Here is a 42,613-nt window from a genome sequence, read left to right on the forward strand (position 1 = left end):
CCTCCGGCACCACGACGCCCGAGGCGCTCGCCGCCGCCGTCACCGCCGCCGGTTACACGGCGAAGCCGGCCCTCAAAGCAGCACCTTCGGGCGACCGTCAGGCCGACGAGGCCGCAAAACTCCGCCGCGCCGTCGCGATCTCGGCCGTGCTCGCGGTCCCGGTCGTCGTGCTCGCGATGGGCACCCACATGGTGCCCGCCTTTCACCACTGGATCATGGGAACGCTCGGCGAAGCCAATTCCTGGCGCATCCAGTTCGTTCTGACCGCGGCGATCCTCCTCGGCCCCGGCTTCCTCTTCTTCCGCCACGGCATTCCCGCGCTCCTGCGCGGCGCGCCCGAGATGAACTCGCTCGTGGCGCTCGGCAGCCTCGCCGCCTTCGCCTATTCCGCGGTCGCGACCTTCGCCCCCAGCCTTCTCCCCGAGGCCGCGCGCGGCGTCTATTACGAGGCCGCCGCCACCATCGTCACGCTGATCCTGCTCGGCCGGCTCCTCGAGGCCCGCGCCAAGGGCCAGGCCGGCGAGGCGATCCGGCGGCTTATCGGTCTGCGTCCCGAAACAGCGCGGATCGAGCGCGACGGCGGCGTCGAGGACGTGCCGGTCGAGGATCTCGCCCCCGGCGACATCATCCGCCTCGCACCCGGCGAACGCGTCGCGGTCGACGGCATCGTGACCGCGGGGCATGGCTGGATCGACGAATCCATGCTCACCGGCGAACCCGCCCCGGTCGAAAAGGCCGCGGGCGCCCCGGTCACCGGCGGCACCGTGAACGGCGCCTCCGCCCTCAGCTTCCGCGTCACCGCCACCGGCGCCGATACCGTCCTCGCCCGGATCATCGCCATGGTCGCCGACGCGCAGGGCGCGAAACTCCCGGTCCAGGCGCTCGTCGACCGGATCACGCTCTGGTTCGTCCCCGCGGTGATGGCGCTCGCCGCGCTGTCCTTTCTCACCTGGCTCCTCGTCGGCCCCGCCCCCGCGCTAACCCATGCGCTGGTCGCCGGGATCTCGGTCCTGATCATCGCCTGTCCTTGCGCGATGGGGCTCGCCACCCCGGTCTCTATCCTCGTCGGTACCGGCCGCGGCGCCGAGCTCGGCCTCCTCTTCCGCCGCGGCGACGCGCTGCAGCGGCTCTCCGAGGCGCGCATCGTCGCCTTCGACAAGACCGGCACCCTGACCGAGGGCACGCCGCGCCTCACCGACCTGATCCCGGCGAACGGCTTTGACGCCGACACCGTCCTCGCCCTCGCCGCCGGCGCTGAGGCGCGCTCCGAACACCCGCTCGCCCGCGCGATCCTTGCCGAGGCGGAGGCGCGCGGCCTCACCCCGCCCGAGGCGGAGACCGCCACGGCCCTGCCCGGCCGAGGCCTCGCCGCACGCGTGGGCGGCCACGACCTCCTCATCGGCAATTCCCGCGCGCTCGTCGAGGCCGGGGTCGACGCGGCCCCGCTCGTCCCCGAGACCGCGCGCCTCGCCGCCGAGGCCAAGACCCCGATCCTGATCGTCGTCGACGGAAGGCCGGCCGCGCTCCTCGCGGTCGCGGACCCGGTCAAACCGGGTGCCAGGGCGGCGATCGCCGCGCTCCACGAGATGGGCGTGAAGACGGCGATGATCTCCGGCGACGCCAAGGCCACGGCAGAGGCCATCGCCGCCGACCTCGGCATCGACCATGTCGAGGCCGAGGTCCTGCCCGAAGGCAAGGTCGCAGCCCTCGAATCCCTCAAGTCGCAAGGTACGACCGCCTTCACCGGTGACGGCATCAACGACGCCCCCGCCCTCGCCGCCGCCGATATCGGCATCGCCATGGGCACCGGCACCGATGTCGCGATCGAGGCCGCCGAGGTCGTGCTGATGACCGGCGACCCCGGCGCGGTCGCGGACGCGGTCCGGCTCTCGCGCACGACGATGCGCAACATCCGCCAAAACCTCTTCTGGGCCTTCGGCTACAACGTGCTGCTGATCCCGGTCGCCGCCGGCCTCCTCTACCCGGTGAACGGCATGCTGCTCTCGCCGATGCTCGCCGCCGCCGCGATGGCCCTCTCCTCGGTCTTCGTGGTGACGAACGCGCTCCGGCTCCGCCGCGCCGGCCCCTGGCGGCAAAGACAGGCCTGATCCTTCTTCATTGCCGAAATACCCCGGGGGGTCCCGGGGGCGGCGCCCCCCCGGCCTCGCCGTCAGTCCCGCGCCCGCAGGACCTGCGCCGGCCGCGCCGCCAGCGGCCGGAGCGCGAAGAGAAGCCCCGCGACCAGCGTCGCCAGCGCCCCGCCGACAACGATGGACAGGGCCGAGACCGGCTCGAAGCGGAACGCCCCCTCCATCACGAAGACCATCACCGCCCAGCCCGCACCGGCGCCGAACCCGACGGCCACCAGCCCCGCCGCCGCCCCCATCAGCGCCGAACGGAGCGCGAAGCTCCTCAGCACCAGCCCGCGCGTCGCCCCGAGCGTCTTTAGCACCGCGGCCTCGAAGACCCGCGCCCGCTCGCCCGCCGCCGCCGCACCGACGAGCACCACGACCCCGGTCAGAAGCGTCACCCCGGCGGCGATCGCGGTGGCCCGGGCGATCGCCGCCAGCGCCTCGGAGACCCGGTCGACCACGTCGCGGACCCGGATCGCGGTGATGTTGGGATAGACCGAGGCGAGATCGCGCAGGATCGCCGCCTCGGCGGACGGATCGGCATGGACGGTGGCGATCCAGCTGTGCGGCGCGCCGGCGAGCGCCGCGGGGTTCATCGACATCACGAAGCCGATGCCGCCGGTGCCGAAATCCACCTCGCGGAACGAGGTGATCCCGGCCTCGATGTCGCGGCCAAGGACGTTCACCGTCACCCGGTCGCCGAGCCTCAGGCCGATCTCCTCGGCCTCCTCGCGCGCGAAGCTCATCTGCGGCGGCCCGGCGTAATCCTCCGGCCACCACGCCCCCGCCACGATCCTCGTGCCCTCCGGAGGTACCGCCGCATAGGTCAGACCGCGATCGCCCCGCACCACCCAGTGATCGCCCGCCACCTCGCGCGCGTCACGGCCATTGATCTCCGTCACCACGCCCCTCAGCATCGGCGCGGCCTCGACCTTCGTCACCGCCCGGTCATCGGCGAGCCGGGCGCGGAAGCCCTCGATCTGGTCGGGCTGGATGTCGACGAAGAAATAGGACGGCGCCACCTCCGGCAGGTCCTCGGCGATGGCGCCCCTGAGATTGGCGTCGATCTGGCCGACGGCGGCGAGGACCGAGAGCCCGAGCCCAAGCGACAGCACCACCGCCCGCGCCTCCTCGCGCGGTCCGCCGATGGCCGAGAGCGCGAGCCTGAGCGCCGGGCGCCCGCGCGCGCGCTTGCCCATCCGCCGGGCGATCCGGCTGAGCGCGAAGGCCGCCAGGGCGAGCACGACAAGCGCCGCCGCGACGCCGCCGAGCGTCCAGAGCGCGAGGGTCGGCACGCCGGACAGCGACGTGGCCACGACGACCAGAAGACCGGCGATGGATGCCAGCACGAGCCCCAGCCGCCAGCCCGGCCATTGCCGCCGCCCTGGCCCGAGATCGCGGAAAAGCGCCGCCGCCTTCACCTCGCGCGTCCGTGCCAGTGGCCAGAGCGCGAAAAGCGCGGCGGCAAGGGCACCATAAAGCCCGGCCTCGGCCAGCGGCCGGCCGGTCACGACCATCTCGACCGGGATCGGCAGCCGCGCGGCGATGAGCGGGCCGGCCAGAACCGGCAACGCCGCGCCAAGCACCAGCCCCAGGGCGATGCCGATCCCCGCCAGCACGCCGATCTGGACGAGATAGACCGCGAAGATCATTCGGCTTTCCGCCCCGAGCGCCTTCAGCGCCGCCATCGTCTCGACCCGGCCCTCCAGGTAGGAGGTCACCGCCGCGCCGATGCCGACACCGCCGACGGCGAGCCCGGCGAGCCCGACCAGCACCAGGAACGAGCCCATCCGCTCCACGAATCTCTGCATCCCCGGCGCGCCGCGCCGCGCGTCGCGCCACCGGAGCCCGGTGTCGCGGAACGCCGCCTCGGCCTCGCGCTTGAGTGCGTCGAGGTCGCTCCCCGCCGGCAGCAGGAGCCGGTAATGGGTGTCGAAGAGACTGCCGGGCTCCAGAAGCCCCGAGCCCGCGAGCGCGTCGCTCCGCACGATGCTGCGCGGCCCGAAGGTGAAGCCCGACGTGGCGCCGTCCGGCTCGCGCAGGAGCCGCGCAGCGACACGAAACTCCTTCAGCCCGAGCCGGAAGCGGTCGCCGACCGCGAGCCCGAGCCGGTCGGCCAGCACCGGGTCGAGCACCGCGCCCGGCACCCCGTCCACATCCGCCAGCGCCTCGGCCAGCGGCATGTCGGGATCGAGCACCAGCCGCCCGGTCAGCGGATAGGCCGCATCCACGCCCTTGACCTGGGTCAGCGCCCGTTCGGCCGTCTCGCCCGCGCCCGCGACCGCCATGGAGCGGAAATCGACGACCTCGGCCACCCGCTCGGCCCGGCGCTCCATGAAGCCGCGCTCGGCCTCGCTCGCGTAGCGATAGGTAAAGGACATCTCGGCATCGCCGCCCAGAAGCACCGCGCCCTGGTCGCGGATCGCCACCTCGATCGCCGACCGGACAGTGCCCACCGCGGCGATCGCCGCGACCCCGAGCATCAGACAGAGGAGGAAGACGGTAAAGCCGCCGAGCCCGCCGCGCATCTCGCGCCGGGCGATCCGGGCGGCGGGCGCGAGCGTCATTCGGCCACCTTGCGGGCCAGTTCCTCACCGGCGATCCGCCCGTCGAGAAGCCGCACCACGCGGTCGCAGCGCGCCGCAAGCTCGGGCGCATGGGTGACGAGGATGAGCGTCGCGCCATGCCGGTCGCGCAGGCCGAAGAGAAGCTCCATGATCGCCTCGCCGGTCGCCCCGTCGAGATTGCCGGTGGGTTCGTCCGCGAGGAAGATCGCCGGACGCGGCGCGGCGGCGCGGGCCAGCGCCACGCGCTGCTGCTCGCCGCCCGAGAGCTGCGCCGGATAATGGTCCATCCGCGCGCCGAGACCCATTGCCTCCAGCTCCGCCGCCGCGCGGCCGAAGGCGTCGCGCTTGCCCGCCAGTTCCAGCGGGATCGCGACATTCTCCAGCGCGGTCATCGTCGGAATAAGGTGGAAGGACTGGAACACGATCCCCATATTGCCCCGGCGGAACCGGGCAAGCTGGTCCTCGTCCATCGCCGTCAGGTCCTGGCCCAGAGCCTCGACCCGGCCCGATGTGGCGCGTTCGAGCCCGCCCATCAGCATGAGGAGCGAGGACTTGCCCGACCCGGACGGACCGACCAGACCGAGGCTTTCGCCGCGCGCGACCGACAGCGTGACGCCGCGCAGGATCTCCAGCGGACCGGCATTGCCCTCCAGCACCAGCCGGGCCGCTTCCATCTTCAGGATCGTCTCGCTCATCCGGTCTATCCGCCCGTTCCACCTTCCGAATCCATATGGGGTCCGGGGGCGCGCTGGCAACCTCGCCCGCGCCACAGCCCTGCTCGCGGCGCTCGTTCCGGCGGGGGCGGCGGCCGAGCCGCTGACCCTGCTCGCCTTCGGTGACAGCCTCACCGCGGGCTACGGCCTGCCGCCCGAAGAGGGGTTCGTGCAGCAGCTGCAAGGCTGGCTCGCCGAGCATGGCGCCGAGGTCACGGTCCTGAACGGCGGCGTTTCGGGCGACACGACGGCCGGCGGGCTGGCGCGGATCGACTGGGCGCTGACGCCCGAGGTCGATGCGATGATCGTGACGCTCGGCGGCAACGACCTCCTGCGTGGCCTGCCGCCGGAGGAGGCGCGAGCCAATCTCGACGCGATCCTCGACCGGGCCGACGAACGCCAGCTTCCGGTCCTCCTCGTACCGATGACGGCACCGGGCAACTACGGGCCCGACTACAAGGACGCCTTTGACGCAATCTACCCCGAGCTTGCCAAGGAGCATGGCGCCCGCCTCGCCCCGCCCTTCCTCTCTCCGATCCTCGCGCAGGAGGATCGCGCCGCCGCGATCGCCGCCTACATCCAGCCCGACGGGCTGCACCCGAACGCCGAGGGCGTGGCGCTCGTGGTCGAGGGGCTCGGGCCGGAGGTGCTGGACATGCTCGACAGCGCGGAGTGAGGCGCCCGGCGCGCGTCACGGGCCAAGCTGCGGCCCCGGCGCATCGGGATTGATGAACTCCGCCTCGATCCGGATCGCGACCTCGTCGCCCACGCCGAGCGTGGTGCCGGGCGCGGGAAGGCCGAAGGTGATCCCGAAATCCGACCGGAAGATCGTGCCGCGCGCCGAGAACCCGACCCGCGCCCCACCGGGATCCTGCGGATGTCCGGCATAACCGCCGTTGAAGGTCACGCTGAGCGTGATCCGGCGGGTGACGCCGTGGAGCGTCAGGTCCCCCGTCACCGCCGCCCGCTCCGGCGCGACGAGCCGCACCGCGCGGCTCTCGAAGGTGATCTCGGGGTAACGCGCGGCGTCGAGGAAGTCCGGCCCCTCCAAAATGGCGTCGAAATCGACCTCGGGATCGGGGTGGAGGGTCCGCACCGACCCCGGTTCGACGCGCGCCTTCAGTTCCATCGCCTCGGGATCGGTGGGGTCGAAGGCCAGCGTGGCCTCGAGCCCGGTCAGGTAGAGGGTGTAGTTCGAGAAGCCGAGATGGCTGACCGCGACGCTGAGACGCGCATGGGCCGGATCGAGGCGGTATTCCCCCGCGGGCGCGAGCGTGGCGACCGGCACGATACCCGGACGCTCCTCGGCGCCGGCACCCGCACCGGCAAGGAGGATGGCGATCAGGAAGGCGCGGGAACGCGCGAACGGCGGCAATGTGGTTTCCCTCGTCATGGGCTCTGGCGGCCAAGCTCCACCGGCGCCGGGCGGCTGTCAACGCGCGAGTCCGGGCCGCGCTCCGGATCGGCGCCGCGCCGCGCGGCGCGAGTTAGTTTCTGCTGGCCAATGCCGCGCATAGACAGGAAAGTGGCGCCAGACTCCGGAGGCTCCCCGCATGACCCTCATCGAGCGGCTCGCCGAAATCGTCGGCCCCGCAAACGTCCTGACCGGCGCCGACACGGCCCCTTACCGCGACGACTGGACCGGCAGGTACTGGTCCGAACCGCGCGCGGTCCTGCGCCCGGCCACGACCGCGGAGGTCGCCGCGATCCTGCGCCTCGCTAGCGTCGAGGCGCTTCCCGTCGTCCCCGCCGGCGGGCGCACCGGCCTCACCGGCGGCACCGAGGCCGAAGGCGCGCTCATGCTGTCGCTCGAACGGATGAACCGGATCCGCGCGATCCGCCCCGAGGCGCGAACCGCCGTCGTCGAGGCCGGTGTCATCCTGTCGACCCTCCACGACGCGACCGCGGCGCTGGACCTCTACTTTCCGCTCTGGTTCGGTGCACGCGGGTCGGCGACGATCGGCGGGGCGCTCTCGACCAATGCCGGCGGGTCCAACGTGCTGCGCTACGGCTCCACCCGCGCGCTCTGCCTCGGGCTCGAGGTGGTTCTGGCCGACGGGCGGGTGATGGATCTCATGTCCGAGTTGCACAAGGACAACTCCGGCTACGACCTGAAGGACCTCTTCATCGGCGCCGAAGGCACGCTCGGCGTCATCACCGCGGCGGTGATGAAGCTCGTTCCCGCCCCGCGCGCCCATGCGACCGCGATGCTCGCCGCGCCCTCGCTGACCGCGGCGCTGGCGCTGCTCAACCGGCTGCAACACGCGACCGGCGGCCTCGTCGAGGCTTTCGAGTTCATGCCGCGCGACTACATGGAACAGCTCCGCGACCGGCGCCCCGATCTCGGCCAGCCGTTCGCGGAGATCCACGACGTGACGATCCTCGTCGAGCTCGGCGCGACCGCACCCCGCGACACCGACCCCGGCCCTGACGGCAGCGTCCCCCTGACCGGGCTTCTCGAGGAGACGCTCGGCGCCATGCTGGAAGAGGGGCTGGTTCTCGACGCCGTCATCGCCACGTCCGAGGCCCAGCGCGCGGCGATCTGGGCCCGGCGCGAGGCGGCGGCGGAGATCGCGACCGGGGTCGGCCATGCCGTCGATCTCGACGTGGCGCTGCCGCTCGACCGGGTCGAGACCTTCCTCGCGCGGCTGCAGGACGGGCTTCATGCCCTCGCCCCCTGCGCCGTGACCAACACGGTCGGCCACCTCGGCGACGGCAACATCCACCTCGCAATCTTTCCAGGCCGAGAGGATGCCGCGCTAGACGACCGGATCACCGAGGCGGTGGAGGATATCGTCGCCGATCTCGGCGGATCGTTCTCGGCCGAGCACGGGATCGGCCGGTCGAAGCTCGGCTCGATGCGGCGGCGCAAGGATCCCGTGGCGCTCGACATGATGCGGGCGGTGAAGGCGGCCTTCGATCCGAAAGGGATCCTCAATCCCGGAAAGACCGTGCCCGAAAGCCGGGCCTGACCGTCGGCCGAAACGGTTCGGCCCCGTCAAGTCCGGCGGAACGGCATCGGCGTCGTCGCGCCCCTCAGCGCCAGTCGAAGAACCCTTTGGGCGCCTGCCCGAGCAGATCGCGCGCGAGGTCCGCCCCTGCCTCGGCCGCGTCCCTGACCCCGCAGCGGCGCTCGCCGCGGATCACCTCGGAGCCGTCCGGCCTCAGGATCTCGCCCCTGAGCCAGAGTCCGTCGTCGTCATGGACCGCGAGCCCGGCGATCGGCGTCTCGCAGGAGCCGTCGAGCGTGGCGAGATAAGCGCGTTCGGCGGCGAGCCGCTCGCCGGTCGTCCGGTCATGGATCGCCGCGAGCAGCTCCGCAGCGCGGCTGTCGGCCAGCCGCCGCTCGATGCCGATGGCGCCCTGGGCAACGGCCGGCAGCATCTCCTCGACCGAGATAGGCCCCCGCGCAACCCCGGTCATGCCGAGCCGGTTCAGCCCCGCCATCGCGAGGAAGGTCGCCGAAGCCACCCCGTCCTCGAGCTTCTTGAGCCGTGTCTGAACATTGCCGCGGAACTCGACGATCCTCAGATCCGGCCGCCGGTTGGCGAGCTGGGCGCGCCGACGCAGCGAGGAGGAACCGACGACCGCACCCTCGGGCAGATCCGCGAGGCTCCCGGCCGACGGCGACACGAAGGCGTCGCGCACGTCCTCGCGCGGCAGGTAGCAGTCGAGCGTCAGCCCGTCGGGCTGGGCGACCGGCATGTCCTTCATCGAATGGACCGCGATGTCGATGTCGCCCGCGAGAAGCGCCTCCTCGATCTCCTTGGTGAAGAGGCCCTTGCCGCCGATCTCCTTCAGGGGCCGATCGAGCACCCGGTCGCCGGTCGTCTTGATGATCACGATCTCGCAGGCGTCCTCGGGCAGCCCGTGCGCGGCCATGAGGCGCGTTCGGGTCTCGAAAGCCTGCGCCAGCGCCAGCGGCGAGCCGCGGGTGCCGATCTTCAGCGGTCTGGTTACGTCGGGCATCTGCATGAGCCCGGCATAACCGCGACAGAATGCCCTTGCAATGGGCCGCGCTGGCGCATCCGCTTGACATCCCGTCGCAGGGCGGGGTGAAAGGGGCCGAGAGGTGAGAGATGACCAAGACGATCCTGCGCGCCCTAGCCGGCGAAACCCTGCCCGTGCCGCCGGTCTGGATGATGCGCCAGGCGGGCCGCTACCTACCGGAATACCGCGAAACCCGCGCGAAGGCGGGCGATTTCCTGTCGCTCTGCTATAACCCCGACCTCGCCGCCGAGGTCACGCTGCAGCCGCTTCGCCGCTACGGCTTCGACGCCGCGATCCTCTTCGCCGACATTCTGCTTCTGCCGCAGGCGCTCGGTTCCGATCTCTGGTTCGAAACCGGCGAGGGGCCGCGATTGTCCACGATCACGGGACCTGCGGACCTCGCCCGGCTGAAGGACCGCGACGCGATTCACGAGACGCTCGCGCCGGTCTATGAGACGGTGCGGATCCTCTCCCGCGAACTCCCGAAGGAGGTCACGCTGATCGGCTTCGCCGGCGCGCCCTGGACCGTGGCAACCTACATGATCGCCGGGCGCGGCACGCCCGACCAGGGTCCGGCCCACGCGCTGAAGGCCGCCGACCGCGCGACCTTCGCCGCGCTCATCGACCTTCTGACCGAGGCGACGATCGACTACCTCTCGGCCCAGGTGGAGGCCGGCGCCGAGGTGGTGAAGCTTTTCGACAGCTGGGCCGGCTCGCTCAAGGGCCAGGACTTCGACGATTTCGCCGTCGCGCCCGCCAAGCGGATCATCGCCGCGCTCAAGGCGCGCCATCCCGGCTTGCCGGTCATCGCCTTCCCGCGCGAGGCACGCGAGCGCTATGTCGGCTTCGCCAAGGCGACCGGGGCCGATTGCGTCGCGCTCGACAATTCGGTCGCGGCCGACTGGGCGGCCGAGAACGTGCAGACGGACGGCTGCGTCCAGGGCAATCTCGATCCCTCGCTCCTCGTCACCGGCGGCGAGGCGCTGGTGACGGAGACGCGGCGCATTGTGAAGGCCTTCTCGAACGGCCCCCATATCTTCAACCTCGGCCACGGCATCACGCCGGACGCCGATCCCGAGAATGTCCACCGGATGCTCGCGGCGATCCGCGGCTGAGGATCAGCTTTCGATCCGGGCGCGGTGCCGGGCGTTGAACGTCTCCAGCTCCGCCGCCGATCCGGGACGCCCGGTGAAGGTCAGAAGGTAGGTCGGGATGCGCTGAAGCCGCGTCTCCAGCGTCTCGGCGGTGCCGAGCGCGAGGTAGCCCACCTGCGTCAGGTAGACGGTGTTGGCGCGGATGTCGGCCTCCTCGGCGCCGTAGCCGTGGCGCTGGAACATCGCCCGGATCGCGGCGAGGCGCGTGTTGTCCGCCGCCTCGAAGGCCCGCCCGAGGTCGGAATCGGTGCGCGCCCAGTTCCGCATCGCGACATCGAGCGCGGCATCGAACAACTCCGGCGTCACCCAGCAGTCGAAGAGGTTCAGCACCGCCTCGTTGATCGTCGCCGCCGCGATCTCGGTCTGGAGCACGAGGTTGCCGGTGTTCTTCTCCTGCCACCGCTTCACCAGTGCCGCCAGCAGCGACTCGCGGTCGGTGAAATGCCAGTAGAAGCTCGTCCGCGACAGCCTGAGCCGCCGGGCGAGCGGCAGGATCTTCACCGCCTCCACCCCGCCTTCGATCAGCAGCTGATAGGCGGCCTCGATCCAGCCCGCCTCGGTTCCGCGCCAGCCGCGCCCAAGCGATTCCATGTCTTCCATGCCGCTTCATAACCAGATCGCGGCGAACCGGGGTCGAAAAAAATCGACACATGTGTCGGTTTTTACCCTCCATCGCCTGCAAATCCGGCGTAAAACCGATTCCGTAATCGCCCGGACACGACCCGGGCGCCTTCGGACAGGAACCGCCATGGCTTCGAAAGACCCCCTCCTCCAGCCCTATCAACTCAAGCACCTGACGCTGAAGAACCGGATCATGACGACGAGCCACGAGCCCGCCTATCCGGAAAACGGCATGCCCAAGGACCGCTACCGTGCCTATCACGTCGAGCGCGCCAAGGCCGGCGTCGCGATGACCATGACCGCGGGCTCTGCCGCGGTGTCGAAGGACAGCCCGCCGGTCTTCAACAACATCCTCGCCTACAAGGACGAGGTCGTGGGCTGGATGAAGAAGCTCACAGACGAGTGCCACGACCACGGCTGTGCGGTGATGATCCAGCTCACCCATCTCGGCCGTCGCACGCATTGGAACAAGGGCGACTGGCTGCCGGCGCTGACCTCCTCGCATCAGCGCGAACCGGCCCACCGCGCCTTCCCGAAGAAGATGGAAGACTGGGACATCGCCCGCATCATCCGTGACTACGCCGATGCGGCCGAGCGGATGGCCGAGGCCGGGCTCGATGGCATCGAGCTGCAGTGCTACGGCCACCTGATGGACCAGCTCATGTCGCCCCTGACGAACGAGCTCGACGCCCCCTATGGCGGCACCCTCGAGAACCGGGCCCGCTTCACGATGGACGTGCTCGCCGCGATCAAGGAGCGCGTGGGCGACAGGCTCCTCATCGGCATGCGCTACACCGCCGACGAGACTGCGCCGGGCGGCCTCAGCGAGGAGGAAGGCATCGCCGTAGGCAAGATGTTCAAGGCGTCGGGCCATGTCGATTTCCTCAACGTCATCCGCGGCCAGATCCACACCGACCCGGCGATGACCGACGTGATCCCGGTGCAGGGGATGGCCTCCGCCCCGCATCTCGACTTCGCCGGCCGGATCAAGGCCGAGGTCGGCCTGCCGACCTTCCATGCCGCCCGCATCCCCGATGTCGCGACCGCGCGCCATGCCATCGCCGCGGGCAAGCTCGACATGATCGGGATGACGCGGGCGCACATGGCCGACCCGCATGTCGTGCGCAAGATCATCGAGAAGCGCGAGGACGACATCCGGCCCTGCGTCGGCGCGACCTACTGCCTCGACCGAATCTACCAGGCGGGCGACGCGCTCTGCATGCACAACGCCGCGACGGGCCGCGAGCTGACCATGCCGCATGACATCGCACCGGCGGCCGAGAAGAAGAAGGTGGTGGTCGTCGGCGCCGGTCCCGCGGGTCTCGAAGCCGCCCGCGTCGCGGCCGAGCGCGGCCATTCGGTCACCGTGTTCGAGGCCGCCTCGAAACCCGGCGGGCAGGTTCGGCTCACCGCCCAGAACCCGCGCCGCAAGGAGATGATCGGCATCATCGACTGGCGCATGGCGCAATGCGCGGCCCGCGACGTCGAGTTCCGCTTCGACACCTGGGCCGATGCCGCTGACGTCATCGCGCTTAATCCCGATGTCGTGGTGATCGCCACCGGCGGCCTGCCGCAATCAGAGGTGCTGGAGGCCGGCAACGAGCTCGTGGTCTCCTCCTGGGACATGATCTCGGGTGATGTGAAGCCGGGCTCGAACGTCCTCGTCTACGACGATGCGGGCGACCATGCCGGGCTGCAGGCCGCCGAGGTCGCGGCGAAGGCCGGCGCCAAGGTCGAGATCATGACGCCGGACCGCAGCTTCGCGCCGGACGTGATGGCGATGAACCTCGTCCCCTACATGCGGTCGTTGCAGGACAAGGACGTGACCTTCACCGTCACCTTCCGCCTGACCTCGGTCGCGAGGGACGGCAACCGCCTCAAGGCGGTGATCGGCTCGGACTACATGCCGCTCGCCAAGGAACGGCACTACGACCAGGTCGTGGTGAACCACGGTACGCTGCCGATGGACGAGCTCTACTTCGAGCTGAAGCCGATGTCGGTGAACCTCGGCGAGGTCGACTACGACGCGCTCATCGCCGGGCGTCCGCAGACCGTGAACGGCGGCCCGAAGGACGGGTTCCGGCTCTTCCGCATCGGCGACGCGGTCGCGGCCCGCAACACCCATGCGGCGATCTACGATGGCCTGCGGTTCCTGAAGGACGTCTGATCACGCCCTTCCCCTTTTCGCCCCGTCCGGTATTGTGACGTCTCGGGACCGGTCCGCACTTTCGGGTGACGGGCTGGCCCGCGCGCCGCAACGACGGTCGGGAGGAAAGGGAATATGCGATATCTGGCTGCGACAACCGCCGCCGAGGCCGCTGCCGCGCTGGCGGCGGAAACCGGTCTCACGCGGGTCCTGGCGGGCGGGACGGACGTGCTCGTCCAGCTCCGCTCGGGGCTCGTCGAACCCGACCTCGTCGTCGACATCAAGAAGATCCCCGGGATCCGCGAGATCACGGCGGAGGCCGGCGGTTTCCGCATCGGCGCCGCGGTCTCGGGCGCCGAGATCGGCGAGCATGCGGCGCTCTGCGCCCTCTGGCCCGGCGTGACGGAGGGCGTTCAGCTCATCGGCTCGACCCAGGTGCAGGGGCGCTGCACCATGACCGGCAACCTCTGCAACGCGTCGCCCGCGGGTGACGCGGTGCCCTCGCTGGTGGCGGCGAACGCCGTCGCGCGGATCGCCGGGCCTCAGGGCGAGCGCGACTGCCCGATCGACGAGATCCCCGCCGGCCCCGGCAAGACCACACTGAAGAGGGGCGAGATCATCACCTCGATCTTCCTGCCCGCCCGGCCCGACCGCGCCTCCGACGCCTACCTGCGCTTCATCCCGCGCACCGAGATGGATATCGCGGTTGCCTCCGCCGCAGTGTCGCTGGAACTCGACTCGGGCGGCACCGTGAAGACCGCGCGCATCGCGCTTGGCGCGGTGGCGCCGACCGTGATCGCGGTCGACGCGGCGGCCGCACTCCTCGTCGGCACCAGGCTCGATGACGGAATCCTCGCCAAGATGGCGCAGGCCTGCGAGGCAGTCTGCAAGCCGATCGACGACAAGCGCGGCACCGTCGCCTTCCGCACGAAGACCGCCGGCACGCTCGCCAGGCGCGCCGCGCTCATCGCTTACGCCCGCGCCGGAGGTTCCAGATGACCAAGATCCATGTCTCCACCACGATCAACGGCGACGCCCACGAGTTCCTCTGCGCGCCGGACGAGACGCTCCTCGACGTGCTGAGGAACCGGCTCGGCCTCACCGGCGCCAAGGAAGGTTGCGGCACCGGCGATTGCGGCGCCTGTTCGGTGACCGTCAACGGACGGCTCGTCTGCTCCTGCCTCGTCCTCGGCGCCGAGGCCGAGGGGGCCGAGATCGCGACCATCGAGGGCATGGCCGACGGCGACGACCTGCATCCCCTGCAGCGCCATTTCATCGACGGCGCGGCGCTGCAATGCGGGGTCTGCACGCCCGGCATCCTCGTCGCCGCCAAGGCGCTCCTCGAGAAGAACCCGGACCCGACGGACGAGGAACTGCGCTACTGGCTCGCCGGCAACCTCTGCCGCTGCACCGGCTACGACAAGATCATCCGCGCCGTGCAGGCGGCCGCGGCCGAGATGAGGGGGGCCTAAGATGTCCTTGGACGAATACCGCAAGCGCGAGTTCAAGCAGGTCGGAACGCGGGTCCGCCGCCCCGACGGGGTCGACAAGGTCACCGGCCGGGCGATGTACGGGGCCGACGCCACCGCGCCCGGCATGCTCTGGGGCCGCATCCTGCGCTCGCCCCATGCCCATGCCCGGATCCGCTCGATCGACGTCTCCGCCGCGCTGGCGCTGAAGGGCGTTAAAGCCGTGGTCACGGCCGAGGATTTCGGCGTGCCGGAGGACGATTTCACCCGCGACGTGCAGGACAACTGCATGGCGCGCGGCCGCGCGCTCTATGACGGCCACGCCGTCGCCGCAGTCGCCGCCGTGGACCAGGCGACCGCGCGGGCGGCGCTGAAGCTCATCAAGGTCGATTACGAAATCCTGCCGCATGTCACCGACGTCGACGCGGCGATGCAACCCGGCGCGCCCGTGGTGCAGGAAGGCCGGGTGCAGGAGAACGTGCCCAAGGGCTTCTCCGACAACGTCACCGCACATTTCGAGTTCGGCCACGGCGACCTCGACGCGGGCTTCGCCAAGGCCGACAGGATCGTCGAGCGGTCATTCAAGACCGCCGCTACCCATCAGGGCTACATCGAGCCCCATGCCTGCCTCGCCTCGGTCACCTCGGACGGCAAGGCCGACCTCTGGTGCTGCACGCAGGGCCATTTCTACGTCCGTACGCTCTGCGCCGGGATCCTCGGCATGGAGGCGAGCCAGCTCCGTGTCACCGCTTCCGAGATCGGCGGCGGCTTCGGCGGAAAGACCACGGTCTTCATCGAGCCTGTCGCGCTGATGCTTTCGAAGAAGGCCGGGCGGCCGGTCAAGCTCGTGATGAGCCGCGACGAGGTCTTCCGGGCTACCGGGCCGACGGTTTCGTCGTCCTCCGACATCAAGATCGGCATGACGAAGGACGGCCGCATCACGGCGGCCGAGGCGACCCTGCGCTATCAGGGAGGCGCCTTCCCCTGCGGCACGACCGAGTTCGGCACCCAGGCGGCCTTCGCGGCCTATGACCTCGACGCCGTGCGCACCTACGGCTGGTCGGTGATGACCAACCGCCCGAAAGAGGCCGCCTACCGCGCGCCGGGCGCGCCGGTCGCGATCTACGCGGTCGAAAGCGTCGTCGACGAGCTCTGCCAGCATTTCGGCCTCGATCCGCTCGATGTGCGCCTCAAGAACGCCGCGCGGAAGGGCACGAAATCCTCCTACGGGCCGACCTTCCCCGATATCGGGCTCGTCGCGACGCTGGAGGCCGCCAAGGCGCACCCGCACTACAAGGCGCCGCTCGGCCCGAACCAGGGCCGCGGCCTCTCCTGCGGCTTCTGGTTCAACTTCGGCGGCAATACCTGCGTGAGCCTCAACGTGAACACCGACGGTACCGTCGGCATCACCGAAGGCAACCCCGACATCGGCGGATCACGCGCCTCGATCAGCCTGATGGCGGCCGAGGAACTGGGCATTCCCTATGACAACATCCGCACGATCGTCGCCGACACGTCGTCCTTGGGCTACAACGACGTGACCGACGGCAGCCGCGTGACCTTCGCGGTGGGGCTGGCAACGATCAAGGCCGCGCGCGACGCGGTCCGGAAGATGTGCGCCCGCGCGGCGAAGATCTGGGGGATCGACGAGGAAGCCGTCCAGTGGAAGGACGGCGCGGCGGTGCCCGCCGGCCCCAATGCCGGGAAGTTCCCGCCGATGACGCTGGCCGAGATCGCCGCCGTCTCCGCCGAGACCGGCGGCCCGATCGCCGGCCATTACGAGGTCAACGCCGACGGCGCCGGGGTGTCGTTCGGCGTCCATCTCTGCGATGTCGAAGTCGACCGCGAGACCGGCGCGACCAAGGTCCTGCGCTACACGGTCTTTCAGGATGCCGGCAAGGCGGTGCATCCCGACTATGTCGAGGGCCAGATGCAGGGCGGCGCGGTGCAGGGCATCGGCTGGGCCTTGAACGAGGAGTATATCTACGGCGAGGACGGACGGCTCCAGAACCCGACCTTCCTCGACTACCGGGTGCCCGTGGCCTCGGACCTGCCGATGATCGAGACGGTGATCCTCGAAATCCCGAACCCCGGCCATCCCTACGGCGTGCGCGGAGTCGGCGAGACCGGCATCGTCCCGCCGCTTGCGGCGCTGTCGAACGCGGTCTCGCACGCGATCGGATTGCGCATGAGCGAACTGCCGATGTCGCCGCCGCGCATCCTGAAGGCCCTCGGGGGCTCCTGATGGTCAAGGTCCTGCTCTGGGGTTCGCTCCGGCAGGCAACTGGCGGGCTCGCCGAGGTCGAGGTCGAGGCGGCGAATTTCAAGCAGCTCCTCGACCGGCTCGCGGTCGAATATCCCGGCCTCAAACCCCAGATCGCGCGCGGCATCTCGCTTTCGCTCGACGGCGTGATCTACCGCGAGGCCTGGTTCACCGAGATCGGACCCGACAGCGAGGTCGTGCTCATGCCCTACATGACCGGCGGCTGACGCGTCGCAGGCGGGGCGGCGAATCGATTACGCGACGGGCTGACGCAATCAGGTCGTTTCCGGGGGCCATTCCGTCGCTATACGAACAAACTTCGCGCCTGCCGCAGGGGAAATAAGGTTCCGACGCCGGACTGAAACAACATGTTGAAATCGGGGAACGGTTCCGTTTTAGTCACCACACGGGTACAGAAGACATCAAAACACCAACGGGGAGCCCGACATTGACCAGCGCCACAGCAAGCGGTTCGCCCGCATTTGTATCGTTTGAGCACGTTCAGAAAAGCTATGACGGCGAGACGCTCGTCGTCAAAGACCTGAACCTCTCGGTCGGAAAGGGCGAGTTCCTGACGATGCTCGGGCCCTCGGGTTCCGGCAAGACCACCTGCCTCATGATGCTCGCCGGGTTCGAAACCGCGACTCACGGCGAGATCAAGCTCGGCGGGCGCCCGATCAACAACATCCCGCCGCACAAGCGCGGCATCGGGATGGTGTTCCAGAACTACGCCCTCTTCCCGCACATGACCGTGGCCGAGAACCTCTCGTTCCCGCTCGAAGTGCGCGGCATGGCCAAGGCCGAGCGCGAGAAGAAGGTCAAGCGCGCGCTCGACATGGTGCAGATGGGCGCCTTCGGTGGCCGCCGCCCGGCGCAGCTCTCGGGCGGCCAGCAGCAGCGGATCGCGCTCGCCCGCGCGCTGGTGTTCGAACCTGAACTGGTTCTGATGGACGAACCCCTCGGCGCGCTCGACAAGCAGCTCCGCGAGCACATGCAGTTCGAGATCACCCGCCTTGCGCATGAGCTCGGCATCACCACGGTCTACGTCACCCACGACCAGACCGAGGCGCTCACGATGTCCGACAACATCGCGGTCTTCGACGACGGCCGGATCCAGCAGCTCGCACCGCCCGCCGTGCTCTACGAAGAGCCGGAGAACAGCTTCGTCGCCCAGTTCATCGGCGAGAACAACACCCTTCTCGGCACCCTGAAGGAGATCAAGGGCGACGTCGCCCTGATCCAGCTCGACGACGGCGAACTGATCGACGCCAAGCCCGTGAACGTCTCCAAGCCCGGCGAGCGCACCCGCGTCTCGATCCGGCCCGAGCGGGTCGAGTTCAACAAGGCTCGACTCCAGCCCGGTGCCCACACGCTCAAGGCCGAAGTGCTCGAATTCATCTATATGGGCGACATCTTCCGCACCCGGCTCAAGGTCGCGGGCAACGAAGAGTTCATCGTCAAGACCCGCAACGCGCCCGACCAGGTGCGGCTCGAGCCGGGCAGCCAGATCGAGATCGGCTGGCTGCCGACCGATTGCCGGGCGCTCGACGCCTGAGCCTCCGGGCGCGGGGCGCAAGCCCCCGCGCCCGCAATCCGTTTGGCCTGGCAGCTTGTCCCGGAGCGGGGGCCAGATCGACTATTCGGGAGCATATAGGGAGTATGCAATGAACGTGACCAAGACCCTTCTGGCGACGACCGCGCTGACCTTCGCGGCCGGTGCGGCCTCGGCCCTCGACCTGACACTCGTGTCCTGGGGCGGCGCCTACCAGACCTCGCAGCTGAAGGCCTATGCCGAGCCCTACATGGCCGAGCATCCGGACGTGAACATCATCTGGGACGAAAGCTCGGCCGAAGCCGTGGCCAAGCTCCGCGCGATGAACGAAGCCGGCAACATCACCTGGGACCTCGTTGACGTCACCGTCTCCGACTCGATCCGCCTCTGCGACGAGGGCCTCGCCCGCGAGATCGACTTCGACACCGAGCTGGCCCCGGCGCCGGACGGAACCCCCGCCTCCGAAGACTTCGGCGCCACGCTGAACAACGACTGCTTCGTCCCGCAGATCGTCTACTCGACCACCTTCGGCTACCGCACCGACCTCGTCGGCGACACGCCGCCGACCTCCGTCTGCGACATCTTCGATCTCGAGAAGTTCCCGGGCAAGCGATCGCTGCAGAAGCGTCCGATCGACAACGTGGAATGGGCGCTCTTCTGCGACGGCGTTGCCAAGGAAGAGATCTACAACGTCCTCAGCACCGATGAAGGCCAGGCCCAGGCCTTCGCCAAGCTCGACACGATCAAGGATCAGGTCGTGTGGTGGACCGCAGGCGCCGAGACGCCGCAGCTGCTCGCCGACGGCGAAGTCGTGATGGGCTCGACCTTCAACGGCCGCCTGTTCTCGGCGATCGCCGAGCAGAACCAGCCGATCGGAATGCTGTGGGACATGCAGTCCTATGACCTCGACGGCTGGATCGTCCCGGCTGGCCTGTCCGAAGAGAAGGAAGCCGCCGTCATGGACTTCCTGAAGTTCGCGACCGACACCCAGCGTCTGGCCGATCAGGCCAAGTACATCTCCTACGGCCCGGCCCGCGCCTCCTCGGCGCCGCTCGTCGGCCAGCACGCCGATCTCGGCATCGACATGGCGCCGCACATGCCGACCGACCCGGCCAACGCGACCAACCCGCACATCTACGACTACAGCTGGTGGGCTGACAACCGCGACGACCTGGACGCCAAGTTCCAGGCCTGGCTGGCGCAATAATCGCCTAACGCCTTCGGAAGGGGCCCCCGGGCCCCTTCCACCCCATTCGTTTGTGACTTTGAAGAACCAGAAGCTCTGACGGGGGAGACATGAGCGACACAACCCAGACCGGCCCGATGCGGGCCGCAGACGGCACGCCGCTGAAGACGAGCCTCGCCCGCGCGCTCCGGCGCCAGAAGCTGCGGGCGCTGATGCTGATCGCGCCGCTTCTCATCTTCGTGCTGGTCACCTTCATCGCGCCGATCGCGGACATGCTGTTCCGCTCGGTCGAGAACCAGATCGTCTCGGAAACGCTGCCGAACACGGTGCGCGCGCTGAAGGACTGGGATCCGAAATCCGAAGCCTCGCCGGACGAGCCGGTCTTCGCCGCCCTCGCGGTGGATTTCCAGGTCGCGGCCGAACAGAAGATCCATACCAAGCTCGGCTCGCGGCTGAACTACGAAGATCCGGGCATTTCCTCGCTCTTCCGCAAGACCGGACGCGGCGCGGACGACATCGGCAAGGAGTTCATGGGCCGCTTCACCGACGCCGACAAGGCGTGGAAGGACGGCGAGACCTGGGCCGCGCTCATGGGCTCGGACGCCTGGCTCGAGAAACAGGCCGAATGGGCCGCCGCGAAGGAAGACGGCGCGCGCGAGCCGCGCTTCGCCCCGCGCAGCGAGGCCGCCGACGCGCTGCCGCTGACCGCGGACGCCTACAGGACCTTCGCCCGCGACACCCAGGCCACCGGCCGCAAGGGCGTGCCCGACACCAAGCCCTGGCCCGCCCTCTTCACCGCGCTGGCGCAGGATCTCGCCACGGCCTCGCCCGAGGCGCTCGCCGCCGTGGGCGGCCCGAGCGCGGGGCTTCTCGCCCCAGCCGCCACGGCCGTCGCCGGGTTCGAGCCCTTCTCCTACAAGGAGACCTTCGTCGGCATCGACAAGGACTGGGACAAGGTCAGCAACTGGGAGACGATCCGTCTCTACAGCGGCAACTACACGCCGGGCTACTTCCTGAACGCGGTCGACCTCGAAAAGGGCGTCGACGGGGTTCAGACCCGGCCCGAGCAGCAGCGCATCTATCTCAAGCTGTTCTGGCGCACGATGTGGATGTCGATGCTGATCACCTTCTGCTGCCTGCTGCTCGGCTATCCGGTGGCATGGCTCCTGGCCAACCTGCGCGCCTCGACGGCGAACGTGCTGATGATCCTCGTCCTCCTGCCGTTCTGGACCTCGCTTCTGGTGCGGACCTCGGCCTGGAAGGTGCTGCTGCAGCAGCAGGGCGTGATCAACGACATCCTCGTCTGGCTCGGCCTCGTCGATGACGCGAACCGGCTGGTGATGATCAACAACCAGTTCGGCACGATCGTCGCGATGACGCATATCCTGCTGCCGTTCATGATCCTGCCGCTCTACTCGGTGATGCGGACCATCCCGCCCTCGTACCTGCGCGCGGCGAAGTCGCTTGGCGCGACCAACTGGACGGCGTTCTGGCGGGTCTACTTCCCGCAGTCGGTGCCGGGCATCGGCGCGGGCGCGATCCTGTGCTTCATCCTCGCCATCGGCTACTACATCACGCCGGAACTGGTGGGCGGCACTCAGGGCGTCTTCATCTCGAACCGGATCGCCTTCCACATCTCGTCCTCACTGAACTGGGGACTTGCGGCGGCGCTCGGCTCGATTCTGCTCGGAGCGGTGCTGCTGCTCTACTACGTCTACGACAAGATCGTCGGCATCGATAACGTGAAGCTGGGGTAACAGACATGAGCAGCCTTCATTCCGAAATCCCGACCCCGAGCCTCACCGGCTTCACCCTGCCCCTGATGGCGGCCGCCGGCCTCGGCTTCGGCTACATCGTGGGCACCGCCAACGGCCAGCCGCTGATCGGCGCCGTGGCCGGCGCGGTGCTCTCCGCCGCGCTCGGCTATGTGCTCGCGAGCTTCGTTCCGGACCGCCGCACCGGGCGGCTCGGTACCGCCGCGGTGGCCGGCATTGCCGGCTTCGCGATGGCCGGCACCTCAGGCCTCGTCGCCGGGGCGATCATCGGCCTCATCCTGAGCTGGTTCGCCTACTGGCTCTCGACCGGCGACTACCGCCGCTCGGTCCCGTCCTACGCGACCGCCGGCGACGTCCTCTGGAGCAACAGCTTCAAGTTCATCTGCGGGCTGATCTTCTTCTTCCTGATCGCGCCGATCGTCGTCGTGCTGCCGCTGAGCTTCAACGCCCAGGACTTCTTCACCTTCACGCCGGAGATGCTGGCCTTCGATCCAGACGGGTACTCGCTGAAGCACTACCGGGACTTCCTGTCCAACCCGGACTGGACGCGGCCCCTGAAGAACTCCTTCGTCATCGCCCCCCTGGCGACGATCATCTCGGTCTCGCTCGGCACGCTCGCCGCGATCGGCCTCAGCCAGAGCCATGTGCCCGGCCGCCGCGCCATCATGGCGATCCTGATCTCGCCGATGATCGTGCCCCTGATCATCTCGGCGACCGGCATGTTCTTCTTCTACTCCAAGCTCGGCAACTGGATGGAAGGCAATCTCGGCATGTCGAAGGACTTCATCGGCTACGTCAAGGTGATCCTCGCCCATTCGGTGCTCGGCATTCCCTTCGTCATCATCACCGTCACCGCGACGCTGGTCGGCTTCGACCGGTCGCTGACGCGGGCGGCGGCGAACATGGGCGCCGGGCCGGTCCGCACCTTCTTCAAGGTGCAGATGCCGCTGATCCTGCCGGGCGTGATCTCGGGCGGCCTCTTCGCCTTCATCACCTCCTTCGACGAGGTCGTGGTCGTCCTCTTCGTCGGCTCGGCGGCGCAGAAGACGCTGCCCTGGCAGATGTTCATCGGGCTTCGCGAGCAGATCTCGCCGACGATCCTCGCGGTGGCGACAGTCCTCGTCACCTTCTCGGTCCTTCTTCTGGCCACGCTCGAGCTCCTGCGCCGGCGCTCGGAACGCCTGCGCGGCATGAGCCCGACCTGAGGCGGGCGGAACCGAAAGGAAAGGCCGGCCTTCGGGCCGGCCTTTTCGTTTGCCCGGACCGTGGCCGCGATTCGAGTGGAAACGCGGCGAACCATGCTTGCGGGCCGGTCCGCGACCCTGGCCATCCAGGGGCCGGTATTGCCGCCGCATGTGTGCTAGACTGGAACACACGACTGGATGCGCGTTCGGGGAGGATGGCGAAACTTCAAGTACAGTTGCTTGGCACGCTCAAGGTTGGGATCGGCGGCCGGGATCCGCTGCCCCTGCCCCGCAAGGTGCGCGCCCTTGTTGCCTGGCTTGCGCTCCAACAGGGCAGGCCGATGGGGCGCGAAGCGGCCAGCGACCTGCTCTGGGGCGACAGCGCCCAGAAGCAGGCGAGCGCATCCCTGAGCCAGGCGATTTACGCCTTGCGCAAGGCCCTCGGAGACCATGCGGACGTTCTCTCTGTTAATCCGGAGACGATCTGCCTCTCGACCGCCGGCATCAAGGTCGACGTGCCGGAGTTTTCCCGGCGCGCCCGAAGCAGCGACCACGACGACCTCCTGGCGGCGCGGGAACTCTATGCGGGCCCGTTTCTGGACGGCTTTCCGGCGCCGACGCCGGCGTTCGCGGACTGGCAGCTCGCCGAGGAGCGGCGCCTGCGACTGGAAGCCATCGACGCGCTGACGCGGCTTCTGGCTCTGCAAACGGCGCAGGGCCGCGAGGAGGAGATGGTCGCGACCGCCCACAGGCTGCAGGACCTCGATCCCTACAGCGAGACGGCCGCGCGCAGCCTCATGTCCCACCACGCGACCGCCGGTCAGATCGGGCCCGCCAGCGACGAATACGAGCGGTTGCGCGAAAGCCTGGCTGACGAGCTTGGAACCGAACCCGAGGCGGAGACGACCGGGCTTTACCAGCGCATCCTCGACGAGCGCTCCGCACCGAAGAGGGCGGCTCACGAGCCAAGGCCCGAGCGGCCCGCTCCGGGCCCACGACGCGGGTTCTGGATGCGCGTCGCCTGCGCCGCGCTCCTGGCCCTGCTCGCGGCGGGGGCCTTCATCGTGCAGACCCGTCCGGAGTTCCAACCGGTCGATGCCGCGACGATGGCCTACCCGCTTCCCGACAAGCCCTCCATCGCCGTTCTCGCCTTCGACGACCTGAGCGCGGGTGCGGATCAGGGCTATCTCAGCGACGCGATCAGCGAGGGTATCATCCATCATCTGTCGCGCTTCTCCGAGCTCTTCGTGATCGCCCGCAACTCCAGCTTCCACTATCGCGACACCGCGACCGATGCCCGAAAGATCGCGCGCGAACTGGGCGTGCGCTACATTCTGGAGGGCAGCCAGCAGAAGGACGGCGATCGGCTGCGCATCACCGCCCAGCTCATCGACGCGCTGGAAGGCAACCATGTCTGGTCGCAACGCTATGACAGCGACATTCTCGACCTCTTCGCGGTACAGGACGAGATCACGAACACGGTCGCCGCGACGGTCGCGGGCTCGGTTCTCGTCCGCACCGGCGAGGAAGCCAAGCGCGCCGACCCCGCAACGCTCAACGCCTACCAGTTGCAGTTGCAGGCTCAGCGACACTTCGGAGAATTCACGCGCGACGGGACGGAAAAGGCGCGGCAGGCCAATCTTGCCGCCCTGCGGGCCGACCCGACCTTTTCCCAGGCCTATGTCGGACTGACCTATGTCCATCTCAACGGCTACCGCTGGGGGTGGTCGGAGTTCAGCCGTGAAGACGCGCTCGAGGCGGCACGCGAAACGGCGCAGAAGGCGCTGGACCTCGCACCCGACGACTACACCTCCCACGAAGCGATGGCCTATGTGCACGTTCAGGCCGGAGAGCTCGACGCGGCGATCGTACGCTACGAGACCGCGCTCGAGTTCAATCCGAATGCGACGAAGGTCATGGCCATGCTGTCGGAGCCGCTCGGCTATGCCGGGCGGACCGAAGAGGCCGAGGAGCTGGTACTCCGGGCCAGCCGCCTCGATCCGTTTCACCCGGACTGGTACGAATGGAATCTCGGCTGGATCCGCTGGCTGCGCGGCGACTGCGACGGCGCTCTGCGGGCAATGAACGAAATATCGAGAATGCCACCGCTCGCCCGCCGGGATCTCGCGATCATTCATGTCTGCCGCGGCGACCTCGACGCGGCGCGGCGCGAGATCGGCGTCCTGCTCGACACCTTTCCGGATTATTCGGTCGAGGCCGTGCGGCTCAACTTCCGCGGCAAGTACCGCGATCCGGCAGATGAGCAACGCTATCTCGACGACCTGCGCACGGCCGGGTTGCCGGAAACGGCCGCAACGGCGCGGTCGAAGCAAGCGTCCGAGTAGCAGGGACACGGCAAGCCCTCACCACGTCCGAGCGACGCGGGGTTTTCTTTCCTCAGGAACCGTCTGCCTCGCGCAATCCGGCCAGAAATCCCGCTTTCGGGCATTTTTGAGAGCGGCTTGATCGCGCACTGACGTGGGCTTGAGGCCGCCGGTTCATCCTTCCCGCATGGTCCCTGCGACGGAGGAAGGTTTCATGCGATTTCCGTATCTTGCAACCCTCGGGGCCGCGGCCGTGCTCGCCGTGGCGGCGCTGCCCGCTCAGGGCGAGACGACTATTTCCGGCGCGAAAACACACGCCGAACTTGCCGCGATCGAGGACGCCGTTCCGGTCCTCGAGGCGTGGATCGACCATTTCGGAACCTACCCCCGCGTCGAAACCGTGAGACCGCGCATCGTGTTGGTCCCGGCGGGCAAGATGGCGGCGATCAGCGCCGAGACCGCGCATCACGGCCCGGCGACCCGCGGCGCCTACGACGCCGAAACCGCCACGATCTACCTGCAGCGCCCGTGGTTCGCGGACAGGGTCTACGACCGCAGCATCCTGCTGCACGAACTCGTCCACCATCGCCAGACCCATGCGCGCCACTGGTATTGCGATCAGGCGATGGAGTGGGATGCCTACAAGCTTCAGGAAACATTCCTTGATCAGGCAGGCATCGAAGCCGGGATCTTCTGGCTCGCCATCGCGCTCGAGTCCAGTTGCGCGGTGCGCGATCACCATCCGGACTGAACCCGCCCCGGGCACAGTTCGGCGCAAAGCCTCAGCCGAGGATCGTCAGCCAGACCGACACCGTGAGGATCGACAAGGCGGTCGCCACCAGCACCGCCGTCGCCGCGACCCGCTTGGCCACGCCGTACATGTTGGCAAAGATGTAGGAGTTGATGCCCGGCGCCATCGCCGCCGTCAGCACCGCCGACCGGAACGGCGCGGACTCGAGCCCGAAGGCCGTGCCAAGGCTCCAGGTGATCGCCGGATGAAGGCCGAGCGCCACCGCGCAGATGAAAAGCACCGTCAGGAGGTCCCCCTCCGGCCGGTAGCGCACCAGAACGCCGCCAAGCCCGAAGAGCGCCGCCGGAAGCGCCGCCCGTACCATAAGGTCCACCGCCTCGGTGAAGACGCCGGGCAGTTCGGTGCCCGAGAGATTGACCGCGAACCCGAGCGCGATGCCGATCACCAGCGCATTGCGGAACATCGCGGCCAGCACCGCCCTGATCATCGTGAAGATGCCGCGCCCGCCGTGGCGCACGATCTCCATCGTGGTGATGCCGAGCGCGTAGCAGAACGGCGAATGCACCGCGATGATCGCGTAGTTGGCGGCGAGCGCCGCTTCCCCATAGGCACGCTCGGTGATCGCCAGGCCAAGCAACAGCGAGTTCGAGAAGAGGCAGCAGAAGCCGATCGCGACGCTGTCGGGCCAGGGCCGGTTGAAGATCACCCGCGCGCCGAGGATGCCGGTCAGGAACCCCGCCGTGGCGCCCGCGTAGAACGAGAAAAGCAGCGGCCATTCGAAACTCTGGCCGAGGTCGAGCGTCGATATCGCGCGAAAGAGCAGGCAGGGGATCGCGAAATTCTGGGTGAACTTCATTAGCCCGTCGACGCCGGCATCGCTGAAGGCCCGAAGTCGCACCGCGAGATAACCGAAGCCGATCACCAGGAAGACCGGCAGCGTGACCTCCAGAAGCGCCTGGATCGGTAGCGCCGGCAAGAGGTTCAGACCTCGACTTCCAGCACCATCCCGTCATAGGCGGCGCTGACATGGTCCGGGGTCTCGGCCTCGACCGTGGCATGGTCGATGTCGACATGCATGTTGGTGAGGATCCCGCGCCGCGGCTTCGCCCGCGCGATCCATTCCAGCGCCAGCGCGAGATGGGCATGGGTCGGATGCGGCTTGCGGCGAAGCGCGTCGACGATCCAGACGTCGAGATCCTTCAGGTGGCTCTCCCAGACCGGTTCGGGGATCTTCAGCACGTCCGGGAGATAGGCGAGCCCCCCGATCCGGAAGCCGAGCGCGTCGATATCGCCGTGATCGACCTCGAACGGGTCAAGCTCGATCACCCCGCCCGCGCCCTCGATACGGACCGGCCCCTTGATCGTATAGAGATCGCAGATCGGCGGATAGGAGGACCCCTCGGGCTGTACGAAGGCATAGGCGAAGCGCGCCAGCAGCTCGTATTGCGTCGGCCCGTCGGCCCAGACCGGCACCCGGCGATGTGTCAGGAACACGATCTGGCGCAGGTCGTCGAGCCCGTTGACATGGTCGGAATGCGAATGCGTGTAGACGACCGCGTCGAGCGCATCGATCCCGGTGCGGAGAAGCTGCTCGCGCATGTCGGGCGACGTGTCGATCAGGACCCGCGTCGTGCCGCCGTCCCCGATCCGCTCGACGAGCAACGAGCAGCGGCTGCGGCGGTTCTTCGGGTTCGCCGGATCGCAGTCGCCCCAGTTGTTGCCGATCCGCGGCACCCCGCCCGAGGAACCGCAGCCGAGGATGGTGAAGCGCATCACCGCCATGTCACGCCACCTTCGCGGCCGCCGCCGCCTTGGAGAAGAGCCGCTCGAAATTCGCCTCGGTCCGCGCCGCGAACTCGGCATGAGAGAGGCCATAGACCTCCGCGCCCACCTTCGCGGTATGGGCGACATAGGCCGGCTCGTTGCGCCGGCCCCGGTGCGGCGGCGGCGCGAGATAGGGCGCGTCGGTCTCGACGAGGATCCGGTCCACGGGCGCGGCGGCGAAAATGTCGCGCAGCTCCCGGCTCTTCGGAAAGGCTGCGATGCCGGACATCGAGAGGTAGAAGCCGAGATCGAGCGCGGCCCGCGCCAGCTCCGGCCCCGAGGAATAGCAGTGCATCACGCAGGCAATGGCCCCCGCCCGGTGCTCCTCGGCCAGGATCCGCGCCATGTCCTCGTCGGCCGCGCGGGCATGGATGATGAGCGGCAGCCCAGTCTCGCGCGCCGCCGCGATATGGATGCGGAGCGACTGCCGCTGCACCTCGGCGCTGTCGGCGGTGTAGTGGTAGTCGAGCCCGGTCTCGCCGATTCCGACGAACTTCGGATGCCGCGCCAGCGCCACCAGTTCCTCGACCGTCGCCATCGGCTCCTCGGCGGCGCTCATCGGATGGGTGCCCGCGGCGTAGAAGACCCCCTCGTGCGCCTCGGCGATGGCGCGGACGGCGGGCTCGTTTCTCAGCCGCGTGCAGATCGTCACCATGCGGTGAACGCCCGCCGCGCGGGCACGGGCGACGATCTCGGGGAGGTCCTCCCCGAAATCCGGGAAGTCGAGATGGCAATGGCTGTCGGTGAGGCGCGGGCTATCGGTCATGGCCTGCCATTAGCGCGTTTCGCCGCGGAAGAAAATCGCAATACCGCGCCCCATGTCCCGCCGCTTCCCCTTCATCTTGCCCGAAATATCCCGGGGGAACGCGGTGCCCCGCACCGCGTGGGGGCTGGCCCCCTTCCCGCTATCCGCCAAGCCGCTCCCGCGCGGTCTCGTCGATCTTCAGCACCATGTCGAGAACCAGCGCCGCCGGGTCGAGATTGACCGCCCGCGCATGCCGCGCCCGCGCGCCGAGGCTCTGGTGCAGCTCCGCCCAGGCCCGCGCGGCGCGGGCGTCCGGCGACAGCCGGGCGAAGAGCTGCGCCTCGCCCGGTGCAGCCTCGTCCCCCGTCGCCCCCAGAACGCCGGCGCGGGCGAGACGCGACAGGAACAGCTCCATCAGCGCGAGAAACAGCGCCAGCCGCTCCTCCGCCCCCCGCTGCGCCGCGCTTTCAGCGAGCCTCAGCGCCTGCGGCCGGTCGAGCCGCGGCAACGTCGCGAAGAGCGCGACGATGGCAGCGTAGGTCTCCAGCCCGTCGAGATTGGTGAGCCGGATCGCCTCGCCGACCGAGCCCCCCGCCAGCGCCGCGAGCGCCCCCGTGTCGCCCGCCTCCGCCCCCGCCGCCGCCATCGCCTCGGCGAGATCCTCCGGCGACAGCGGCGCGAGCCGCAGCTCCCGGCAGCGCGAGCGGATCGTCGGCAGAAGGCCCGAGGGCTGGTGGCTGATCAGCAGGAAGGTGACCGCGGCGGGCGGCTCCTCCAGCATCTTCAGAAGCGCGTTCGCGGCCGCGGTGTTCATCTCGTCGGCCGGATCGACGATCACCGCGCGGCGGCCGCCATCGGTCGCGGAGAGCTGCAGGAAGCTCTTCATCCGCCGCACCTCGTCGACCGTGATCACCGTCTTCAGCCGCTTCTTGTCCTCGTCCCAGGCGCGGCGCAGCGCGAAGAGCCGCGGCTCGGCCCCGGCCTGGAGCCGCCGCGCGACCGGGTGCTCCGGGGCGATGTCGAGCGTGTCGGGCGCCGGCGCGGGATCGCCGAAGAGCCCGCCCCCGGCCTCCTCCGGCGTCGCAAGAAGGAAGCGCGCGATGCGCCAGGCGAGCGTCGCCTTGCCGACCCCGCGCGGCCCGGTCAGGAGCCAGGCGTGGTGCAGCCGGCCGGTGCCGTAGGCGTCGAGAAACGCGGCCTCCGCAGCCTCCTGCCCGATGAGCCGCAGGGTATCGCGCGGATGCGGTGCCCCCTCGATCCGGTCGGGTTCCGGATGCCCCGTCTCGCTCATGCCAGCGCCTTCGTTGCGATCGCGGCGATCTCGGCCGCGACCGCCTCGGGCGCGCGATTGCCGTCGATCACATGGCAGCGACCCGGATATTCGGCGGCGAGCGCGAGAAAGCCCTGCCGCATCCGGCGCTGCAGATCGGCGCCGAAATCCTCGAACCGTTCCTCGGCCCCGTTGCGCCCCTTGGCGCGGGCCAGCCCAAGCTCGGGATCCATGTCGATGACGAAGGTCAGGTCCGGCTCGCGCCCGATCATCATCGCGTGAAGCTGATCGACCGTCGCCCGCAGGTCGCCGCGCGAGAGCCCCTGATACATCCGGGTGGAATCGGCGAAACGGTCGCAGATGACGATCTTGCCGGCGGCGAGCGCCGGCAAGATCGTCCGCTCCAGGTGATCGCGCCGCGCGGCGGTGAAGAGGAGAATCTCGGTCTCGGCCGACCAGCGGTCGGGATCGCCCTCGAGCACCAGCCGTCGGATCTCCTCCGCCCCCGGACTGCCGCCCGGTTCGCGGGTCAGAACCACGTCATGCCCCGCACCGCGCAGGTGATCGGCCAGAAGCCGCGCCTGGGTGGACTTGCCCGACCCGTCGATCCCCTCGAAGGTGATGAACATCCCGCCCGTCAGCTTCCGATCTCGGCCATGACCCGCTTGGCGAGAATGCCGAACGCGGTCTTGATCCGGGACGTGAAGCCGCCCTTCGCCACCGCGTTCTCGGCCACCAGAGGCACGGTCATCGGCGGAATGCCCGGCACCTCGATCACCATGTCGGCGAGTTTCTGTCCCGCTTCCACCGGCGCCTCGATGGGCCCCGTGTAAACGACGCTCGCACTCAGCTTGTCCTGCGCGAGCGAGGGCAGCAACAGCTGCAGGTCCTCGCCGACGACGAGACCGACGCGCGCGGAAGCGCCGAGCCAGACATCGGCGTCCGCAATCCGCGTGCCCTTGGCGGCTACCGTCTTCTGGACGAATTCGCGAAAGGCCCAGTTGGTAATCGCCTCGGCCTCCTGCGCGCGCTCGGCTTCGCTGGCCATCCCGGTGAGGACGAAGACGATGCGCCGGCCGTTCTCATGCACGGCCGAACCGACGAGGCCGTAGCCGGCCTCGGACGTATGGCCGGTCTTGAGGCCGTCGGCGGTCCAATCGCCGCTTCCGCTCGTTCGCAACATTGGATTGCGGTTGCGTGAATTCGCCGGCACCCGGTCCTTGTAGTTGTAGTCCGTCATGGCGAAATACGGATAAAACTCGGGGAACTCGGTGATCAGACGGGTGGCGATGAAGCCCAGATCGCGCGCACTCATCTTGTGGTTCGGGTCGGGCCAGCCCGAGGCATTCGCGAAGTGCGATTGCGTCATGCCCAGGTCTTGCGCGCGCTTCGTCATCAGCGAGGCGAAATTGCTCTCCGAGCCTGCCAGCCCTTCCGCAACGACAACGCAGGCGTCGTTACCGGAGTTGATGATGATCCCGTGGATCAGCTCTTCGATGGTGGGGCGATCGTCGGGCTTCACGAACATCTTCGATCCGCCCATCTTCCAGGCCTTGGTCGAGACAGAAAACGTCGTGTCCATCTTGGCGCGGCCATCCTTGAGCGCCTCGAACAGCATGTTCAGCGTCATCAGCTTCGACATAGACGCGGGCGGAAGCGGTTCATCCGCGTTCTTTTCCAGCAGCACCGTACCGGTCGTGATGTCATAGACCCAGGCCGCGCCCGCAAGCGTTTCGAAGGCACGGGCCGGCAGGGCGGCCATGAGACCGAGGATCAGGAAAGCGGCAAGACGGGTCATCACTAGGATCATGCTCCTTCCTTACTTCGACACCGGATAGGCGTCGGAATAGCCGAGCTTTTTGACCCGCGCGGTGAGGGCGTCGCGCTCGGCGACACTGGCCGCGGGGCCGACGAGGACGCGCCAGATCGGCTTTCCGTTGCTCGTGCCCGAGCGGGCCGATGCGGCCAGCCCGGCGGCCGTGAGCTGCTTGGCGGCACTGTTGGCATTCGCCTCGGTGCTGAAGATAGCGACCTGGACAAAGGGGCTTTTCGGCGCCGCCCCCGCGGCGGGCGCGGTGGCCGCCGCCGCCTTGGCCGCCGGTTCGGACTTGGCCGCCGCGGCGGGTTTGGCCGCGGCCTCGCTCTCGGCGCGGTCGATCGCCGCCTCGGCGGCGGCCGTGACCGGTTCAAGCTTGGACTGCTCGATGCTCGAGCCGCTCTTGACACCCGTGGCCGGTGCTTCCTCCGCGGTGGCGGCGGGCGCCTCGGGTTTCTTGCGGAACATCCCGAAAAGGCCGCCCGTCTTCGGCTCCGGCGCGGCTTCGGCCGCTGCCGCAGCTGCCGCCGCGGGCGCAGCCGCGCCCGTCGCCGCAGGCTTTGCGGCAGGCTTGGTGGCGGGCGGCTCGGCGGCTTTCGCCGGAACCGCGGCTTCCGGCGCCGCCGGCGGCGCCACCGGCACCTCCTTGGTACGAAGCGCAACCACGCTCAGCTTGGCCGGCTGGCCGGCGAGCATGCCAAGTGCATCGGCCGCATCGGACGAGACCTGCAGGCTCGGCCCCGGATTCTCGCGCTCGCGTCGGAACAGCGCGCCCACGACCGACTTGCCGTTGGCGGTATTGCGGATCATCACCCGTTCGGGATCGGTCACGGTCGAATGCGCCACCCAGACGCCGCCGAGCGAGGGGCGGCCGTCCCACAAGCCGTCGCCGGTCAGGTTGAAGACTTCCGGCGACTCGACATCGCGCTCGACCGCAGCCGCTTTTCCGATGACACCCGACGACGGTCCGGCACCCGAGTTCTGCCCCGTGTTCTGGCACCCCGCAAGCGCCAGCATGGTCGCGATCACCACGCAGCTTCTCGCCATCCCCAGCCTATTCATCCTCGCCCCCGATTACGCGCGAACTCTCCCGTCGCGCTTGGACTGCCCAGAAAAGAAGTACGGAGGATCCCCGAAGAAGACCGCCCGACCTTCACGCCCAACCCTATGCGCCTTTGCCGCGCTTGCGCCGGATTGTAGCGGCTCGCCGCAGGCAAGGAAAGGCCACCCATGTGTCCGGGCGGAAATCGGCGCGAGCCGCCTTTCAGAATCGTCCGGCCTCGGTTAGGCGTCGCCTCGGCAAGAGCGGTCCGGGCAGCTGCGCGACCCGCCAACGTGTCCCAGGCTGGACCGCCCCGGCGGCGCTGGACCGGGAAACGGGAAGCGGGTAGAAGCTCTACCGGTCATGCCTGCGGGATACGATCACGGCGATCGGGTTCCGGCATGATGACCAATGCGGATGAGTGGCCGAGCGGTTTAAGGCACTGGTCTTGAAAACCAGCGAACCGAAAGGTTCCGTGGGTTCGAATCCCACCTCATCCGCCAAATTTTCTAAATAACACTATTATTTTCAATGATTTGTAGATATGCAGTAGGCGTCAATCCCCCATTTTGACCGCCATTCCGATTCCGCATGGCCTTGGACGCGGCAATAAAATGTTGCGGTTTATGCCCGCCCAAAGCTCGCAACGGTCCCGAGCCAGCAGGTCACAGGGACTGAACCCACCCCTGGTCGTCCATAGTCACCCCGCCACTGATTTCCTCTGGTTGTTTTGGCCATGTCTGCAAGCCGTGCCAGTCCGCTTTGCGGACTAAGCTGTCGTGCGACCCATTAGCGCGAATGACACTGAACGGCCCTTTGCGGACCTTCTCCCCGTTTGCAGTATCCGCAGTGCGGCGTCGCCGGACCTGCCATTCGCTGCGGCCGCACAATCTCAAGAACGGCAAAGGCCAGCAGAGCGGACGAAGCGGAGGTCCAGAAAATTCGGAAATTTATCTTGTTTGGTGGATTTCGGAACGCCTTGGGTTTCCAGAAAATCCATCATGTATTTGCGAATGTGATCAGCGGCAACGACTCAAGTGTTTGCGTTTCGGTTTCCCCGGAAGCTCTTTGGTGAAGAGCCGGTCCACTCCCTGAACGCACGGCGAAAGCTTTTCGGCTCTTTGTATCCCAGCATATCGGCGATCCGTTCGACCGGAATGTCCGATTTCTGAAGCATTTCGCGTGCCTGCTCCTCGATGAGCATGGAGCGGATTGTCCTGTATGCCGTCCCTTCCGCCCTAAGGGCCCTCTGAAGTGACCTGGGGCCGATCGCAAGATGGGCCGCAACTTTGCTCTCGGAAAGCACACTTGTCGGAAGATGAGCGCGCATGATTTGCAAAACCGCGCCTTCGATGGACTGAACCGGCTCAACCCCCATGAGCGCACCCAGGTCCTTCAATGTAATAGTCTTCCGAGACTGCAAGGGGTGCGGGTTTCGCGTGTCAAGGTCGCTAAGCCGAAGCGCGACGGACGGTGACTGGGCTCCCGTCCTCACGGGTGCGCCGAACAGATCTGCAAGCTTTGACTTGTCGTCACCATTGCCATCGGGAAGTTCAAACCAATCGGGCTGCCAGTCCGTGCCGAGGAAATGCCTGGCCACCTTGGAAATAACGAACAGCGCCCCTTCGTCGAGGTGTCGGTGGCCGACGACCGAGAAGCCTTTCGAGTCTCGTCCGACGACAACGTGCGTGTCAGTCTGTCGGATCACGATTTCAGAGCCAGGATGCGTCAGCGACAACGCGCGTCGCCCGCGGTCAAGCGCAGATCGCAGATCCGGTGCGCCCAGCACGTAGTTCGCATAAGCTCCGTAGGCCAAGTAGTCGAAGGCCCGGCCAACCCTGGCACCCAGATGGCGATCGCCTATCATGCGGGCGACGGACTCCAGAATGACGGCCTCAGCGGCGTAGGAAACAAACCCGGTTCCTTCTGACAGCATCTTACGGTCGAGACCAGCCGTTCGGAGCGCACTCTCGACGACGTTTTTCGGGACGAAGCTGTCGAGAATGTCCACGACGTGCGCCAGTTCGATGATGTTGACCAACTTCTGTCTCATAGTGTCTCTTTGTCACAAAATGACCGGTGGCACTATGATAAAACGCCAGGGAAACGAAGACTTGAGAGGCGACTCATGAAAGGTAAACAATTGGCAAACAGCACATTTGTGTTTCCGACATTCCTGGCCGCGATCATCTCTGGTCCCGCTCACGCCCAGAACTTCGACGCCACAATGGAGCAACTTGCCGACAGCAGGGAAATCCCGGTCACGGTGGACAATTTTATCCGTGCCGCGACAGACATCGAGTTCGGCAAATATGTTGCCCTCGCCGGAGGGGTGAACAAGTTCTACCACTTCCGCGATATGATGCCCGTCGACAATCAGACGACCATCAGCGCGAACCGGGATACGCTCTACAGCACGGCGATCATCGATATCAGCGAGGGCGCCACCTTCACCCTTCCCGATGTCGGCGACCGCTACATGTCGGCGATGGTCATCAACCAGGATCACTACCTTAACAAGGTCTTCCACGGTGGCGGCACCTATACGCTCGATATGGACACGTTCGACACGCCCTATGTCGCCGTCTACCTGCGCGTGCTGCTGGATGCGAACGACCCGGCGGACCTGGCCGCCGTGCACGCGATCCAGGACCAGATGTCGATTGAGGCCGCCTCGTCCGAACCCTTCATCGTCCCGCCCTATGACGAAGAGAGCTACATGGGGCTCGTGAAGGCCGCCGTCGGTGTCGGCGCTTACCTCCCTGACAGTTTCCGCATGTTCGGCAAGAAGGAGGATGTCGATCCGGTGCGGCATTTCATCGGCACGGCCGGCGGTTGGGGCGGGTTGCCCGAGGACGAGGCGCTCTATCTCGGGATCGCGCCGAACCTGCCGGAGGGGAATACAAAATCGAGGTACCTGCAGAGGTTCCGGTCAAGGATTTCTGGTCGGTCAGCCTCTATGATGCGAACCGCTATTTCGCGCCGAACGCACTTGGTGCTTATGTCATCAATTCCGTCAGCGGGACGTACAATGAGGACGGCAGCATGACCGTTCACCTGGGCGGCTGCGAGGACGGGCGCGTGAATTGCTTACCGCTCTTCGAGGGGTGGCAATACACCGTGCGGCTCTATCGAGCGGCGCCGGAGGTGTTGGACGGAAGCTGGACCTTCCCGGGCGTCGAGCCCGCGAATTGACAGAAAGGACAGAGAACATGCGAAATCTCCTTCTTGCCGTTGCGCTCTTCGCATCCGCGCCCGTCCTCGCCGAGGACATCACGATCCAGAACCTCATGCGCGCCGAGAGCGACACGATGTTCCGGCTCTCCATGAAGAACAACGGAACTGGTGTCGGCGAGATCGCCCATGAGCGCGAAGTAACCTCCGCCGACAAGCCGCAGCCGATCATCCGACCCAACCAGGACACCTTGTATTCGGCCGCCATCATCGACCTGTCCGAGCCGGTGACGGTGACGCTGCCCGAGGGCGACGGGCGGTTCCAGTCGGTGCTGGTGATCAGCCAAGACCACTACAACTTCGCCTATGCCGAACCAGGTGCCTATGAACTGACCGAGGACGAGGTCGGAACCCGTTTCGCGATGCTCCTGTTCCGCACCTTTGTTGACGCGGGCGATCCCGACGATGCCGCGCGCGCTCATGCCGTGCAGGACGGAATACGCCTCGAAGGCGGCGGAACTGGCCCCTTCGAGGCGCCGGACTGGGACCTTGAAAACCTTGCAGCAGCGCGGAAGGCGGTCAGTGACCTTGCCGCTGCCGTCGGCCTCGATGCCAGCATCGCCTTTGGCCGTCGCGACGAGGTGGACCCGCTTGGCCATCTGATCGGGATGGCGGGCTGGGCGGGGCAACCGGCCACGACGGCCAGTGCTTTTGTCGACGCCGTCGACAAGAATGACGGCGAGACCCCCCACGCCGTAACGCTGCAGGACGTGCCGGTGGACGCGTTTTGGTCGATCACCGTTTACGACGCCGACGGCTTCCTCGCGCCCAACGATCTGGGGCGGAACAGCTACAACAACACCTCGGCCACCCCGAATGAGGACGGCTCCTACACCATCCATTTCGGTGGCTGCGATGACGGCCGGATCAACTGCATCCCCCTCACACCGGGCTGGAACTACACGGTCCGGCTCTACCAGCCGCGCGCCGAAATCCTCGACGGCAGCTGGACCTTCCCGGATGTCCTGCCCGTAGACTGATGACGCCACGGCCCGCGCACCGCGCGGGCCGACCGACGAGAGGAAAGAGCCTTCGATGTTGACAAAGCCACCTGTCCAAACGGCCAGTTGCGCCGTCTTCCTGGCGTTTTCCTTGGCGAACGCTGCAATAGCCGAGGACAAGCCGCGCCTCATCCTCCAGATCACTGTTGATCAGCTGCGCGGCGACCTGCCGTTCCGCCACTACGACCAATTCGGGCCGGGCGGATTCCGCTATCTGATGGATCAGGGCGTCTATTACGACGACGCCCACCACGCCCACGCCAATACCGAAACCGTCGTCGGCCACACCACGCTGGCCACCGGCGCGCATCCGGCGGCCCATGGCATGGTCGGCAACCTCTGGTTCGACCGCGCCACCGGGCGCACCATCTACAATGTCGAGGACGCCGACTATCCACTCCTCACCCGGGGCGCTGACGTGAACCCCGATACTGAGGTCGACCCCACCCAGCTTGCCGCCAGTTCCGATGGCCGCTCGCCCCGCGCCATCCTGACCACCACCTTCTCCGATGAACTGACCATCGCCACCCAGGGCCGCGCCAAGGTCTTTGGCGTCTCGGTCAAGGATCGTGGCGCCGTCTCGATGGCGGGTCACACCGGCAAGGCGTTCTGGTTCTCAAAATCCGCCGGGGAATTCGTCACCTCCAGCTATTACTACGACAGCTACCCTGACTGGGTGACCGATTGGAACGCCAAGGATTTTCTGCAAAACTATCTCGGCACCTCGTGGGAGCTGATCCATCCCATCGACAGCTACCTCTTTGGAGACCGCGACGATCAGGAATGGGAAACCGACCTTGCCGGTTTCGGGCGCACCTTCCCGCACCCCTATTCGACTGTCGATCCGCTGTCGTGGAAGAACGATCCCTACTTCCCCACGCTCCTCACCTTCAGCCCTGCCGGGGACGAGATCACCGCCGATTTCGCCAAGACCCTGATCACCGCCGAGGGCCTGGGTCAGGATGATGTCACGGATTATCTCTCGGTCAGCTTCTCGGCGACCGATTACGTTGGCCACGGCTTCGGCCCCTCCAGCCTCGAGGCCGAGGAGAACCTGCTACGGCTCGACCGTACCCTGGCCGATCTCTTTGCTTTCATCGACGCCGAAATCGGGCTTGAGAACACCCTGATCGCGCTCTCCGCCGATCACGGCACACCCGAGGCACCGGGATACCTGGCCGAGTTGGGAGAGATGGGCGGCTACGTCAACCCCGAGCACTGGGCGACCCAGCCCGCCGCCGATCGCATCCGCGCGCGCTTTGGCCTTAGCGATCCGCTGATTGCGGGCTATGACCACCCCTACCTCACCCTCTCGGAAGAGGTGCACAGTCGCGACGACATCGACCTTGTCGCGCTGGAAACCGCCATCGCCGAAGAACTGTCGGCCTTCGAAGGTATCGCCTTCGCCGTGCCTTCGTCCCGTATTCGCATCGGCGCCCTGCCGGACAATGCGCTGATGCGGGCGGTGGCCAACAACTACAATCCCGACCGGTCGGGCGACATCTATCTGGTGACCAGTCCCGGCTGGTTCATCAACGATTTCGACGGTCTCTCAGTCACGGTCACCCACGGCTCGCCCTGGCGCTATGACACCCATGTGCCCATCGCCTTTGCCGGTTTCGGCCTCGCGCCGCAACGCGTCTCGCGCCGGGTGCACACGGTCGACGTGGCGCCGACGCTCTCCGCGGTCGCAGACACGCGCCCACCCGACGGCGCCGCCGGGGAGGTGCTGGGGGAAGTCATGGGGTACTAGGCGCCCCGCGGCGATGCAAAGCGGAGACAGTGATTGGGTCGGATTGAATGTCGGCTTCCAGCTTCTCGGCCTGACGGGTTCGCGGTAGCAGAAAAGGACCGCTTCCCACCCATCGCGACAGTTTCTGCGGATTGTGCCAATGGCTAGTCTGGGCTCGAAGCGGACCAACAGGTTTCGAAACATGGCCATTATTCTGGTGCTGCCCGCTCGGCCCGCCACCGCGCCCAGCGCAATCGTTGGGCCTCGGCAATCCGGGCGACGCCCTTTGGCGTTCTCGGCCCCGTGCTCTTGCCCCCGTGAAACCGGCACCGCTTCCGGCCCGGCTCAGACTTCGCTCTGCACGGCGTACCCTTGCGCGTCTTGGCGCCGCAGATGACGCGGCGGTTAACCATCCGGCGCAGCCGTCGCCGCAGCGCCCCCGCGAAATAATGGTCTATGGCGGCAAGCTCCGCCTCGCGGTCTAAGACCCCATATCGCACGCGTGCGTAGTGGTGCGGGGAAACGCGCCAGCCGAACGCCCGCGCGATTGCCTGGACGGCATGGGCGAGTGGATCGATTTCCGCTTGCCCTTCCCAATACTGCACCGAGCGATGATGCAGCCCGGCGCGGCGGGCCAGGTCGCGCTGGCTCCACCCCCGTTCGAGCCGTTCCCGTTTCAAGTCATCGCCTGTCATGCGTGCCTCGCCTTTGCATTGAACCTCGCCCGCTCTGCCTATGGCTAGATGTAGATATGTCCCAACTATCCGGACAGGCTCGCGGCCGAATTGGCCGAAAGCGTGCGGAAATCTCGGACGGTTGAAGCACCAGACGCCCCGTTGACGCCGGTACCGTCCGAATTTTCAGGACGGGGCGTGCGAGATTTTCGGACGGGGTTCTGTTTTTCCTCCTGCCAGCGCATGAAGGATTTGGTCGCGGGTTTGCCATCTCGCGTCGGTTCCTCCTCCAGCGCCCACTTGGCCGCCTTGCCGATGCCGGACGGGCCAAGATGCCCGCCCTCCGTCAACCGGATGAAGCCGCGCTCGACAAGGTCTCGAAACGCGGCGTGCGCCGTGTCCTTGCTCACGTTGAGCGCCCGTGCCGCATCCCGCACAGAGAGGAAGATGTCGCCGTTGTTCGCGCCGTTGAAGCGGCGGCGAAGTTCGATGTAGAGCGCGCGCGGCGTCGGCTTCATCGTCGCCCAGGCTTCGCTCGATTGCAGATACTCGGCCAACTGCACATGCCTGCCGGTGCCGCGCTTGCCGTGCTTGTAGGGTTTCTTCGTCACGCCTGCGTCCCCCGCTTTATGCGCTCGGGCAGAGCGTCCAGTTCCTCGCAGGCGCTCCCGGTTTTTGCGTGCCACAGCCGCACAAGGGCCGCTCGGGTGGTGAAGTAGCCCAGCGCCCGCCATCGCGGCGCAGCACGGCCCCGGACGGGGGCCATGCGCTTTTGCAGTATCCACTGAATGCCATCCCGGCAGAGAATGACGCGGAAGCCGTCGCGGCGAACGATTACGCCATGATAGAGGTCGGCGGTTTCCCGATGGTCAGCTTCCATGCTGGATTCACGAGATGAATCCCCCACCCGATTTGCGCAACGGAGCCGAATGCCCCACCTCGGTGCCGGACCGGTTATGGCAACGGCATCGGAGTCTATGGGCTACGTTTCTGTAGACTTGCGGTCGTTAGCGCTCACCAGATATGGGGTTTGGAAATACTTATGCAGTAACAGCACTGGAAATTTGGCCGTCGGAATTGGACAGTGTCAATGGCCTCAGGATGGCCGGTGATATTGGGAAACGGCAATGGCATGGAATTGGGAACAGATTACCGCAGTTGCCACTGTACTGGGTGTGCTTGGCGGTTTGATCTCGGTTGGCTTCGTTGTCTACGAGGTTCGGCGCAACGCAGATGCGATAGAGGGCGCGACGGTTCAGGGCCTGATGTCGCTCGAAGTTCAAGTTTTCTCAATTCTGGCCGAGCACTCGAGCGTCTATGAGCGAGGCGCCGCCGACTTGGCGAGCCTGACTTCCGGCGAACACTTCCTTTTCAACAGGCTGGTCGGCTGCAAATTATCACTTCTGAACAGTGCTTTCGTCCAGTACGAGCAACAGCTCATCGATGAAGACGTTTGGTCGGCCTATGTGAGGGCATTTCAAGAGGATACCGAGTCGCCGGGCTTTCTGACAACCTGGCGCGCAATCGAAGACAGGTATCCGGAAGACTTTCGTGAGAACCTTAAAGCGCACACGCGCCCCCCCGAACGGCCGGCGGTCGCTTGATCGCGCGTCACGAGTTACTCGCCTCTTGGAAAGCGTTTGCCTTCCTTTAGCACGTTCAGGTCCATGTGGTTGCGCATCTAGCGTTCCGAGGGGTCCTGTCAGAGAAACGTGGTTTGAGGTGTGACAAGACAGTGGCTATGTCCCAATTATCCGGACAGGCTCGCCGCCGAATTGGCCGAAAGCGTGCGGAAATCTCGGACGGTTGAAGCGCCAGACGCCCCGTTGACGCCGGTACCGTCCGAATTTTCAGGACGGGGCGTGCGAGATTTTCGGACGGGGTTCTGTTTTTCCTCCTGCCAGCGCATGAAGGATTTGGTCGCGGGTTTGCCATCCCGCGTCGGTTCCTCCTCCAACGCCCACTTCGCCGCCTTGCCGATGCCGGACGGGCCGAGATGCCCGCCCTCCGTCAACCGGATGAAGCCGCGCTCGACAAGGTCTCGAAACGCGGCGTGCGCCGTGTCCTTGCTCACGTTCAGCGCCCGTGCTGCATCCCGCACCGAAAGGAAGATGTCGCCGTTGTTCGCGCCGTTGAAGCGGCGGCGAAGCTCGACGTAGAGCGCGCGCGGCGTCGGCTTCATCGCCGCCCAGGCTTCGCTCGATTGCAGATACTCGGCCAACTGCACATGCCTGCCGGTGCCGCGCTTGCCGTGCTTGTAGGGTTTCTTCGTCACGCGCACGCCCCCCGCTTGATGCGCTCGGGCAGAGCGTCCAGATCCGAGCACGCGGCCCCGGTTTTTGCGTGCCACAGCCGCACAAGGGCCGCTCGGGTGGTGAAGTAGCCCAGCGCCCGCCATCGCGGCGCAGCACGGCCCCGGACGGGGGCCATGCGCTTCTGAGGTATCCACTGAATGCCGTCCCGGCAGAGGATGACGCGGAAGCCGTCGCGGCGGGCGATTTCGCCGTGATAGCGGTCGGCGGTTTCCCGATGGTCAAGGCTCGCCGTCATTCCGAGCCATCCCCATAGGCAAGGAGCGCGACAAGCGTTGCCTACGTGAGCGACAGTCCGAACGCATGGCGAAGCCGGGCGATGCGAAGCGCCATCATTCCGCGCCCCCTTCCTCAGCCAGCCGCGCCGCAGATCGGGGAAACCGCAGCTGCGCTGCCGTCGTGCCGGGGCGCAGCCGGTAATAGGCCACGCATTCCGGCGGCGTTGCTGCAAAAGCCGCGGCCTGGGCGTGATGCCCCTTTCCCGTTGAGCTCAGGCGACGCGCTCGATCTCGGCTTGGCCGAGTGCGTTGAAGCGGTTCATGAGGGCAATGCGGATGTGGATTTTGGCGGTCTGGCGGTCGGGGTCTCGTGATGCGATCCTCTCGCCGAAGGATTTGAGGCCGCGCAGGTTCAGCGCCACAGGTTCGAGCGAACCTGCGAGGGCATCTTCGCCTCGATCCGACTTCGGATGTGATAGCCAGACCAATGCTTCCAAATCGCTCGCCCGAAGCGTCTGGTCGCCCGGAGGATTTCATTGCGCGCCTTTGCGGCAGGGCAGTCCTCCTTCCAAAAGCGCCCGTTCTTGCGGATGGGTATAACAGCGGTGCCGCCACGCGCGAGGATCGCGGAGTGGCAGCGGCGGGTGTCGAAAGCCCCATCGCCGATCACCGTGCCGATCGGTTGATCCGGCGGGATCTGGCCGAGCAGGTCAGGAAGGACGGGGCTGTCGCCTTCGCGGCTTGAGGTGAATTCCACGGCCCGGGTGTCGCCGGTGGCCGTGTCAATCGCCAGATGGATCTTCTGTGGTTGCCGCCCGCGGTGCAAGACGTTTCTGATCCAGTAGGCAGGTGCTCGAAGTGCGGTCTTCTGTCAGGCCTGTATGTGCGGCCCTTCATTGCCGCTGGCCGGGATGGTGA

37 protein-coding genes, 1 tRNA gene and 2 pseudogenes (1 of these 40 running past the window's edge) are annotated in these 42,613 nt (G+C 67.4%); 21 read left to right on the top strand and 19 right to left on the bottom strand.

The window, feature by feature from the left end; translation table 11 throughout:
- Positions 1-2,108, top strand: the 3' portion of a protein-coding gene (locus OEZ60_RS04620; protein WP_263333680.1) for a heavy metal translocating P-type ATPase. The gene continues 340 nt to the left of window position 1, outside the view; the window shows 2,108 of its 2,448 coding nt (coding positions 341-2,448); its start codon lies beyond the left edge, outside the window; it ends in the stop codon at positions 2,106-2,108.
- Between the two features lie 62 nt (positions 2,109-2,170).
- Here the strand turns inward: OEZ60_RS04620 and OEZ60_RS04625 are convergent, their stop codons facing one another.
- Both OEZ60_RS04625 and OEZ60_RS04630 read right to left on the bottom strand, forming a co-directional pair.
- Positions 2,171-4,699, bottom strand: coding sequence for an ABC transporter permease (locus OEZ60_RS04625; RefSeq protein WP_263333682.1), 2,529 nt, complete (start codon positions 4,697-4,699; stop codon positions 2,171-2,173).
- Positions 4,696-5,394: an ABC transporter ATP-binding protein gene (locus OEZ60_RS04630; protein WP_263333684.1), complete on the bottom strand. Its 699-nt coding sequence runs from the start codon at positions 5,392-5,394 to the stop codon at positions 4,696-4,698. The genes OEZ60_RS04625 and OEZ60_RS04630 overlap by 4 nt, the downstream gene beginning before the upstream one ends.
- Before the next feature lie 79 nt (positions 5,395-5,473).
- On the opposite strand from OEZ60_RS04630, the gene OEZ60_RS04635 reads away from it, so the two are divergent.
- Entirely contained in the window at positions 5,474-6,088 is a 615-nt protein-coding gene (locus OEZ60_RS04635) for an arylesterase (RefSeq protein ID WP_263333762.1), read from the top strand.
- 15 nt (positions 6,089-6,103) lie between these two features.
- Here OEZ60_RS04635 and OEZ60_RS04640 read toward each other — a convergent pair whose 3' ends face one another.
- Positions 6,104-6,805 (bottom strand): YceI family protein, encoded by a 702-nt coding sequence (locus OEZ60_RS04640; protein ID WP_263333685.1) that lies wholly within the window; start codon positions 6,803-6,805, stop codon positions 6,104-6,106.
- A 160-nt stretch (positions 6,806-6,965) separates the two neighbouring features.
- Here OEZ60_RS04640 and OEZ60_RS04645 point away from each other — a divergent pair, with 160 nt between their 5' ends.
- A complete protein-coding gene (locus OEZ60_RS04645; RefSeq protein ID WP_263333687.1) occupies positions 6,966-8,384 on the top strand; it encodes an FAD-binding oxidoreductase in 1,419 nt (472 codons plus the stop codon).
- 64 nt (positions 8,385-8,448) lie between these two features.
- Here the strand turns inward: OEZ60_RS04645 and hemC are convergent, their stop codons facing one another.
- The gene (gene hemC, locus OEZ60_RS04650) at positions 8,449-9,381 is read right to left on the bottom strand and encodes a hydroxymethylbilane synthase (RefSeq protein WP_264772964.1); all 933 of its coding nucleotides are present in this window, start codon (positions 9,379-9,381) and stop codon (positions 8,449-8,451) included.
- Between the two features lie 110 nt (positions 9,382-9,491).
- Here hemC and hemE point away from each other — a divergent pair, with 110 nt between their 5' ends.
- Positions 9,492-10,517, top strand: a complete 1,026-nt coding sequence (gene hemE / locus OEZ60_RS04655; protein ID WP_263333691.1) for a uroporphyrinogen decarboxylase — start codon at positions 9,492-9,494, stop codon at positions 10,515-10,517.
- A gap of 3 nt (positions 10,518-10,520) precedes the next feature.
- On the opposite strand, the gene OEZ60_RS04660 is transcribed toward hemE, so the two are convergent.
- A complete protein-coding gene (locus tag OEZ60_RS04660) occupies positions 10,521-11,156 on the bottom strand; it encodes a TetR/AcrR family transcriptional regulator (protein WP_263333693.1) in 636 nt (211 codons plus the stop codon).
- Between the two features lie 148 nt (positions 11,157-11,304).
- Here OEZ60_RS04660 and OEZ60_RS04665 point away from each other — a divergent pair, with 148 nt between their 5' ends.
- The 11 genes from OEZ60_RS04665 (at position 11,305) to OEZ60_RS04715 (ending at position 25,827) form a co-directional block, all read left to right on the top strand.
- The gene (locus tag OEZ60_RS04665) at positions 11,305-13,344 is read left to right on the top strand and encodes an NADH:flavin oxidoreductase (protein ID WP_263333695.1); all 2,040 of its coding nucleotides are present in this window, start codon (positions 11,305-11,307) and stop codon (positions 13,342-13,344) included.
- Positions 13,345-13,458: 114 nt separating this feature from the next.
- Positions 13,459-14,322 (top strand): FAD binding domain-containing protein, encoded by an 864-nt coding sequence (locus OEZ60_RS04670; RefSeq protein WP_263333696.1) that lies wholly within the window; start codon positions 13,459-13,461, stop codon positions 14,320-14,322.
- Positions 14,319-14,795, top strand: coding sequence for a (2Fe-2S)-binding protein (locus OEZ60_RS04675; protein ID WP_263333698.1), 477 nt, complete (start codon positions 14,319-14,321; stop codon positions 14,793-14,795). The genes OEZ60_RS04670 and OEZ60_RS04675 overlap by 4 nt, the downstream gene beginning before the upstream one ends.
- Position 14,796: 1 nt before the next feature.
- The gene (locus tag OEZ60_RS04680; RefSeq protein WP_263333700.1) at positions 14,797-17,037 is read left to right on the top strand and encodes a xanthine dehydrogenase family protein molybdopterin-binding subunit; all 2,241 of its coding nucleotides are present in this window, start codon (positions 14,797-14,799) and stop codon (positions 17,035-17,037) included.
- Positions 17,037-17,282 (top strand): MoaD/ThiS family protein, encoded by a 246-nt coding sequence (locus OEZ60_RS04685; RefSeq protein ID WP_263333702.1) that lies wholly within the window; start codon positions 17,037-17,039, stop codon positions 17,280-17,282. Before OEZ60_RS04680 ends, OEZ60_RS04685 begins: the two co-directional genes overlap by 1 nt.
- 221 nt (positions 17,283-17,503) lie before the next feature.
- Positions 17,504-18,610: an ABC transporter ATP-binding protein gene (locus OEZ60_RS04690; protein ID WP_263333704.1), complete on the top strand. Its 1,107-nt coding sequence runs from the start codon at positions 17,504-17,506 to the stop codon at positions 18,608-18,610.
- Positions 18,611-18,719: 109 nt separating this feature from the next.
- On the top strand, positions 18,720-19,814 hold the full coding sequence (locus OEZ60_RS04695; protein ID WP_263333707.1) for an extracellular solute-binding protein: 1,095 nt from the start codon (positions 18,720-18,722) through the stop codon (positions 19,812-19,814).
- Between the two features lie 89 nt (positions 19,815-19,903).
- Entirely contained in the window at positions 19,904-21,550 is a 1,647-nt protein-coding gene (locus tag OEZ60_RS04700; RefSeq protein WP_263333709.1) for an ABC transporter permease, read from the top strand.
- A 5-nt stretch (positions 21,551-21,555) separates the two neighbouring features.
- Positions 21,556-22,773, top strand: coding sequence for an ABC transporter permease (locus tag OEZ60_RS04705; protein ID WP_263333712.1), 1,218 nt, complete (start codon positions 21,556-21,558; stop codon positions 22,771-22,773).
- 194 nt (positions 22,774-22,967) lie between these two features.
- Positions 22,968-25,097, top strand: coding sequence for a BTAD domain-containing putative transcriptional regulator (locus OEZ60_RS04710; RefSeq protein ID WP_263333714.1), 2,130 nt, complete (start codon positions 22,968-22,970; stop codon positions 25,095-25,097).
- 193 nt (positions 25,098-25,290) lie between these two features.
- Positions 25,291-25,827: a DUF6647 family protein gene (locus OEZ60_RS04715; RefSeq protein WP_263333717.1), complete on the top strand. Its 537-nt coding sequence runs from the start codon at positions 25,291-25,293 to the stop codon at positions 25,825-25,827.
- A gap of 31 nt (positions 25,828-25,858) precedes the next feature.
- On the opposite strand, the gene OEZ60_RS04720 is transcribed toward OEZ60_RS04715, so the two are convergent.
- From OEZ60_RS04720 to OEZ60_RS04750, 7 genes are all read right to left on the bottom strand, one after another.
- Positions 25,859-26,788, bottom strand: coding sequence for an AEC family transporter (locus tag OEZ60_RS04720; RefSeq protein WP_263333764.1), 930 nt, complete (start codon positions 26,786-26,788; stop codon positions 25,859-25,861).
- A 20-nt stretch (positions 26,789-26,808) separates the two neighbouring features.
- Complete coding sequence (locus OEZ60_RS04725) at positions 26,809-27,609, bottom strand: MBL fold metallo-hydrolase (RefSeq protein ID WP_263333719.1); 801 nt, start codon at positions 27,607-27,609, stop codon at positions 26,809-26,811.
- Position 27,610: 1 nt separating this feature from the next.
- Positions 27,611-28,417, bottom strand: coding sequence for a TatD family hydrolase (locus tag OEZ60_RS04730; protein ID WP_263333721.1), 807 nt, complete (start codon positions 28,415-28,417; stop codon positions 27,611-27,613).
- A gap of 139 nt (positions 28,418-28,556) precedes the next feature.
- Complete coding sequence (locus tag OEZ60_RS04735; RefSeq protein WP_263333723.1) at positions 28,557-29,687, bottom strand: DNA polymerase III subunit delta'; 1,131 nt, start codon at positions 29,685-29,687, stop codon at positions 28,557-28,559.
- A complete protein-coding gene (gene tmk, locus OEZ60_RS04740; RefSeq protein ID WP_263333725.1) occupies positions 29,684-30,295 on the bottom strand; it encodes a dTMP kinase in 612 nt (203 codons plus the stop codon). Before tmk ends, OEZ60_RS04735 begins: the two co-directional genes overlap by 4 nt.
- A gap of 8 nt (positions 30,296-30,303) precedes the next feature.
- Positions 30,304-31,428 carry a D-alanyl-D-alanine carboxypeptidase family protein gene (locus OEZ60_RS04745; RefSeq protein ID WP_263333727.1) on the bottom strand — a complete coding sequence of 375 codons (1,125 nt, stop codon included), beginning with the start codon at positions 31,426-31,428 and terminating at the stop codon, positions 30,304-30,306.
- Positions 31,429-31,485: 57 nt separating this feature from the next.
- Positions 31,486-32,544: an SPOR domain-containing protein gene (locus tag OEZ60_RS04750; protein WP_263333729.1), complete on the bottom strand. Its 1,059-nt coding sequence runs from the start codon at positions 32,542-32,544 to the stop codon at positions 31,486-31,488.
- A 395-nt stretch (positions 32,545-32,939) separates the two neighbouring features.
- On the opposite strand from OEZ60_RS04750, the gene OEZ60_RS04755 reads away from it, so the two are divergent.
- Positions 32,940-33,027, top strand: a tRNA-Ser gene (locus OEZ60_RS04755).
- Positions 33,028-33,557: 530 nt separating this feature from the next.
- Here the strand turns inward: OEZ60_RS04755 and OEZ60_RS04760 are convergent.
- Positions 33,558-34,565 carry an AraC family transcriptional regulator gene (locus tag OEZ60_RS04760; protein WP_263333731.1) on the bottom strand — a complete coding sequence of 336 codons (1,008 nt, stop codon included), beginning with the start codon at positions 34,563-34,565 and terminating at the stop codon, positions 33,558-33,560.
- A 186-nt stretch (positions 34,566-34,751) separates the two neighbouring features.
- Here OEZ60_RS04760 and OEZ60_RS04765 point away from each other — a divergent pair.
- From OEZ60_RS04765 to OEZ60_RS04780, 4 genes and pseudogenes are all read left to right on the top strand, one after another.
- Positions 34,752-35,180: pseudogene (locus tag OEZ60_RS04765) on the top strand (DUF1254 domain-containing protein); the annotation flags it as partial.
- Positions 35,181-35,359: 179 nt separating this feature from the next.
- Positions 35,360-35,719, top strand: a complete 360-nt coding sequence (locus OEZ60_RS04770; RefSeq protein WP_263333733.1) for a DUF1214 domain-containing protein — start codon at positions 35,360-35,362, stop codon at positions 35,717-35,719.
- Between the two features lie 17 nt (positions 35,720-35,736).
- Positions 35,737-36,738: a DUF1214 domain-containing protein gene (locus OEZ60_RS04775; protein ID WP_263333735.1), complete on the top strand. Its 1,002-nt coding sequence runs from the start codon at positions 35,737-35,739 to the stop codon at positions 36,736-36,738.
- 112 nt (positions 36,739-36,850) lie between these two features.
- Positions 36,851-38,512, top strand: a complete 1,662-nt coding sequence (locus OEZ60_RS04780; protein ID WP_263333737.1) for an alkaline phosphatase family protein — start codon at positions 36,851-36,853, stop codon at positions 38,510-38,512.
- Positions 38,513-38,700: 188 nt separating this feature from the next.
- On the opposite strand, the gene OEZ60_RS04785 is transcribed toward OEZ60_RS04780, so the two are convergent.
- The 3 genes from OEZ60_RS04785 to OEZ60_RS04795 all read right to left on the bottom strand — a co-directional run bounded on the left by OEZ60_RS04785 (position 38,701) and on the right by OEZ60_RS04795 (position 40,045).
- A complete protein-coding gene (locus OEZ60_RS04785; protein WP_263333739.1) occupies positions 38,701-39,186 on the bottom strand; it encodes a helix-turn-helix domain-containing protein in 486 nt (161 codons plus the stop codon).
- A 65-nt stretch (positions 39,187-39,251) separates the two neighbouring features.
- On the bottom strand, positions 39,252-39,776 hold the full coding sequence (locus OEZ60_RS04790) for a helix-turn-helix domain-containing protein (protein ID WP_263333741.1): 525 nt from the start codon (positions 39,774-39,776) through the stop codon (positions 39,252-39,254).
- The gene (locus tag OEZ60_RS04795) at positions 39,773-40,045 is read right to left on the bottom strand and encodes a hypothetical protein (RefSeq protein WP_263333743.1); all 273 of its coding nucleotides are present in this window, start codon (positions 40,043-40,045) and stop codon (positions 39,773-39,775) included. Before OEZ60_RS04795 ends, OEZ60_RS04790 begins: the two co-directional genes overlap by 4 nt.
- Positions 40,046-40,292: 247 nt before the next feature.
- Between OEZ60_RS04795 and OEZ60_RS04800 the strand changes: the two genes are divergently transcribed.
- The gene (locus OEZ60_RS04800; protein WP_263333745.1) at positions 40,293-40,769 is read left to right on the top strand and encodes a hypothetical protein; all 477 of its coding nucleotides are present in this window, start codon (positions 40,293-40,295) and stop codon (positions 40,767-40,769) included.
- A gap of 146 nt (positions 40,770-40,915) precedes the next feature.
- Here the strand turns inward: OEZ60_RS04800 and OEZ60_RS04805 are convergent, their stop codons facing one another.
- The 3 genes and pseudogenes from OEZ60_RS04805 to OEZ60_RS04815 all read right to left on the bottom strand — a co-directional run.
- The gene (locus OEZ60_RS04805; RefSeq protein ID WP_263333766.1) at positions 40,916-41,392 is read right to left on the bottom strand and encodes a helix-turn-helix domain-containing protein; all 477 of its coding nucleotides are present in this window, start codon (positions 41,390-41,392) and stop codon (positions 40,916-40,918) included.
- A gap of 44 nt (positions 41,393-41,436) precedes the next feature.
- Positions 41,437-41,715, bottom strand: coding sequence for a hypothetical protein (locus tag OEZ60_RS04810; protein WP_263333746.1), 279 nt, complete (start codon positions 41,713-41,715; stop codon positions 41,437-41,439).
- Between the two features lie 252 nt (positions 41,716-41,967).
- Positions 41,968-42,515 (bottom strand): annotated as a pseudogene (locus tag OEZ60_RS04815) (IS5 family transposase); the annotation flags it as partial.
- Positions 42,516-42,613 lie beyond the last annotated feature (98 nt).

The sequence above is a fragment of the Albidovulum salinarum genome, from assembly GCF_025673475.1.
Taxonomy (GTDB): Bacteria; Pseudomonadota; Alphaproteobacteria; order Rhodobacterales; family Rhodobacteraceae; genus Albidovulum; species Albidovulum salinarum.

Bases quoted from the DNA above. Each gene is read 5' to 3' on its own strand.
- OEZ60_RS04695 (WP_263333707.1), top strand. From the start codon at position 18,720: ATGAACGTGACCAAGACCCTTCTGGCGACGACCGCGCTGACCTTCGCG.
- OEZ60_RS04775 (WP_263333735.1), top strand. From the start codon at position 35,737: ATGCGAAATCTCCTTCTTGCCGTTGCGCTCTTCGCATCCGCGCCCGTC.
- OEZ60_RS04645 (WP_263333687.1), top strand. From the start codon at position 6,966: ATGACCCTCATCGAGCGGCTCGCCGAAATCGTCGGCCCCGCAAACGTC.
- OEZ60_RS04700 (WP_263333709.1), top strand. From the start codon at position 19,904: ATGAGCGACACAACCCAGACCGGCCCGATGCGGGCCGCAGACGGCACG.
- OEZ60_RS04735 (WP_263333723.1), bottom strand. From the start codon at position 29,687: ATGAGCGAGACGGGGCATCCGGAACCCGACCGGATCGAGGGGGCACCG.
- tmk (WP_263333725.1), bottom strand. From the start codon at position 30,295: ATGTTCATCACCTTCGAGGGGATCGACGGGTCGGGCAAGTCCACCCAG.
- OEZ60_RS04630 (WP_263333684.1), bottom strand. From the start codon at position 5,394: ATGAGCGAGACGATCCTGAAGATGGAAGCGGCCCGGCTGGTGCTGGAG.
- OEZ60_RS04670 (WP_263333696.1), top strand. From the start codon at position 13,459: ATGCGATATCTGGCTGCGACAACCGCCGCCGAGGCCGCTGCCGCGCTG.
- OEZ60_RS04705 (WP_263333712.1), top strand. From the start codon at position 21,556: ATGAGCAGCCTTCATTCCGAAATCCCGACCCCGAGCCTCACCGGCTTC.
- OEZ60_RS04730 (WP_263333721.1), bottom strand. From the start codon at position 28,417: ATGACCGATAGCCCGCGCCTCACCGACAGCCATTGCCATCTCGACTTC.
- OEZ60_RS04715 (WP_263333717.1), top strand. From the start codon at position 25,291: ATGCGATTTCCGTATCTTGCAACCCTCGGGGCCGCGGCCGTGCTCGCC.
- hemE (WP_263333691.1), top strand. From the start codon at position 9,492: ATGACCAAGACGATCCTGCGCGCCCTAGCCGGCGAAACCCTGCCCGTG.
- OEZ60_RS04750 (WP_263333729.1), bottom strand. From the start codon at position 32,544: ATGAATAGGCTGGGGATGGCGAGAAGCTGCGTGGTGATCGCGACCATG.
- OEZ60_RS04680 (WP_263333700.1), top strand. From the start codon at position 14,797: ATGTCCTTGGACGAATACCGCAAGCGCGAGTTCAAGCAGGTCGGAACG.
- OEZ60_RS04665 (WP_263333695.1), top strand. From the start codon at position 11,305: ATGGCTTCGAAAGACCCCCTCCTCCAGCCCTATCAACTCAAGCACCTG.
- OEZ60_RS04800 (WP_263333745.1), top strand. From the start codon at position 40,293: ATGGCATGGAATTGGGAACAGATTACCGCAGTTGCCACTGTACTGGGT.
- OEZ60_RS04640 (WP_263333685.1), bottom strand. From the start codon at position 6,805: ATGACGAGGGAAACCACATTGCCGCCGTTCGCGCGTTCCCGCGCCTTC.
- OEZ60_RS04625 (WP_263333682.1), bottom strand. From the start codon at position 4,699: ATGACGCTCGCGCCCGCCGCCCGGATCGCCCGGCGCGAGATGCGCGGC.
- OEZ60_RS04710 (WP_263333714.1), top strand. From the start codon at position 22,968: ATGGCGAAACTTCAAGTACAGTTGCTTGGCACGCTCAAGGTTGGGATC.
- OEZ60_RS04675 (WP_263333698.1), top strand. From the start codon at position 14,319: ATGACCAAGATCCATGTCTCCACCACGATCAACGGCGACGCCCACGAG.
- OEZ60_RS04785 (WP_263333739.1), bottom strand. From the start codon at position 39,186: ATGACAGGCGATGACTTGAAACGGGAACGGCTCGAACGGGGGTGGAGC.
- hemC (WP_264772964.1), bottom strand. From the start codon at position 9,381: ATGCCCGACGTAACCAGACCGCTGAAGATCGGCACCCGCGGCTCGCCG.
- OEZ60_RS04795 (WP_263333743.1), bottom strand. From the start codon at position 40,045: ATGGAAGCTGACCATCGGGAAACCGCCGACCTCTATCATGGCGTAATC.
- OEZ60_RS04745 (WP_263333727.1), bottom strand. From the start codon at position 31,428: ATGGCCGCCCTGCCGGCCCGTGCCTTCGAAACGCTTGCGGGCGCGGCC.
- OEZ60_RS04725 (WP_263333719.1), bottom strand. From the start codon at position 27,609: ATGGCGGTGATGCGCTTCACCATCCTCGGCTGCGGTTCCTCGGGCGGG.
- OEZ60_RS04685 (WP_263333702.1), top strand. From the start codon at position 17,037: ATGGTCAAGGTCCTGCTCTGGGGTTCGCTCCGGCAGGCAACTGGCGGG.
- OEZ60_RS04660 (WP_263333693.1), bottom strand. From the start codon at position 11,156: ATGGAAGACATGGAATCGCTTGGGCGCGGCTGGCGCGGAACCGAGGCG.
- OEZ60_RS04810 (WP_263333746.1), bottom strand. From the start codon at position 41,715: ATGACGGCGAGCCTTGACCATCGGGAAACCGCCGACCGCTATCACGGC.